General features: G+C 68.3%; 42 protein-coding genes (2 of these 42 only partly in view). 23 read left to right on the top strand and 19 right to left on the bottom strand.

What is annotated here, in order from left to right:
* Window positions 1-2319, bottom strand: the 5' portion of a protein-coding gene (locus tag ABLE43_RS10865; RefSeq protein ID WP_348978522.1) for a TonB-dependent receptor. It extends 915 nt beyond the left edge of the window; only the first 2319 of its 3234 coding nucleotides appear in the window; it begins with the start codon at window positions 2317-2319; its stop codon lies beyond the left edge, outside the window.
* A 168-nt stretch (window positions 2320-2487) separates the two neighbouring features.
* On the opposite strand from ABLE43_RS10865, the gene ABLE43_RS10860 reads away from it, so the two are divergent.
* The 6 genes from ABLE43_RS10860 (at window position 2488) to bglB (ending at window position 11671) form a co-directional block, all read left to right on the top strand.
* Complete coding sequence (locus ABLE43_RS10860; RefSeq protein WP_425475259.1) at window positions 2488-4368, top strand: rhamnogalacturonan lyase; 1881 nt, start codon at window positions 2488-2490, stop codon at window positions 4366-4368.
* A 14-nt stretch (window positions 4369-4382) separates the two neighbouring features.
* Window positions 4383-5564 carry a rhamnogalacturonan acetylesterase gene (locus ABLE43_RS10855; RefSeq protein ID WP_425475262.1) on the top strand — a complete coding sequence of 394 codons (1182 nt, stop codon included), beginning with the start codon at window positions 4383-4385 and terminating at the stop codon, window positions 5562-5564.
* Window positions 5561-7054, top strand: a complete 1494-nt coding sequence (locus ABLE43_RS10850; RefSeq protein WP_348978520.1) for a rhamnogalacturonidase — start codon at window positions 5561-5563, stop codon at window positions 7052-7054. Before ABLE43_RS10855 ends, ABLE43_RS10850 begins: the two co-directional genes overlap by 4 nt.
* 64 nt (window positions 7055-7118) lie before the next feature.
* Entirely contained in the window at window positions 7119-7433 is a 315-nt protein-coding gene (locus ABLE43_RS10845) for an L-rhamnose mutarotase (RefSeq protein WP_348978519.1), read from the top strand.
* Window positions 7434-7438: 5 nt separating this feature from the next.
* Window positions 7439-10420, top strand: coding sequence for a glycoside hydrolase family 35 protein (locus tag ABLE43_RS10840; protein WP_348978518.1), 2982 nt, complete (start codon window positions 7439-7441; stop codon window positions 10418-10420).
* A 138-nt stretch (window positions 10421-10558) separates the two neighbouring features.
* Window positions 10559-11671: a beta-galactosidase BglB gene (gene bglB / locus ABLE43_RS10835; RefSeq protein WP_348978517.1), complete on the top strand. Its 1113-nt coding sequence runs from the start codon at window positions 10559-10561 to the stop codon at window positions 11669-11671.
* 228 nt (window positions 11672-11899) lie between these two features.
* On the opposite strand, the gene ABLE43_RS10830 is transcribed toward bglB, so the two are convergent.
* Window positions 11900-13252 carry an oligogalacturonate lyase family protein gene (locus ABLE43_RS10830; protein WP_348978516.1) on the bottom strand — a complete coding sequence of 451 codons (1353 nt, stop codon included), beginning with the start codon at window positions 13250-13252 and terminating at the stop codon, window positions 11900-11902.
* A gap of 112 nt (window positions 13253-13364) precedes the next feature.
* On the opposite strand from ABLE43_RS10830, the gene ABLE43_RS10825 reads away from it, so the two are divergent.
* On the top strand, window positions 13365-14876 hold the full coding sequence (locus tag ABLE43_RS10825) for an MFS transporter (protein ID WP_348978515.1): 1512 nt from the start codon (window positions 13365-13367) through the stop codon (window positions 14874-14876).
* Window positions 14840-15826: a glycoside hydrolase family protein gene (locus ABLE43_RS10820; RefSeq protein ID WP_348978514.1), complete on the top strand. Its 987-nt coding sequence runs from the start codon at window positions 14840-14842 to the stop codon at window positions 15824-15826. Before ABLE43_RS10825 ends, ABLE43_RS10820 begins: the two co-directional genes overlap by 37 nt.
* Window positions 15827-15953: 127 nt before the next feature.
* On the opposite strand, the gene rhaT is transcribed toward ABLE43_RS10820, so the two are convergent.
* From rhaT to rhmD, 5 genes are all read right to left on the bottom strand, one after another.
* Window positions 15954-17012 (bottom strand): L-rhamnose/proton symporter RhaT, encoded by a 1059-nt coding sequence (gene rhaT, locus ABLE43_RS10815; protein ID WP_348978513.1) that lies wholly within the window; start codon window positions 17010-17012, stop codon window positions 15954-15956.
* A complete protein-coding gene (locus ABLE43_RS10810) occupies window positions 17009-17908 on the bottom strand; it encodes an amidohydrolase family protein (protein WP_348978512.1) in 900 nt (299 codons plus the stop codon). Before ABLE43_RS10810 ends, rhaT begins: the two co-directional genes overlap by 4 nt.
* A gap of 138 nt (window positions 17909-18046) precedes the next feature.
* Complete coding sequence (locus tag ABLE43_RS10805; RefSeq protein ID WP_348978511.1) at window positions 18047-18799, bottom strand: SDR family NAD(P)-dependent oxidoreductase; 753 nt, start codon at window positions 18797-18799, stop codon at window positions 18047-18049.
* On the bottom strand, window positions 18796-19650 hold the full coding sequence (locus ABLE43_RS10800) for a 2,4-didehydro-3-deoxy-L-rhamnonate hydrolase (RefSeq protein WP_348978510.1): 855 nt from the start codon (window positions 19648-19650) through the stop codon (window positions 18796-18798). The genes ABLE43_RS10805 and ABLE43_RS10800 overlap by 4 nt, the downstream gene beginning before the upstream one ends.
* Before the next feature lie 11 nt (window positions 19651-19661).
* The gene (gene rhmD / locus ABLE43_RS10795) at window positions 19662-20852 is read right to left on the bottom strand and encodes an L-rhamnonate dehydratase (RefSeq protein WP_348978509.1); all 1191 of its coding nucleotides are present in this window, start codon (window positions 20850-20852) and stop codon (window positions 19662-19664) included.
* A gap of 194 nt (window positions 20853-21046) precedes the next feature.
* Between rhmD and ABLE43_RS10790 the strand changes: the two genes are divergently transcribed.
* The 12 genes from ABLE43_RS10790 to glgX all read left to right on the top strand — a co-directional run bounded on the left by ABLE43_RS10790 (window position 21047) and on the right by glgX (window position 36776).
* Window positions 21047-21901: an IclR family transcriptional regulator gene (locus ABLE43_RS10790; protein ID WP_348978508.1), complete on the top strand. Its 855-nt coding sequence runs from the start codon at window positions 21047-21049 to the stop codon at window positions 21899-21901.
* 13 nt (window positions 21902-21914) lie between these two features.
* Window positions 21915-22679, top strand: a complete 765-nt coding sequence (gene lra1, locus ABLE43_RS10785) for an L-rhamnose 1-dehydrogenase Lra1 (RefSeq protein WP_348978507.1) — start codon at window positions 21915-21917, stop codon at window positions 22677-22679.
* A 95-nt stretch (window positions 22680-22774) separates the two neighbouring features.
* The gene (locus ABLE43_RS10780) at window positions 22775-23521 is read left to right on the top strand and encodes a rhamnogalacturonan acetylesterase (protein ID WP_348978506.1); all 747 of its coding nucleotides are present in this window, start codon (window positions 22775-22777) and stop codon (window positions 23519-23521) included.
* A gap of 104 nt (window positions 23522-23625) precedes the next feature.
* Complete coding sequence (locus ABLE43_RS10775; protein ID WP_348978505.1) at window positions 23626-24576, top strand: alpha/beta hydrolase; 951 nt, start codon at window positions 23626-23628, stop codon at window positions 24574-24576.
* Complete coding sequence (locus ABLE43_RS10770; protein WP_348978504.1) at window positions 24573-25328, top strand: (Fe-S)-binding protein; 756 nt, start codon at window positions 24573-24575, stop codon at window positions 25326-25328. Before ABLE43_RS10775 ends, ABLE43_RS10770 begins: the two co-directional genes overlap by 4 nt.
* Window positions 25325-26719, top strand: a complete 1395-nt coding sequence (locus ABLE43_RS10765) for a lactate utilization protein B (RefSeq protein WP_348978503.1) — start codon at window positions 25325-25327, stop codon at window positions 26717-26719. The genes ABLE43_RS10770 and ABLE43_RS10765 overlap by 4 nt, the downstream gene beginning before the upstream one ends.
* Window positions 26716-27327 carry a LutC/YkgG family protein gene (locus ABLE43_RS10760; RefSeq protein ID WP_348978502.1) on the top strand — a complete coding sequence of 204 codons (612 nt, stop codon included), beginning with the start codon at window positions 26716-26718 and terminating at the stop codon, window positions 27325-27327. Before ABLE43_RS10765 ends, ABLE43_RS10760 begins: the two co-directional genes overlap by 4 nt.
* 274 nt (window positions 27328-27601) lie before the next feature.
* Window positions 27602-30031: a glycogen/starch/alpha-glucan phosphorylase gene (locus tag ABLE43_RS10755; RefSeq protein WP_348978501.1), complete on the top strand. Its 2430-nt coding sequence runs from the start codon at window positions 27602-27604 to the stop codon at window positions 30029-30031.
* A complete protein-coding gene (glgB, locus tag ABLE43_RS10750; protein ID WP_348978500.1) occupies window positions 30028-32190 on the top strand; it encodes a 1,4-alpha-glucan branching protein GlgB in 2163 nt (720 codons plus the stop codon). The genes ABLE43_RS10755 and glgB overlap by 4 nt, the downstream gene beginning before the upstream one ends.
* A gap of 2 nt (window positions 32191-32192) precedes the next feature.
* Complete coding sequence (gene glgC, locus ABLE43_RS10745; protein WP_348978499.1) at window positions 32193-33446, top strand: glucose-1-phosphate adenylyltransferase; 1254 nt, start codon at window positions 32193-32195, stop codon at window positions 33444-33446.
* A gap of 151 nt (window positions 33447-33597) precedes the next feature.
* Window positions 33598-35010 carry a glycogen synthase GlgA gene (gene glgA, locus ABLE43_RS10740; protein ID WP_348978498.1) on the top strand — a complete coding sequence of 471 codons (1413 nt, stop codon included), beginning with the start codon at window positions 33598-33600 and terminating at the stop codon, window positions 35008-35010.
* On the top strand, window positions 35007-36776 hold the full coding sequence (gene glgX, locus ABLE43_RS10735; RefSeq protein WP_348978497.1) for a glycogen debranching protein GlgX: 1770 nt from the start codon (window positions 35007-35009) through the stop codon (window positions 36774-36776). The genes glgA and glgX overlap by 4 nt, the downstream gene beginning before the upstream one ends.
* A gap of 228 nt (window positions 36777-37004) precedes the next feature.
* Here the strand turns inward: glgX and ABLE43_RS10730 are convergent, their stop codons facing one another.
* The 6 genes from ABLE43_RS10730 to ABLE43_RS10705 all read right to left on the bottom strand — a co-directional run bounded on the left by ABLE43_RS10730 (window position 37005) and on the right by ABLE43_RS10705 (window position 48441).
* Window positions 37005-38492, bottom strand: coding sequence for an MFS transporter (locus tag ABLE43_RS10730; RefSeq protein WP_348978496.1), 1488 nt, complete (start codon window positions 38490-38492; stop codon window positions 37005-37007).
* Window positions 38493-38642: 150 nt separating this feature from the next.
* Window positions 38643-40697, bottom strand: coding sequence for a glycoside hydrolase family 97 protein (locus ABLE43_RS10725; RefSeq protein ID WP_425475258.1), 2055 nt, complete (start codon window positions 40695-40697; stop codon window positions 38643-38645).
* A 16-nt stretch (window positions 40698-40713) separates the two neighbouring features.
* Window positions 40714-42324 carry an alpha-glucosidase family protein gene (locus ABLE43_RS10720; protein WP_348978495.1) on the bottom strand — a complete coding sequence of 537 codons (1611 nt, stop codon included), beginning with the start codon at window positions 42322-42324 and terminating at the stop codon, window positions 40714-40716.
* Entirely contained in the window at window positions 42324-44108 is a 1785-nt protein-coding gene (locus tag ABLE43_RS10715; protein ID WP_348978494.1) for an alpha-amylase family glycosyl hydrolase, read from the bottom strand. Before ABLE43_RS10715 ends, ABLE43_RS10720 begins: the two co-directional genes overlap by 1 nt.
* Window positions 44105-45619 (bottom strand): tryptophan halogenase family protein, encoded by a 1515-nt coding sequence (locus ABLE43_RS10710; protein WP_348978493.1) that lies wholly within the window; start codon window positions 45617-45619, stop codon window positions 44105-44107. Before ABLE43_RS10710 ends, ABLE43_RS10715 begins: the two co-directional genes overlap by 4 nt.
* Before the next feature lie 50 nt (window positions 45620-45669).
* Window positions 45670-48441 (bottom strand): TonB-dependent receptor, encoded by a 2772-nt coding sequence (locus ABLE43_RS10705; protein ID WP_348978492.1) that lies wholly within the window; start codon window positions 48439-48441, stop codon window positions 45670-45672.
* Window positions 48442-48626: 185 nt separating this feature from the next.
* Between ABLE43_RS10705 and ABLE43_RS10700 the strand changes: the two genes are divergently transcribed.
* The 3 genes from ABLE43_RS10700 to ABLE43_RS10690 all read left to right on the top strand — a co-directional run bounded on the left by ABLE43_RS10700 (window position 48627) and on the right by ABLE43_RS10690 (window position 50792).
* On the top strand, window positions 48627-49649 hold the full coding sequence (locus tag ABLE43_RS10700; RefSeq protein ID WP_348978491.1) for a LacI family DNA-binding transcriptional regulator: 1023 nt from the start codon (window positions 48627-48629) through the stop codon (window positions 49647-49649).
* 31 nt (window positions 49650-49680) lie between these two features.
* A complete protein-coding gene (locus ABLE43_RS10695; RefSeq protein WP_348978490.1) occupies window positions 49681-50061 on the top strand; it encodes a MerC domain-containing protein in 381 nt (126 codons plus the stop codon).
* Window positions 50062-50183: 122 nt separating this feature from the next.
* Complete coding sequence (locus ABLE43_RS10690) at window positions 50184-50792, top strand: peptidoglycan DD-metalloendopeptidase family protein (RefSeq protein ID WP_348978489.1); 609 nt, start codon at window positions 50184-50186, stop codon at window positions 50790-50792.
* Between the two features lie 285 nt (window positions 50793-51077).
* On the opposite strand, the gene ABLE43_RS10685 is transcribed toward ABLE43_RS10690, so the two are convergent.
* The 6 genes from ABLE43_RS10685 to ABLE43_RS10660 all read right to left on the bottom strand — a co-directional run.
* Entirely contained in the window at window positions 51078-51968 is an 891-nt protein-coding gene (locus ABLE43_RS10685; protein WP_348978488.1) for an SMP-30/gluconolactonase/LRE family protein, read from the bottom strand.
* Between the two features lies 1 nt (window position 51969).
* Window positions 51970-52752 carry a D-xylose 1-dehydrogenase gene (gene xylB, locus ABLE43_RS10680; protein WP_348978487.1) on the bottom strand — a complete coding sequence of 261 codons (783 nt, stop codon included), beginning with the start codon at window positions 52750-52752 and terminating at the stop codon, window positions 51970-51972.
* A 24-nt stretch (window positions 52753-52776) separates the two neighbouring features.
* On the bottom strand, window positions 52777-53916 hold the full coding sequence (locus ABLE43_RS10675) for a fumarylacetoacetate hydrolase family protein (RefSeq protein ID WP_348978486.1): 1140 nt from the start codon (window positions 53914-53916) through the stop codon (window positions 52777-52779).
* A 10-nt stretch (window positions 53917-53926) separates the two neighbouring features.
* Window positions 53927-55705, bottom strand: a complete 1779-nt coding sequence (locus tag ABLE43_RS10670; RefSeq protein WP_348978485.1) for an IlvD/Edd family dehydratase — start codon at window positions 55703-55705, stop codon at window positions 53927-53929.
* Between the two features lie 86 nt (window positions 55706-55791).
* Entirely contained in the window at window positions 55792-57201 is a 1410-nt protein-coding gene (locus ABLE43_RS10665; RefSeq protein WP_348978572.1) for a sugar porter family MFS transporter, read from the bottom strand.
* An 81-nt stretch (window positions 57202-57282) separates the two neighbouring features.
* Window positions 57283-57671, bottom strand: the end of a protein-coding gene (locus ABLE43_RS10660) for a LacI family DNA-binding transcriptional regulator (RefSeq protein ID WP_425475257.1). The gene runs 652 nt beyond the window's last position; only the last 389 of its 1041 coding nucleotides appear in the window; its start codon lies beyond the right edge, outside the window; the stop codon is at window positions 57283-57285.

Raw genomic sequence — 57671 nt, 5'->3', positions numbered from 1 at the left:
GCCGTTCACGCCGGTACCGGGACGGATGCGATTCTCGCGGCGGGTGTTGCTGCTGGTCGAATCGTCGCGGGTATAGGTGTAGCGGACGCCGCCGTTGCCGGTCAGGTTCATGCCGAAGATCTCGGTGCCGAAGTTCAGCTTCAGATAGCCCGCGACGATCTTCTCGTTGATGATGTAGCCCGGAATCTGCGGCAGGCCGTCGGCGAAGCGCACCCGGTTCTGGTTGAAGCCCGACAGGTCATAATAGCGCGACAGGTTGGCGAAATCGAACAGCGGCTGCGCGATCCGCGTCGGCGCGCCCTCGACGCCGCTGATCCCCTGGAACAGCGGGGCACCGCCGGTCACGCCGCCGTTGGTGGCGAGGAACTGCTGATACTGGGCGGGCGTGAAATAATAGGTGTTCGGCGCCGGGCCGGTCGCGGGCGGCGAACCGATCACCGTCGAGAACGACACGTTGTTGTTGTACTGGAACACCGCCGGGCGTGCGACGATGCCCGCCGCCGGAACCGCGACCACCGCGGGCGAGAGCAGCCGCGCGCCGCCCGCGCCGTAGAACACCAGGTCCTGGTTGCGATACTGGCCGCCGAACTTCAGGCTCTTCAGGAAGCCCCAGTCGAGGTCATAGTCGACGTCGACCTTCAGCTGATCCTCGGCCGAGTCGTTCTGGCTCGGGCGATACTGCACGCTCGGGCCGGACTGGACGAGCAGCTGCCCGTTCGCCCCGCGCCGGGTGTTGTCGCCATAGGCGGCGATGTTCGACGGATCGAACGCGCTGGGGAAGGTGATGATCGGCAGGCCGTCGGCATTGCGGCGATCGATCTTGATCCCCGACACGCCGGTCGTGATCGCGACGAGGTTCGTCTCGTTCACGCGGTTGCCTTCCGACCGCGAGGCGAGGAACACCATTTTCATCCGGTCGAGGTCCCATTTGAACCCGGTCTGGAAGTAGCGCGTGTTCTCGTCGTAGCTGAAGTCGCGGCGCTGCACGCCGACGATGTTGCTGGCACCCACCGCATTGGCGATCGCGCCGCTGGTGCTGAGCGTGCCTGGGTTGAGCGCGGTCGTCCAGCTGGTCAGGACGTGATCTTCGGTGGTGACGAACGACTGGGTCGGACGGGGGCGCGACGTGCCGCCTGCCGCGTTGGTCGCCAGCGCCGCATCGAGATTGTAGCGGGTGATGTCCGGCGTGCTGCTGACGAGGCCGTTGCTGCCGAGACCGCCGCCCATGTTCACCGCATAGTTGGTGTCGCGCAGATTCTGGTTGCGATAATTCAGCTGCACCTGGCCCCAGACCGAGAAATTGTCGGCGAACTGGACCTGCGCCTGAAGATCGATCGAGGTACGCGCGTCGGTACGCTCGTTGTTGCGATAGCGGACCGAGCCCGGCGACCAGTCGAAGAACTGGTCTTCGCAGGCGAGGCGGTTGGCGGTGGCGTTGGCGGCATTGGTGCCGGTCGTGCCCGCGCAGCTCTCATAGGTGCCGAAATTGGCATAGGTGGGGTTGGCGACGGTCTTTTCGGTCGACCGGTCGAAATCGAGATAGCGCTGCCAGTTGGTGTTGGCGACCGAATCGCCGCGCGTGTCGACGACGCTGTGCGTGACGTTGAACAGCACGCCCAGCCGCCCGTCGAGCAGGTCCGAACGGCCCGCCGTCAGGTTGAAGCGCGGACGCCACTTCTGCGTCAGGTTCAGGCGCTGTGCCTCGCCCTTGATGCTGAACAACGGCCTGGTGAGTTCGAGCGGACGGCGCGTCTCGACGCGCACGGTGCCGCCGATGCCGCCTTCGGTCAGGTCGACGGTATAGCCCTTGTACACGTCGACCGACTTGACCAGCTCGACCGCCAGTTCGCGGAAGTCGCCGCTGCGCTCGCCGCCGGGCGACTGCTGGCTGACGCCGTTCACCTCGACGCGGTTGAGGTCGGGCTCGACGCCGCGGATCGACACCTTGTTGCCTTCGCCAAAGTCGCGCTGGAGCTGTACGCCGGTCACGCGGGCCAGCGCCTCGCCGACGTTCTTGTCGGGGAAGCTGGCGATATCCTCCGCGACGATCGAGTCGACCACGGTGTCGGCGTTCTTCTTGCGGGCGTTGGCCGATTGCAGCGACGCGCGGGTACCGGTGACGAGGATGTCGCCGTCGCTCTGGTCGGCGAGCGGATCGGTCGGCGACTGGCGGGTATCGTCGGTGGTGGTGGGAACCGCATCCTGCGCACCGGCGGCCTGCCGGCCCCATGCCGGGGCGCTGCCCAGTGCGACGATCAGCGCAAGGCCGGATACGGCATGCATGGCACCCGAACGGCGAAACGAAACGAACGGCGTCATTCTATCCCCTCTCAATTCCTACCTGGTGCGTGGGTATTCCCCGTCACCGTCAATCACCAGAAAGCTATTCCTCGGAGTTAGCGACAAATGAGTGGATTGCAAAGGGAAAACTTCGCAATATGATATGTGTGTCCACATGATGGGAAACATCAGGTCGGGAGGGGTTTCATGCGTATCACCTTTGTATCGATGCTGCTGACGTGCGCGGTCGCGCCGCTGGCGACCGCCGCGGCGCAATCCGGCACGGTGCGCCAGGTCGAACGGCTCGATCGCGCGCTCGTCGCGGTGCCTGCCACCGGCGGCGGCAACCATGTCGCGTGGCGGCTGCTCGGGACCGACACGAGTCGCACTGCCTTCCGCCTCTCGCGCGACGGGCGGGTGATCGCGGCGCGGCTGACCGGCGCGTCGAGTTTCCACGACAAGGGCGGCACCGCGGCGTCGCGCTATACATTGCAGGCGATCGGCGGGCGTGAACCGGCGGCGAGCGCGACCGTGTGGGCGAGGGGCTATCTGCCGATCCCGCTCGACAAGCCCGCCGACCGGACGACACCCACCGGCGAGACCTATGGCTACACCGCCAACGACGCGAGCGTCGGCGACCTCGACGGCGACGGCCGCTACGAGATCGTGCTGAAGTGGGACCCGACCATTTCCAAAGACAATGCCTTCGGCGGCTACAGCGGCGAGACGCTGCTCGACGCCTATACGCTGGAGGGCAAGCGGCTGTGGCGGATCGACCTCGGGCGCAACATCCGCTCGGGCGCGCACTACAGCCAGTTCATGGTCTATGACTTCGACGGCGACGGCAAGGCGGAGCTCATGGTCAAGACCGGCGACGGCGCCACCGACGGCACGGGCAAGGTGCTGGGCGATCCGAACGCCGACTGGCGTGCGAAGGACGGCGAGCTGCCGCAGGCCGACCGCACCGGCGCCACCACCCTGCCCGACGGGCGCAAGGTCGCGCGCATCCAGGGGCGCATCCTCTCCGGCCCGGAATATATCACCGTGTTCGAGGGCGCGACCGGCCGTGCGCTGGCCAGCGCCCCCTATGCCCCGCCGCGCGGGTCCGACACGCCCGAAGGGCTGGCCGCGCTGTGGGGCGACGGCTACGGCAACCGTTCCGACCGGTTTCTCGCCGGGGTCGCCTATCTCGACGGCAAGCGCCCGAGCGGCATCTTCGGACGCGGCTACTACGCCCGCTCGACGGTGGCGGCATGGGACTGGCGTGACGGCAGGCTGACGCAGCGCTGGCTGTTCGACAGCTCGGCGCCGGGCAATGCGAAGTTCGCCGGACAGGGCAATCACAATCTGTCGGTCGCGGACGTGGACGGGGACGGACGCGACGAGATCGTCTATGGATCGATGGCGATCGACGACGACGGCAAGGGGCTGTGGAGCGCCGGCCTCGGCCACGGCGACACGATGCATCTGGGCGACATCGACCCGACGCGACCGGGCCTCGAGAAGTTCGGCGTGCACGAGGATATCCGCGGCAACGGCGGGATCGGATCGGCGATGCTCGATGCGCGTACCGGCCAGATCCTGTGGACCACGCCCGCGACCAAGGACACCGGTCGCGGCCTGTCCGCCGACATCGACCCGCGCTATCCGGGTGAGGAGAACTGGAATTCCAGCACGCCCTATCTCTACACCGCGCAGGGGAAGGTGATTCCGGGCAACAAGCCGCGCGTCGCCAACTTCGCCATCTATTGGGACGGCGATGCGCTACGCGAACTGCTCGACCGGAACCGCATCACGAAATGGGACTGGAAGACGGGTACCGAGACGGTGTTGCTGACCGCCGAGGGTGCGACGTCGAACAACGGCACCAAGTCCACGCCCGCGCTGTCCGCCGACATCCTCGGCGACTGGCGCGAGGAGGTGATCCTGCGCAGCGAGGACAATAGCGAGCTGCGCATCTATGCCACCCCCTTCCCCACCACCATCCGGCGGGAGACGCTGATGCACGATCCGGTCTATCGCCTGGGCGTGGCGTGGCAGAACACCGCCTATAACCAGCCGCCGCACGCGCTGGTCGTGCCGAAGTGATCGCCGCGCTCGCCATGCTGCTGGCCGGACCGGCGCTGCCCGTCACCTATCGGCTGGACGACGCCCGGCCGCAGTCGGGCGAGACGCGGGTCGAGCGCGACCGGCCCTATCGGGGCGATTACGGGTATGAGCCGGGCGAGGGGCGACGCTTCTCGGTCGCGCTGCCCGAGGGCAACTGGCGGGTGACGCTGGTGCTGGGCGAGCGGCGGGCGGCCACGACGACCGTGAAGGCGGAGGCGCGGCGGCTGATGCTCGACCGCGTCGCCACGCCCGCGCGGGCGAGCGTGACCCGCAGCTTCGTGGTCAACACCCGCACCGCGATGCTCAGCCCCCCGCCCGAGAATGCGCCCGGCGGCACGATGGTCCGGCTGAAACCGCGCGAGGCGGGCAGTCCGACCTGGGACGACCGGCTGACGCTGGAGCTGCTGGGCGACGGCGCGGTCGCGACGGTCCGGATCGAACCGGCCAGCGTGCCGACGCTCTATCTGGTCGGCGATTCGACCGTGACCGACCAGCCGTCCGAACCGGCGGCAAGCTGGGGGCAGATGCTGCCTGCCTTCCTCGACGGGCAGGTCGCGGTCGCCAACCATGCCGAATCGGGCGAGACGCTGAAATCGTTCCTGACCGAGTTGCGGCTCGACAAGGTGCTGGCAGCCATCCGGCCCGGCGACTGGCTGTTCATCCAGTTCGGGCACAACGACCAGAAGGCGCAATGGCCGCAGACCTATGCCGATGCCGCCACTACCTACCCCGCCTACCTCAGGGCCTATATCGCCGAGGCGCGGCGCCGGGGCGCGCAGCCGGTGCTGGTGACGAGCCCGGAGCGGCGCAACTTCGACGCGGGCGGGCGGATCAAGCCGACGCTGGGCGACTATCCCGCCGCCGTCCGCGCGGTGGCCAGGGAAACCGGCGTGCCGGTGATCGACCTCAACGCGGCGAGCATCGCGACCTATGAGGCGCTCGGCCCGGAGGTCGCCGCGCAGGCGTTCAACGACGGCGGCAAGGACCGGACGCATCACAACAACTATGGCGCATGGCTGCTGGCGCGAAGCGTGGCGGAAGGCATCCGCAGCCTGCCCGGCCTGGGCGGCCATGTGACGGCGGCGCGGTTCGACGCGGCGCACCCGCCGCTGCCCAAGGACGTGGCGATCGTGCCCAGCAGCGCGCGCAGCGACGTGCGCCCGGCGGGCAATTGATCGGGCGGCGCGCCGTGCTGGGGGCGATGCTGGCGCTGCCCTTCCCCGCTCATGCCGCGCGGGTCTTCGACGTGCGGGCCTATGGGGCGAAGGGCGACGGACGCGCGATCGACACCGCGGCGGTCCAGCGGGCGATCGATGCGGCGGCGAAGGGCGGCGGGACGGTGGTGGTGCCGCGCGGGGTCTATCGCTGCTTCACGCTGTTCCTGAGGAGCGACGTGACGCTGGTGGTGGAGCGGGGTGCGACGATCCTCGCCGCCGATCCGGCGCGGGACGGCGGGCGCTATGCCCTGCCCGAGGATCGCGGCGAGCAGCTGTATCAGGACTTCGGGCACAGCCACTGGCACAACAGCCTGATCGTCGGGGACGGCGTCGCGCGGGTGGCGATCACCGGCGCGGGCATGATCGACGGCGAAGGGCTGACGCGCGACGGCCCCGGCGCGCGCTGGCGCAGACAGGCGGGCGAGCGGCCGCTGTCGATGCAGGGGATGACGGCGCAGCAGATCGAGGAACTGGAACCCGCCGTGCAGCGCATGGCGGGCCTCGGTAACAAGGCGATCGCGCTGGTCGATGCCGGCGACGTGGCGATCGAGGGGATCACCATCGCGCGCGGCGGGCATTTCGCGATCCTTGCCACCGGGGTGCGCCGCATGACGCTCAGCGACCTGACGATCGACACCAATCGCGACGGCATCGACCTCGACTGCGTGTCCGATGTGCTGGTCGAGCGATGCCGGGTGAACACGCCGAACGACGACGCGATCGTGCTGAAGAGCAGCCATGCGCTGGGCCGCAACGTGGCGTGCCGGGACGTGACGGTACGGGACTGCGAAGTCTCCGGTTTCGATCCCGGCACGCTGATCGACGGGACGCGCGGCACCACGCAGCAGGTGGCGCCCGACCGGGACCGCGTGACCGGCAGGATCAAGCTCGGCACCGAGAGCAACGGCGGCTTCCACCGCATCCGGATCGAGCGGTGCCGCTTCACCCGCTCGCGCGGGGTCGCGCTGGAGACGGTGGACGGCGGGGTCATGGAGGACGTGACCGTCCGCGACATCGTGATGGCCGACGTGACCACCGCGCCGCTGTTCCTGCGCATCGGCGACCGGCGGCGCGGGCCGGAGGGCACCGGGATCGGGGCGATCCGGGGAGTGACGATCGAGGGGCTGCGCGCCGAGGGGATCGACCACCGCTTCGCCGCGACGCTGGCCGGTTTGCCCGCGCGGCGGATCGAGGACGTGACCCTGCGCGACCTGACCCTCGCCTATCGCGGCGGGGGGCAGGTGGTCGGCGATCCGCCCGAGCTGGCCGATGCCTATCCCGAACCCAGCATGTTCGGGCCGACCCCGGCATGGGGGCTGTGGTGCCGCCATGTCGCGGGGCTCAGGGTCGAGGGGCTGGCGATGCGCACGCCGGGCGATGCGCGCGATCCGGTGCGGATGGACGATTGTCCGGGGGCAAAGTTTACAAACTTTACACTAGGTATTTGACCCTCCGCCGAATACGTTCTAATATATGAGACATAGTCCACATAATGGACATATGGGAGGAACTATGGCGCGCTTCGCGTTTCGGATGCAACTGAAGCCGGGGATGGAAACCGAGTATCGCGCGCGCCACGATGCGATCTGGCCGGAACTGTCCGACCTGCTGCGCGATGCCGGGATTTCCGACTATTGGATCTTCCTCGACGAGGCGACCGGCGCGCTGTTCGCAACGCTGGAACTGGCCGACGATAACAAGCGTGATACGCTGCCCGGCAATCCGGTCATGCAGCGCTGGTGGGAATCCATGGCGCCGCTGATGGAGACGCAGGCGGACAACCGCCCGCTCGAATGGCCGTTGACCCCCATGTTCTACATGGCATGACCGGCATGCTGCGCCCCCTCCTCCTCGCCGCGACCGCACTGGCCGCCGTTCCCGCCACCGCACAGACCGCGAAGCCGACTGCGAACCTGGGCGCCCCGGTCAAGACCTTCGGCCGCGTGTCGTACGACGCGCGCTCGCTGATGATCGACGGCAAGCGGCTGACGATCTGGTCCGCCGAAGTGCACGCCTTCCGCCTGCCCTCGCCCGATCTGTGGCGCGACGTGTTGCAGAAGATGAAGGCCAGCGGCTTCAACACCGTCGCCTTCTATTTCGACTGGGGGTTCCACAGCCCCAAGCGCGGCGTGTACGACTTCACGGGCATCCGCGACATCGACCGGCTGCTCGACATGGCGGCGGAAGAAGGGCTGTACGTCATCACCCGCGCCGGGCCGTATGTGAATGCGGAGCTGACGCGCGGCGGCTTTCCCGGATGGTTGCAGAACCAGCGGGCGCGGGCGCGCACCGACGATCCCGATTATCTCGCCGCCGCCGACGAATGGTTGTCGCAGATCAACCCGATCATCGCCCGCCACCAGATCAATGGCGGCAAGGGTACCGTGATCCTGCACCAGATCGAGAACGAACTGGCGCTGACCACCCCGGCGCAGGGGCGGTACATGGACCACCTCTATGCCAAGGCGCGCGCCGACGGCATCACCGTGCCGCTGTTCCACAACGATCAGGGGCGCAACGGGTACTGGGTGCCGCGCGGATCGAACGTGGCGAAGACGGTGGAAGGGTCGCCCGACCTGTACGCCTTCGACGGCTATCCCGGCGGCACCTGCACCGTGGGCGGCAAGGTGACGCGCGGGTCCGCCGCGCCCGACTGGGGCTTCTATGGCCCCGGCGGGGCGAAGGGCGGCGCCTCGGCCAGCCCCAACACCCCCGGCTTCGCGGCGGAGTTCGGCGGCGGCTGGTTCGATTACTGGGGATCGAACGGCGGCTATGAATGCAATGCGCAGCAGCGCGGCAAGCGGTTCCAGCGCGTGTTCTATGGCACCAATCTGGCCAACGGCATCGCGATCCAGAGCTTCTACATGGGCTTCGGCGGCACCAGCTGGGGCTGGCTGCCCGCCCCGGTCGTGTTCACCAGCTATGATTACGGCGCGGCGTTCAGCGAGACGCGCGAGGTGCGGGAAAAGGCCGAGGAGCTGAAGGCGCTGGCCGGATTGATCCGCTCGGTCCCCGATCTGGCGGGGATGGTGCCCGCCGGGCCGGCGACGATCTCGTCGCCCAACATCCAGGTCTATCATAACAAGTCGCCGGAGACGGACGCGCGCTTCCTGCTCGTCACGCACAATCCGTCGAACAGGCAGAGCAACGACCGCTTCACCGTCACCGCCGACCTGCCCGACGGGCGCTATACGCTGCCCGAAATGGCGCTGAACGGCTTCGATGCGAAATGGCTGGTCGCGGGGGTCAATCTCGGCGGGCAGCGGCTGGTGTACGCGACGTCCGAATTGCAGAGCCATGTGCGGATCGACGGCGGCGACGTGCTGCTGCTCTATGGCCGGACGGGCGAGAACGGGACGAGCGTGCTGCGCTACACGAGCGCACCGACCGTGAAGGTGATCGAGGGCGACGTGCGGTCGGCGTTCGATCCGGCGACCGGCGACCTGCGGCTCGATTACGTCCATGGCGCGATGGTGCGGGTGCAGGTGTCGGGCGGCGGGCGTCCGCCGCTGACGCTGCTGGTCGGCGACGAGGCGGTGGCGGCGAGCTTCTGGCAGAACGGCGACGTGCTGGTGCGCGGGCCTGCGCTGCTGCGGAGCGCGAAGGTCGGCGGCGGTGCGATCTCGCTGACCGGCGATACCAGGGCCGCGACGCCGCTGGAGGTGTGGACGCCCAAGACCGTGCGATCGGTGACGTGGAACGGGCGGCGGGTGGCGACCGCCAGCGGCACCGCGGGCAGCATCGTCGCGCGTGCCGCCCTGCCCGGCCCCGCTCCGGTCACGCTGCCGGTGCTGGCCGAGTGGCGGACCGCTCCGGGCACGCCCGAGGCGGAGCCGGGCTTCGACGACAGCGGCTGGCAGGCCATCGACAACCGTGCCTATGCCAGCATCACCGCGCGGCCCGACGGGCAGCCGAACATGCTGATGGACGCATACGGCTTTCACGACGGCGACGTGTGGTATCGCGGGCGCTTCACCGGCACGCCGGATGCGCAGCGGCTGCGCATCTATTACGGCGCAGGCGGATCGGGGCTGGCGCAGGTGTTCCTCGACGGGAAGCTGATCGGGCAGGACGAGCTGCCCGGCGGGCTGCCGCGTCCGATCACGACGGGAACGGCGACGATCGCGCTGCCCGATGCCGCGCGGACGCCGGGCGAGCATGTCCTGTCGGTCATGGTGCGCAACAACGGCCATAACTGGGATCTGGACGCCGACGATTTCCACAAGGAAGCGCGCGGGCTGGTGTCCGCATCGATCGAGAAACAGGCGGGGCAATCGTTCGCGATTCCGGTCGCGTGGAAGATCCAGGGACGGCAGGGCGGCGAGGACATCGTCGATCCCGTCCGGGGCGTGCCCAACAACGGCGGGCAATATGGCGAGCGGATGGGCTGGCACCTGCCCGGCTTCGACGACGCGCGCTGGGCTAAGGTTTCGCTTCCCGCCGCGACCGCTCCGGCGGGGACGAGCTGGTATCGGACGCAGTTCGACCTGAACGTGCCCAAGGGGCAGGATGCGACGATCGGCGTGGCGTTCGGCGACGCATCGGTGCCGCGTTCGCCGGTCGACTACCGCGTGCTGATCTTCGTCAACGGCTGGCACATGGGGCAGTTCATCGCGCATGTCGGACCCCAGCGGACCTTCGTGGTGCCCGAGGGCATCCTCAACCACCATGGACGCAACACCATCTCGCTGGCGGTGACGAGCGACGGGCAGCCGGGCAATGCGCTGGAGGCGGTGAAGCTGGTCACGCTGCGCAACGTGCGCGGCGGATTGCCGGTGCGCATGGTCGATGCGCCTGCGGTGCTGGCGCCGTGATTTCCCATCGCTTCCCGTACCCCCGCGCAGGCGGGGGTCCAGAGCAGCAAGCGTGACGCCTGCCGCCCTGGGCTCCCGCCTGCGCGGGAGCACATGCAAGATTTTTACCGAACCAACCTTCTTCCAACCGGAGCAATCATGGCCGCGCTGACCCACGACATCCCGCGCAAGGACGTTACCGATTCCATTGCCCTGCTGATGGACAATCTCGTCAACATCAAGGACGAGACCGGCGAGTTCCTCCTCCATCTGGAGGACGGGCGGATCATCGACACCAAGGGCTGGGCCGGGTGGGAATGGACGCACGGCGTCGGCCTGTTCGGCATGTGGCGCTATTACGAGCAGACCGGCGACCAGGCGGCGCTGAAGATCATCAAGCAGTGGTTCGAGGACCGCTTTGCGGAGGGCACGCCGACCAAGAACATCAACACCGTCGCGCCGTTCATCACCCTCGCCTATCTGTACGAGCACGAGCCGGACCCGCGCTACATCCCGTACCTCGATACCTGGGCGGAGTGGCTGATGGCCCCCGACGGCCTGCCCAAGACCGAGGAAGGCGGGTTCCAGCACATCGTCTACAACGACGAGAACCCCGGCGAGATGTGGGACGACACGCTGATGATGAGCGTGCTGCCGCTGGCCAAGATCGGCCTGCTGCTGAACCGCCCGCACTATGTCGAGGAGGCGAAGCGCCAGTTCCTCGTCCATATCAAGTATCTGTTCGACAAGAAGACCGGGCTGTGGTTCCACGGCTGGGACTTCAACGGGCGGCATAATTTCGCCGAGGCGCTGTGGGCGCGGGGCAACTGCTGGGTCACGATCGCAATCCCCGAGATCATCGAGATCCTCGACCTGCCGCAGGGCGATGCGCTGCGCATGTTCCTGATCGATACGCTGGCCGCGCAGGTGAAGACGCTGGCCGAGACGCAGGACGAGAGCGGGCTGTGGCACACGCTGATCGTCGATCCGACCAGCTATCTGGAAGCGTCGGCGGCGGCGGGCTTCGCCTATGGCATCCTCAAGGCGGTGCGGAAGGGGTATCTGCCGCGCCATTACGAGGCGGTCGGGATCAAGGCGGTGAAGGGCGTGCTGGCCAACATCGACGACAAGGGCGAGTTGAAGCAGGTGTCGTTCGGCACCGCGATGGGCGACACGCAGCAGTTCTACAAGGACATCGCGCTGACCTCGATGCCCTATGGCCAGAGCCTCGCGATCTGCGCGCTGGCGGAGTTCCTGCGGACGTATATCTGACCGGTCGGGGGGCGTTCGCCGCGCCCCCCTTCCCTCCGTCATCCCGGCGCAGGCCGGAATCCGCCGCGCCGCCTGATCCGAACCCTTCGGCGCGTGCGGAACCATGGATCCCGGCCTGCGTCGGGATGACGCTTGTTTGGGGTGCGTACGCCCCTCCCACCCCCGTCATTCCCGCGGAGGCGGGAATCCATCGCCGCCGACGTTGCGGATCGATCGACACGCCAGAGGTTATGGATTCCCGCCTGCGCGGGAATGTCGATCGGAGGCCTTGGCCACCTCCACCGCATAGATATGCGTGGCGCCCTCGAAATTGCCGCGGAACACCACCCATTTCGCGTCGGGCGTGAAGGTCATGTTCGGCTCGAGCCGATAGTCGTGTTTGCGCATGTCGACCAGCTTCTCGACCTCCAGCGTGCCCGGCACGATCAGGCGGTCGGCGTCGGCGGCGTGGATGTCGGCCACGTCGGGAATGGCCTTGGGCGTGAAGAGGTAGAGATATTTCCCGTCCGGGGCATGGGCGACCATTTCCGGGTCGCCGCCGTCGCCCGAGAAACGCTTGCCGCCGGGCATCTGGTTGTAATGCACCGACCACTGGTTTCGGTCGACCTTGTACCAGTGGCGCTTGCCCGAGGTGAGGTCGTAGCCCGCCAGCCAGAACACCTCGCCGCGCGGCGTCTGCAGGTCGTACCAGATGCTTTTGCCGTCGGCGGAGAAGAATTCGTGGCCCGCGATCTCCATGTTCATGGTGCGGGTGTGGATCAGCCGCTTGCCCGATCCGTCGGCGCGGATCGTCCAGATGCGGTCGACCTTGTGCCACGGCCCTTCGTGGCAATACATGATCTGCTGCGGATCGGTCGGCGAGAACTGGATGTGGTTCAGCCAGTCGGTCGAGGCGGTGACGACGCGGCGCTGCCCGGTCTTCAGGTCGATGGTGAAGATCTCCATCGGGATGCCCGCCTCCAGCCGTTCGTTCAGGCGGCGTTCCTTGGCCTCGGCGAAGGTATAGGGCGTGCCGTCGGCGCGGTTTGCCCGATAGTCCGCCTCGCCCGGCCCGACGACGCGGCCCGGCGTGTGGCGATTGTCCTGACGGGTGCCGTCTGGGCGCAGCGCCCCCTCGCCCAGCGCGACCTGGCCCAAGAGCAGCGTCTCGTCGGCGTTGATCGAGCCGATCGAGCCGCCGGGCACGTCGGCGACCTTGCGCGTGCGGCCCGTGCCGATATCGACCGCGTGGATGGTGGACGGCCCGCTGGCGTCGTTGCGCAGCTGCGTCGCGTAATAGGCGGTGCGGGTCCGGCGGCCGGTGAACAGCAGGGTGATGCCCGGCCCCGACACCAGCGGCTTCATCTCCCATGTCTTCAGGTCGATCGTCGCGATGCCGCCGGGGACGCTCACCACCATCCGGTCGCCCTCGGGCGTATAGCTGTTCTGGTGGAAATACAGGCTGGTGCTGTCGGGCACGCGGCTGATGCGGATCACGCGGTGGCCGGTGGTCGCATCGATCCATTCGGCGGCGGGCTTCGCCGCCACGGGCGCGGCGGCGGTGGCCAGCAGGGCAAGGGCAAACAGGCTGTGCAACCGCATCCGGACTCTCCATTCGCGCTTTGATTGTTCCACATACTATGATAGCGCTTCACATAATGACCATATCGCGCCGACCCGTGCAAGGGCGCAGCGCGTCGAGGAGAGCGTCCGCGTGATTTCCGCCCCCCCGGCCAAACGGCCCGTCCGGCTGATCAACTATCTCGCCTATGGATCGAACGACGTGCTTGGCGCGGGTTCGATGGCGGTGATCTCGGGCTGGGTGCTGATCTTCTATACCCAGTTCTGCGGGCTGACCGCCGGACAGGCGGCGCTCATCTTCGCGGTGGCGCGCATCCTCGATGCGATCGCCTCGCCGGTCATCGGCTATGTCTCCGACCATTTCGGCACGACCGCGCTCGGCCGCCGGTTCGGGCGGCGGCGGTTCTTCATCCTCGCGGCCATCCCGCTCCTTCCCAGCTTCGCGCTGATGTGGCTGCCGGGGATGAGCTTCTGGTATTACCTCGTCAGCTATGTCGGGTTCGAGCTGGTGTACGCGATGGTCATCATCCCGTACGAGACGCTCGCGGCGGAAATGTCGACCGACTACAAGACCAAGGCGAAGTTCGCAGGCTTCCGCATCCTGTTCGGGCAGACGGCGGCGATCCTCGCCGGGTTCCTGCCGTTGTGGCTCATCAACTGGCTGGGCCGCGACAGCGTCAGCACCTTCTTCTACATGGGGATGATCTTCGCGGTGCTGTTCATGGGCACGGCGGCGTTCCTCTACCGCTTCAGCTGGGAACGGCCGCTGCCGACCGACGCGCTGCCGGGCGCGCGCACCGAAGGCGGCATCGGGTCGGCGTTCAAGGCGCTGTACCGCAACCTGTTCTCGACGATGCGCATCCGGGCGTTCCGGCTGCACCTCGGCATGTATCTCGGCGGCTATATCAGCCAGGACATCTTCAACGCGGCCTTCACCTTCTTCGTGATCTTCGCGCTCGCCGGGACCACGGCGATGGCGTCGGGGCTGCTCGGCACGATGTATATCGTGCAGTTCGTCGCGGTGGTGATCGCGATCAACCTTGCGCTGCGTGCCTCGCCGGCCTTCGCATACCGGCTGGCGGCGGTGACGTTCGGGCTGGGCGTCATCGTGCTGCTGGTGCTGTGGCAGGGGGGCACGACCGCTGCCAGCCCATTGATCTATCTGGCGATCGCGCTCGCCGGGCTGGGGCGCGGGGCGCTCAACTATATCCCGTGGGCGACGTACAACTATATGGCCGACGTTGACGAGATCGTGACCGGCCAGCGACGCGAAGGCAGCTTCGCGGGCGTCATGACCTTCGTGCGCAAGGCGACGCAGGCGGCGGCGGTGGCGGGCGTGGGCCTCATCATCCAGGCGGGCGGGTTCGTGTCGGGCGCGAAGACGCAGACCCCGGAGGCGATCCACACCATCGCGCTGCTGCTGGGCGTGGGGACGCTGGGCGTGCTGGCGTTCGGCATCCTCGTGTCGCTGCGCTTCAAGCTGACGCCTGTGACCCACGGCATCCTGATGGAGGAGATCGAGCGGCTGCGCAGCGGTGACACCTCGCCGCCCGACCCGATGCACAAGGACGTCGTGGAAGACCTGTCGGGCTGGCCGCACGACCGGCTGTGGGGCAACAACCCGGTGGCGGGGCAGGCGCGGTGATCGCCGCCGCCGCGCTGCTGCTGGCACAGGCCGCCGCGCCCGTCCCGCTGTGGCGCGATCCGGTGCACGACGGGGCGGCGGACGCATCCACGGTGCGCGACGCGAAGACCGGCGAATGGGTGATGTTCTACACCAACCGCCGCGCCGACCTTCCGCTGGCCGACGAGAAGGACGTGTCGTGGGTGCACGGCACCGCGATCGGCGTCGCCCGCTCGAAGGACGGGGTGCGGTGGCGTTATGGCGGGACGGCGGCAATTCCCGCCGCCTGTACCGGCGCGACGCTGTGGGCGCCGGAGGTGCAGCGGATCGGCGGCACATGGCATATGTGGCTGACGGTCGTGCCGGGCGTGTTCCGCGACTGGAACGCCCCGCGCTTCATCGTGCATCTGACCAGCCCCGACCTGAAGCGCTGGGACTGCGGCGAGCGGCTCGACCTCGGTTCCGACCGGGTGATCGACGCGAGCGTCGCGGTGCTCGGAGCCGACCGCTACCGCCTGTGGTTCAACGACGAGCGTGCGGGCAAGGCGATCAAGTACGCCGACAGCAGCGACCTGAAGCATTGGACCGTCCGGGGCACCGTGACCGACACGCCGGGCGAGGGACCGAAGGTGGTGCGCTGGCGGGGCAAATGGTGGCTGGTCAGCGATGCGTGGCGCGGGTTGCTGGTGCAATCCTCGAGCGACGCGACGCACTGGACGCGGCAGCCGGGGTATCTGCTGGCAGATGCGGGCAAGCGCCCGACCGACCGGGCGAAGGGGCAGCATCCCGACATCGTCGTGGTGGGCGACCGGGCGTATCTGATCTATTTCGTCCACCAGTCGGGCGAACGGCAAGCCGCGCGCGACCCGCGCTGGCATCGGCGCAGCGTATTGCAGATCGCGGAATTGCGCGAGGACAAGGGTGTGTTGTCGGTGGATCGGGAACGGGCGGTCATGGGGCCGCTGCGGTAGGGTTCGCTCTACCGACGTTCGTCATTTCCGCGAAGGCGAGAATCCATTGGCACTGACGTTGTGCACTATCTTTGCCGTCGGCGTGTATGGATTCCCGCCTGCGCGGGAATGACGGTACAGGTACCGTTCACCCCCCGATCATGTTGCCATAGCCGATCACGATCGTCGCCAGCACCAGCAGCCCTACCCCGCCCCACACCAGCGCGCGCGTGCGGGGCGCGGCATCCTTCCACTCCTTCAGCGCGAAGCCCCAGAGCGTGCCGAAGATGATGATCGACGCCATGTGCAGCGTCCAGCTGGAGAAGCCGTAGCGGCCCATCTGGCTCTCGCCCATGGTGTAGAAGAAGAACTGGAAATACCATGCGGTCCCGGCGAGCGCGCACAGCGCGAAATTGGCGCCCATCGGCGCGCCCTGCGCCGCGCCGCGCCCCAGCCACTGGCCCGCGCTGCGGTTGCGCGCGATCAGGATCGCGCACCACAGCGCATTGGTCAGCAGCCCGCCGAACATCACGAGGCACAGCACCGGCAGCCCGGTCCACAAGGGTCCGGTGCCCGCCTGCGCCGACAGCGCCTTGATCGGCTCGCCCGCGGCAAGGCCGAAGGCGAAGCAGGCGGACATTACCCCTGCGAAGATCGCGACGACGATGCCTTTGCGGAAATCGAACTCGGCGACGGCGGCGGCCTTCTGTTCGGGGGAGAGCGCCTGGTCCTTGCTTGCCCCGGCGATCGCGACGACGACGATGCCCGCGAGCGTCAGGCCGAGGCCGAGCAAGATGATGTTGCCCGAGGGCGTATCGAGCAGCTTGGCAGCGAATTCGCCGGTGAACAGCGGCGGGATGAGCGTGCCGAACACGGTGCACAGCCCCAGCACCACCGCCATGCCGAGCGAAAGGCCCAGATAGCGCATGACGAGGCCGTAGCCCAAGCCCCCGAACCCCCACAGCACCCCGAAGAACACCGGCCACAGCAGCGTCGGCATGGGCGTGGCGGCGAACACGCCGATGAGGTCATTGGTCTGGATGCTCGCGAAGAACCACGGCGCCAGTACCCATGAGAAGATGCCGCCGGTCAGCCAATAGATCTCCCACGACCAGCGCTTCACGCCGCGATAGGGGACGTAGAAGCTGGCCGAGGCGAAGCCGCCGAGCCAGTGATAGAACACGCCGGTCAGCGGGTTGGGGGTCATAGGGTCAGGCCCAGTCGATAGAGGCGGTTGGCGTTGCCCGCGAACAGCGCGCGGCGTTCGGCGTCGGTGAAGTCGGCGGTGATCGCTTCATAGGCGCCGAGCGTCGCGGCGAAGCTGCCGAAGAGCCTGTCGGTCGGAAAGTCGCTGGCGACCATCGCCCGGTCGGTGCCGAACCGGTCGATCGCGGTGAGGACGAGGCCGCGCGCCTGCGCCACGCTCCACGGACGATGGGTGAAGCCGATCCCCGACAGCTTGATCGCCACATGCGGCAGCCGGGCGAGCGCGGCGAGGCCGTCCCGCCATTCGGCTTCCTCGCCCGGCACGCACATGCCCATGTGGTTGACCATCACCGGGGTTTCCGGATGGCGCTCGATCAGCTTGGCAAGGTGCGCGAACTGGCCGGGATAGGCCTGGAGGTCGAAACTCAGGCCATGTGCGGCGAGGCGGGCATAGCCCCTCGCCCATGCCTCGTCGCGCGTCACGTCGCGGGGAGTATAGGTGCGCCGCGGGTCGGGGTGCCAGTTGACGATGTGGCGGATACCGCGAACATTGGGGTGCGCGGCGTGGGCGGCCAGCAGCGTGTCCACGTCCGGATCGGAAAGGTCGGCGAAGGCGACGATCGCGTTGGGCATGCCCTGCGCATCGGCCATCGACTGGAGCCAGCGCGTCTCGTCGAGCGCGGCGGCGGCTTCCGCCCCGGCATCGACATGGACGATGCCGCGCACGTCCCACGCGCCCGCATCCGCCCGATAGTCGTCGAGGAGATAGGTGCGCGCGATCGGCTCGACCGATCCGTTGGGGCCGTCGTCGGCGAAGGGCGGCGTCAGCCACGGGTAGCGGATGCGGGAGAGATCCCACAGGTGGACATGGGCGTCGATGAAGGGGAGGTTGGGCATGGCGTCCGCTTTCCGGCTGTTTCATTCCCCTCCCCTACCCCCGTTCGCTTCGAGCCTGTCGAGAAGGGGCCGTGATGGCCACGGCGTTCTCGACGGGCTCGAAGCTGCTCGAACCGAACGGGGCCGGGATACGGGCGATCAGAAGGTCGTGCGACCGCCCGAAGTGTCGAAGGTCGAGGCGGTGGTGAAGCTGCACTCCTCGCTGGCCATGAAGCAGACCATCGCCGCGCTTTCGTCCACCTCGCCCAGCCGACCCATCGGGATCTTGGAGCGCATGTAATCGACCTGGCTCTGCGGCAGCTGCGCGAGGATCGGGCTTTCAAAGGTCGCCGGGGTCAGCGCGTTGGCGATGACGCCCTTTCCGGCCAGTTCCTTGCCGAGGCTCTTGGTCAGGCCGATCACCGCCGCCTTGGTCGCCGAATAGGCGCCGGCGTTCGGATTGCCCTCCTTGCCCGCGACCGAGGCGACGTTGACGATCCGGCCATAGCCCGACGCCAGCATGAACGGCACCACCGCGCGATTGCAGTAGAACAGGCCGTTCAGGTTCACGTCGACGACCTTCAGCCAGCTGTCGATCGGGAATTCATGCACCGGCGCGGTCGCCCCGGTGATCCCGGCGGAGCACACCAGCACGTCGATCCGTCCGCCGAGCGCCGCGTGGCTGTCGGCGGCGGCCTGCGCCACGGCGGCGGCATCGGAAATGTCGAGCGCCACGACATGCGTCGCGCCGACCTCCGCCTGCGCCTCGTCCAGCGCGGCGGCGTTCAGGTCCCATAGCGCGACCTGCCCGCCCTCCGCGACGATGCGCTTGGCGGCGGCGCGGCCGAGGCCGGACGCGCCGCCGGTGACGACCGCGGTGCGACCCGCGAAACGCCCTGCATAGCTGGTCATCCGAGCACCGCGTCGCCGAGGTTGCGCCATTCGACGACCTGCTGGTTCTGTTCACCCAGACCCTGGATGCCGAGCTTCATCGTGTCGCCCGCCTTCAGGTAGATGGCGTTCGGCCGCTTGCCCTCGCCCACGCCCGGCGGCGTGCCGGTGATCATCAGGTCGCCGGGGTACAGGGTGATATATTCGCTGACGTAGGAAATCAGTTCGGCGACGTCGAAGATCATCGTCTTCGTGTTGCCGGTCTGCATCCGCTCGCCGTTCACGTCGAGGAACATGTCGAGGTTCTGGTGGTCGCCCACCTCGTCCGGCGTGACCAGCCACGGGCCGACCGGGCAGAAGGTGTCGTGGCCCTTGCCCTTCGACCACTGGGTGCCGCGCTGCTTCTGGTTGAAGCGTTCCGACACGTCGTTGGCGATCGCGAAGCCCGCGACATGCGACAGCGCGTCCTCCCTGGACACATAGCGCGCGGTCTTGCCGATCACGACCGCCAGCTCGACTTCCCAGTCGGTGTGGGTCGAACCGCGCGGGATCATCACCTCGTCGTTCGGGCCGGTCAGCGACGACAGTGCCTTCATGAACATCATCGGTTCGCCGGGCACCGGCAGGTTCGATTCGGCGGCGTGATCCGCATAGTTCAGGCCAATCGCGACGATCTTGCCGATGCCCTTGACCGGCACGCCGTAGCGGGGCGAACCCTCGACGACGGGCAGGCTGTCGATATCGACCGACAGATCGCGGATGGTGTCGACGGTGATGTCGGACACCACGCCCGACAGGTCGCGGATATTGCCGTCGTGATCGACGACGCCGGGCTTCTCGTTGCCCTGGGTACCGTAGCGGCAGAACTTCATGGCGTTTTCTCTCAGTGCTCGAAGGGGCGGTGCATGGTCAGGTCGCGGTTCAGCTCCACGCCGAAGCCGGGCGCGTCGAGCGCGGAGGTGCGCATCCGGCCGTTCTCGGGGATCGGTTCGCCGATCAGCTGCGGGTGGAACATCGGCTGCACGTGATCGGCCTCCGGCGCCATCATCAGATATTCGGCGAAGGGCGAGTTATGCCGCGTGACGACGAAATGATAGCTGTAGACCGACGATCCGTGCGGCACGACCAGCTTGCCGCGCGCATCGGCCATCGCCGAAATCTTGAGCAGTTCGGTCACGCCGCCGCACCAGCCCACATCGGGCTGGATGATGTCGCAGCAGTCCATCTCCATCAGCATGCGGAAGCCCCAGCGGGTCGCCTCATGCTCGCCGGTCGTGACCAGCATGCCGCGCGGCACGTTGCGCTTGAGTTCGGCATAGCCCCAGTAATCGTCGGGGCTGATCGCCTCCTCGATCCACTTCAGGCCATGTTCGTGCGCGGCATGCGCCAGGCGGGTGGCATAGTCCACGTCGAGCGCCATCCAGCAGTCCCACATCAGCCAGAAGTCCGGGCCGACGCGCTCGCGCATCGTCGCCAGCTCGGCGATGTTCTTCTTGAGCCCCTCGACGCCCTCGGCCGGGCCGTGGTGCAGCGGCATCTTGCCGCCGATGAAGCCCATTTCCTTGGCGAGGTCGGGCCGCGCGCCGGTGGCGTAGAATTGCAGCTCGTCGCGCACCGCGCCGCCGAGCATCTGGTACACCGGCTCGTCGCGCAGCTTGCCGAGCAGATCCCACAGCGCGAGGTCGACGCCGGAAATGGCGTTCACCACCAGCCCCTTGCGCCCGTAATATTGGGTCGAGAAGTACATCTGGTCCCAGATCTTCTCGTATTCGGTGGGCGAGCGCCCTTCGAGGAAGCGGGCGAGGTGCTTTTCGACGATGAAGCAGGCGGGTTCGCCGCCGGTCGTGACCGCGAAGCCGATCGTGCCGTCCTCCGCCTCGATCTCGACGATCAGCGTGCCGAGCACGTTGATGCCGAAGCTCTGCCGCGACTGGCGATATTCGGGATAGCGGCTCATCGGGGTCGCGATGTGATCGTCGATCCAGTGATAGCCCTGCTGGTCGTGATAGTCCGCACCGCCGCCGCGCACGGTGAACGCGCGGACGTGTTTGATCCTGGGAAGCGCCGCCTTCATTGCCACACCTTGTCCTTGGGCGAACGGGCACCGCCCGCTGCCGATCGCTGGAAAATCGCGCGCCGGACCATACCAGCATGTGGTACGCTGTCCGGCGTATGATCGTATGTTGGAACCCCTTTTTGCGGCGAGTGCCGCGAAACATCCGCTCCGACCGGTTTACTTTCTCACTTTATGGGATAGGATGCTACTAGATGAGACAGAACCCGTCAAACGAAGAATCGCCCGGCGACGCCGCCGCCCCCGCCGAAACCGAGGGCAAGACGGCGAACAAGGCGCAGGGCAGCCAGACGCTGGTGCGCGGGCTCGACCTGCTCGACCAGGTGATCGATGGGCCGGTGAAGCTCGCCGAACTGTCGCAGCGCATGGGGCTGACGCGATCGACCACGCATCGCCTCGCCAATGCGCTGATCGACCGGGGTTTCCTCACCTTCCTGCCGCGCGAAGGCTATCTGCTCGGGCCGAAGCTGTTGCAGCTCGGCTTCCTCGCGCAGGGGCAGGCCGATATCGTGCAGATCGCGCGCCCGCGGATCGAGGAACTGGCGGCGCTCAGCGAGGATACGGTGCATTTCGGGCGGCTGGACGACGGTCTGGCACTGTATCTCGACAAGATACCGGGGCGCAGGCGCGTCGATATCTCCAGCCGGATCGGCGATCGCCAGCCGCTGTCCTCGACCGGCCTCGGCAAGGCGCTGCTGCTCGACGACGACGAGGCGCACTGGACCCAGGTGTTCGAGAAGGAACATCCCCCCGGCACCCGCCGCCCCGATTTCACCGTCTGGATGGAGCGGATGCGCGGCTATGTCGCCAGCGGCCATGCCTATGACCTTGAGGAAAACGAGGATCTGATCCGCTGCGTCGCCGCGCCCGTGCGCGATGCGTCGGGCCGGATCGTCGGCGCGATCAGCGTGTCGAGCGCCGCGCAATATATGGACGATGCCCGCATGACGACGCTGAGCGGCGACGTGCGCGGCACCGCCGAGCGGATCAGCCGCGACCTCGGCTGGTCCCCCGAAACCCAGGCGTTGCAGAAGCGGCGCCGGAAATAGTCTGGAGAGCGTGATGAAGCTGTTGGAAGGCAAGACGGTGCTGGTGACGGGCGCCTCGACGGGGATCGGGCGCGCGGCGGCGATCGGCGCGGCGGAGCATGGCGCGAACGTCGTCATCAACTATCACAGCCGCGATGCGGATGCGGACGCCTGCATCGCCGCGATCGAGGCGACCGGGCAGCGCGGCCTTGCGATCAAGGGCGACGTGGCCGAGGCCGCGACCGCGCGGGACTTCGTGGCGAAGGCCGTCGCCGAATTCGGCGGGGTCGATGTGATGGTGTCGAACGCGGGCATCTGCCCGTTCCACAGCTTCCTCGACATGCCCGCCGAGACGCTGGAGCGCACGCTGCGCGTCAACCTGCACGGCGCCTATTACATGTGCCAGGCCGCGGCGAAGGCGATGGTCGAACAGGGGCGCGGCGGGGCGATCGTCGCCGTCTCCTCGATCTCGGCGCTGGTGGGCGGCGAGTATCAGACGCATTACACCCCGACCAAGGCGGGGGTCCATTCGCTGATGCAGTCGACCGCGATCGCGCTCGGGCGGTACGGCATCCGCTGCAATTCGGTGCTGCCGGGCACGATCCTGACCGAGATCAACAAGGACGACCTCGCCGACGAGGCCAAGCGGACCTACATGGAACAGCGCGTGCCGCTCGGGCGACTGGGACAGCCCGAGGACATGGTCGGGCCGATCGTGTTCCTCGCCTCCGACATGGCGGCCTATGTCACCGGCGCGGCGCTGCTGGTCGACGGCGGCATGTTCGTGAACCTTCAGTGATGGGCGAAAAGGGCCGTTCTCCCGCGCAGGCGGGAGCCCAGGGCAACGCACGCCGCCGCCTGCGACTCTGGATCCCCGCCTGCGCGGGGATACTGATGGGCGCGCAGCTTCCCGCCGAAACGATCTTCATCGCGGGCGATTCGACCGCGCAGACCTACAGGCAAGATCGCTATCCCCAGACCGGCTGGGGGCAGATGCTGCCCTGCGGGTTGAGCGGCGACGTGAAGGTCGAGAACCGGGCGATGGGCGGACGTTCGACCAAGAGCTTCATCGCCGAGGGGCGGTGGGACAGGATCATGGCCGATCTGAAGCCGGGCGACGTGGTGCTGATCCAGTTCGGCCACAACGACGCCAGCCAGAACAAGCCGGAGCGCTATGCTCCCGCCGCGACGCTGTACCGCGACAATCTGCTGCGGATGATCTGGGAAACGAAGGGGCGCGGCGCGACGCCGATCCTGATTACTCCGGTGACGCGGCGCTCGTTCGGGCCGGACGGCAAGGCCAAGGCGGATTTCGCGACGTATTCGGCGGTCGTGCGCGATCTGGCGGCGACCACGGGCACGCAGCTGATCGACCTCGAGGCGTCGTCGCGGGCATGGGTCGATGCCAAGGGGGTCGAGCCGTCGAAGGCGCTGTTCCTGCATTATCCCGCCGAACGCTGGCCGGGGTTCAAGGACGGCATCGCGGACGACACGCACTTCAGCGAGCTGGGCGCGCGTGGCGTCGCCGAGCTGATCGCCGCCGATCTGGCGCGCACCGGGTTGCCGGTGGCGACCAAGGTCGCGAAGGACCGGCCCGACCTGACGCGGACGACTCCGCTGGGGAGCGTGGCATGTCGGTGAGCGATGCTACGCAGCCGTATCCCCGCGCAGGCGGGGATCCGGAGTCCGGCAAACCGCACGGCAGCGACCCTGACGCTGAATCCCCGCCTGCGCGGGGATACGGTTTGGGACTGGCCCGCCGCACCCTGCTCGGCGGCACCGTAGCCCTGGGCATCGCCGCCGCGCTGCCTGCCCATGCGCAGACCCCTGCCCCGCTGGTCTATCGCCCGATCTGGCCGGGCAAGGCACCGGGCGGCGAGCGGGTCACGGCGGTCGAGCAGGAGATCATGCGGTCGCCGACCGGGCCGAAGGACGACACCGCCTTCCTCCACGTCACCACGCCGACGATGACCCATGTCGCCCCCGCCAGGCCCAACGGCGGCGCGATCCTGCTGATTCCCGGCGGCGGATATCTGCGCGTCGCGATCGGCAACGGCGCGCGGGCGCTGCTGCAGTTCTTCGCGGATCGGGGCTATCATGCCTATCTGCTGAAATACCGCCTGCCCGGCGATCCATGGGCGGCGGGGCCGGACGCGCCGTTGCAGGACGCGCAGCGCGCGCTCAGGCTGATCAAGGCCGAGGCGAAGGCGAACGGCGTCGCGCTCGACCGGATCGGGGTGATGGGCTTTTCGGCGGGCGGGCACTTGGCGGCGATGCTGGCCTATCGCACCGACGCGACGTACCGGTCGGTCGATGCCGCCGATGCGCAGCCGCTGGGCGTGCGGGCCGCCGCGCTGCTGTATCCGGTGGCGCTGATGGGCGCGCCCGGCGCGCACAAGGGATCGCAGGACCAGTTGCTGGGCAAGGAGTTCACCCCCGATCAGGCGCTGCGCGCGCGGACCGATGCGCGGATCGTGGCCACCAGCCCGCCGACGTTCATCGCCCATGCGATCGACGACAAGGTGGTCAGCGTCGACAACGGCCTCGCCGTGCTCGCCGCGCTGCGCCGCGCGAAGGTGCCCGCCGAGGCCTATTTCCCCGAGATCGGCGGCCACGGCTTCGGCGTGACGATCGACGGGCAGGCCGCGCCGTGGACCGGCCTGTTCTTCGCCTGGGCGAAGCGGCACGGGCTATGAGCAGGCCACGGGTCGCGCTGTTCGTCACCTGCCTCGTCGATGCGATGCGGCCTGCGGTGGGGTTCGCCAGCCTGAAGGTGCTGGAGGAGGCCGGGTTCGACGTCGTCGTGCCCGCTGGGCAGACGTGCTGCGGCCAGCCCGCGTTCAACTCCGGCGACCGCGCGGGGGCGGAGGCGATCGCCAAGGCGACGATCGCCTGCCTCGAACCCCATGATGCGATCGTCGTGCCGAGCGGGTCGTGCGGCGGCACGATCAAGGTGCACTACCCCGAGATGTTCGCCGACGATCCGGTATGGCTCGTGCGGGCGGAGGCGGTGGCGGCGAAGACGCACGAGATATTGTCGTTCCTCGACGCGCAGGGCTGGCGGCCCGAAGGGGTCAGTCTGCCGACGAGCGCCGCCTGTCACGACAGTTGTTCTGGCCTGCGCGAACTGGGGATCAAGCGGCAGCCGCGCGCGCTGCTGGGCGCGGTGGCGGGGCTGGAACAGGTGCCGCTGAAGGGCGCGGAGACGTGCTGCGGGTTCGGCGGCACCTTCTGCGTCAAATATCCCGCCATCTCGAACGCGGTGGTCGAGGAGAAGGCGCAGGCGATCGAGGACAGCGGCGCGGCGCTGCTGCTGGCGGGCGATCTGGGCTGCCTGATGAACATGGCGGGCAAGCTGCACCGGCGCGGCAGCGGCGTGCGCGCGTTCCACACGGTCGAGGTGCTGGCGGGCATGGGCGACGGTCCCGCGATCGGGGAGCAGGCATGAGCTTCGGGCAGCGGGTCGATCTGGCGCTCGCCGATCCGGTCCTGAAGGTCGCGGTCGAGCGGACGGCGGGCACGGCAGAGGCCAGGCGCGCGGCGGCGGTGGCGGCGTTTCCGGCGTTCGAGGATGCGCGGGCGCGGGCCGCGGCGATCAAGGACCATGTGATCGCGAACCTCGGCCATTATCTCGAAACCTTCGAGGCGAATGCGGTCGCGGCGGGGGCGCAGGTCCATTGGGCGAGCACCGCCGACGAGGCCGCGCGGATCGTGGTCGAGCTGTGCCGCAAGGCGGGGGCGAAGTCGGTCGCCCGCTCCAAGTCGATGCTGGGCGAGGAGATCGGCCTGCCCCATGCGCTGGCCGAGGCCGGGATCGAGCGGGTCGAGACCGACCTCGCCGAGCACATCATCCAGCTGGCGGGCGAGCGGCCGTCGCACATCGTGTGGCCCGCGATGCACAAGACGCGCGAGCAGGTGTCGGCGCTGTTCAAGGCCAAACATGCCGATCCGCATGTCGAGGAGACGATCGCGGCGATGGCGGAGAGCGCCCGGCGGCACCTGCGCATCGGGATGCTGGGCGCCGATGTCGGGATTTCGGGGGCGAACTTCCTGATCGCCGACAGCGGCAGCATCTGCACCGTCACCAACGAGGGCAATGCCGAACTGTCGATCGTGCCGCCGCGGGTGCATATCGTGACGGCGGGGATCGAGAAGCTGGTGCCGTCGATGCCGCATGCGGTGCATATGCTCCGGATGCTGGCACGATCGGCGACCGGCGCGGCGCTGACCCAGTACACCACCTTCTATACCGGGCCGAAGCGGACGGGCGATCGAGACGGGCCGGAGGAGATGCACATCGTGCTGGTCGACAACGGCCGCAGTGCGATGCGCGAGGATGCGGAACTGAAGCGGATGCTGCGCTGCATCCGGTGCGGGGCATGCATGAACCACTGCGTCGTGTTCCGGCAGGTCGGCGGCCATGCCTATGGCGGGACCTATCCGGGGCCGATGGGTGCGGTGCTGACCCCGGCATTGGACGGGCTGTCGGCCAATCGCGACCTTGCCCATGCCTGCACGATGAACGGGCGGTGCCAGGAGGTGTGCCCGGTCAACATCCCCCTCCCCACCCTGCTGCGCGGCTGGCGCGAGAAGAGCTGGCGCGAAGGGCTGGAACCGGTGACGATGCGGCAGGGTTTGGGCGTGTGGCGGCGCGCGGTGCTGCGCCCCCGGCTCTACCGGCTGGCGAGCGGTGCTGCGGTGCGCGCGATGCGGTTGCTGGCGAAGCGCGGCTGGATCGCCCGGCTGCCGCTGGCGGGCGCATGGACTGCGCACCGCGACATGCCCGCGCCGGAGGGCGGCACCTTCATGGCGCAATATGCGAAGGGACGCCGCCGGTGAGCGCGCGGGATACCATCCTCGGGCGCCTGCGCCGTCCGGTGCCCGCCGATCTGGAACGACAGGCCGCAGCGCTGGTCGCGGGGAACGAGCGCCCGCCCGAACCGGCGGGCACGCTGGTCGAACGCTTCGCGACCCGGCTCGCGCTGCCGAGCGTCGCGGCGACGCTCGATCGGGTGGCGACGTTGGCGGAGGTGCCGGGTGCGGTCGCGCGCTATCTGGCTTCGCAGGGTGCGGCGGCGGCGCTGTACCTGCCGCCCGATCCGGCGCTGACCGCACTGGACTGGACCGGGTTCGCGCTGACGGACCGCGCCGTGCCGGATCAGGTCGCGGCACTGGCGATGGCGAAGGCGGGCGTGGCCGAAAGCGGCTCGCTGGTGTTCGAGACCGGCCCGGCCGCGCCGATGCTGCCCAATTTCCTGACGCTGCACCATGTGGTGGTGCTCGCGGCGGATAGGCTGGTCGACCGGCTGGAGGACATTCCCGCCGATCTGGCGGGCAGCCGGGCGCATTACTGGGTGACGGGCGTGTCGGGTACGACCGATATCGAGGGGCAATATGTCCGCGGGGCACACGGGCCGCGGTTCCTGCATGTGGTGCTGGTGGGGTAGCTTCCGGCGACGTTCGGCGCGGGCGAGGCAACGCCACCGGTTGCCCCAGGCTTCGTCACTCCCGTGCCGGCGGGAGTCCATGGATGGGGCGACGTCTGCGCGCGATCGATAACACCCGACGCAATGGATTCCGGCCTGCGCGGGAATGACGAACGCAGCGGCATCGCGCATTTTTGTTCTGCCGCCGGAACGTCACGCTTCGCGCATACGTATTGCGCGTGACATGCCCGCCGCGTTCGATACTGTCGCCGACGAACCCAATCCAGGAGCCTGCGTGACCCAGCCCGCCCTTGCCGCCGTCGCCTCGTCCCCGCCGCCGCTCGCCGATGCCATTCTCGATACGCTGGTCCACCGGATCGGCAAGGATGCGCAGGCCGCGCTCCCCCACGACTGGCTGGCGGCGACGATCCTGACCGTGCGCAACGACGTGATCGAACGCTGGATGACGTCGAGCAAGCAGGCGCATGCCGACGGGGCCAAGCGGGTCTATTACCTGAGCCTCGAGTTCCTGATCGGGCGGCTGCTGCGCGATGCGATGGCGAACCTGTCGCGCAGCGAGGAGGTGCGCGCGGCGCTGGCGTCGCTCGGCGTCGACCTGAGCGCGATCGAGGAGGAGGAACCCGACGCCGCGCTCGGCAACGGCGGGCTCGGGCGGCTGGCGGCATGCTTCATGGAGAGCCTCGCCACGCTCGACCTGCCCGCCTATGGCTATGGCATCCGCTATGTGAACGGCATGTTCCGCCAGCGCATCGACAACGGCTGGCAGGTGGAGCTGCCCGAGAACTGGCTGCGCCACGGCAATCCGTGGGAGTTCGAGCGGCGCGAGAGCGCCTATTCGATCGGCTTCGGCGGCGAGGTGGTCGGCGACGAGACCGGCGCGATCCACTGGCACCCCGCCGAGACGGTGGATGCGATGGCGGTCGATACGCCGGTGATCGGCTGGCGCGGGGCGCGGGTCAACACGCTCAGGCTGTGGACCGCGCGGGCGCGCGATCCGATCCGGCTCGACCGGTTCAACGCGGGCGATCACGAAGGCGCGCTGGCCGGTCAGGTGCGGGCCGAGACGCTGGTGCGCGTGCTCTACCCGGCCGACAGCACGCCTGCCGGACAGGAACTGCGGCTGCGGCAGGAATATTTCTTCTCCTCGGCCTCGATCCAGGACATCGTGCGGCGGCACGTCCAGTATTTCGGCGATATCCGGACGCTGGCGGACAAGGCGGCGATCCAGCTGAACGATACCCATCCGGCGGTGTCGGTGGCGGAACTGATGCGGCTGCTGCTGGACGAGCACGGGCTCGACTTCGACAGCGCATGGGGCATCACCCGCGCGACCTTCGGCTACACCAACCACACGCTGCTGCCCGAGGCGCTGGAAAGCTGGCCCCTGCCCCTGTTCGAGCGGCTGCTGCCGCGGCACATGCAGATCGTCTATGCGATCAATGCGAAGGTGCTGCGCGAGGCGCGCGCGCAGGGGCATAGCGACGGCGCGGTCAGCGCGATCAGCCTGATCGACGAGGGCGGCGAGCGGCGGGTGCGGATGGCCAACCTGGCGTTCGTCGGCAGCCACAGCGTCAACGGCGTCGCGGCGCTGCACACCGATCTGATGAAGCAGACGGTGTTCGCCGATCTCCACCGGCTCTACCCCACGCGGATCAACAACAAGACCAACGGCATCACGCCGAGGCGCTGGCTGTTCGAGAGCAATCCGGCGCTGACCGACCTGATCCGCGAGGCGATCGGCGACGGTTTCCTCGACGATGCGGGCAGGCTGGCCGACCTGCGCCCGTTCGCCGACGACGCCGCGTTCCGCGAGAAGTTCGAGGGCGTGAAGCGCGCGAACAAGGCGGCGCTGGCGCAGCACCTGCGCGAGACGATGGGCGTCCGGCTCGATCCGCAGGCGATGTTCGACGTGCAGGTCAAGCGCATCCACGAATACAAGCGCCAGCTGCTCAACATCCTCGAGACGGTGGCGCTGTACGACCAGATCCGCAGCCATCCGGAGCGCGACTGGACCCCGCGCGTGAAGCTGTTCGCGGGCAAGGCGGCGCCGAGCTATCACAACGCCAAATATATCATCAAGCTGGCGGGCGACGTGGCGCGGCGGGTGAATGCCGATCCGGCGGTCGGCGGGCTGCTGCGCGTGGCGTTCGTGCCCAACTACAACGTGTCGCTGGCCGAGCGGATCATGCCCGCCGCCGACCTGTCCGAACAGATCAGCACCGCGGGGATGGAGGCATCGGGCACCGGCAACATGAAGCTGGCGCTGAACGGCGCGCTGACCATCGGCACGCTGGACGGCGCGAACGTCGAGATCCGCGACCATGTGGGGGCGGACGACATCGTGATCTTCGGCCTGACCGCCGACGAGGTCGCGGCCAAGCGCGCGGCGGGATACGACCCGCGCGAGGCGATCGCGGCGTCGCCCGAACTGGCGCAGGCGCTGGCCGCGATCAAGGGCGGCGTGTTCAGCCATGACGACCCGGATCGCTACAAGGGCCTGATCGAGGGGATCGAGACCAGCGACTGGTTCCTGTGCGCCGCCGATTTCGACAGCTATGCCCAGGCGCAGCGCGACGTCGATCGCCGCTGGCAGGACCGCAGCGGCTGGAACGCCAGCGCGATCCGCAATGTGGCGGGCGTGGGCTGGTTCTCGTCCGACCGGACGATCGCGGAATATGCCCGCGACATCTGGGGCGTGATGTGAAGCCACCGGCGGACGCGATCTTCGCGCTGCTGGAGGGGCGGCAGGCCGATCCGTTCGCGCTGCTGGGGCCGCATGCCGGGCCGGAGGGGACGTTCGTGCGCGCATGGCTGCCCGGCGCGCAGAAGGTGCTGGCGCACGACCTGTCGGGCGCGCTGCTCGGCGAATTGAAGCCGGTGGGCGACGGCATCGTCGAGGGGGTCGTCGCCGGCCCGCCCCAGCCGCTATGGTATTATGCGCGCGGCGGCCGGGGCGAATGGTGGGTGAAGGACCCGTACAGCTTCGGCCCCGTGCTGGGCCCGATGGACGATTTCCTGCTGGCGGAGGGTACGCACCTGCGCCTGCACGACAAGCTGGGCGCGCATCCGATCCGGCACGAGGGCGCGGACGGCATGCACTTCGCGGTGTGGGCGCCCAATGCGCAGGTCGTGAGCGTGGTGGGCGACTGGAACGGATGGGACGCCAAGCGCCATCCGATGCGCCGCCGCGCCGATGTGGGCGTCTGGGAAATCTTCCTGCCCGATGTGGGGCCGGGTCAGGCGTACAAGTTCGCGATCCGCGGGGCCGACGGCACGCTGCTGCCGCTCAAGGCCGATCCGTTCGCCTTTGCAAGCGAGCTGCGCCCCGCCACCGCGTCGCGAACCGCCGCGCCGATCGATCATGACTGGCGCGACGGGGCGCACCGCGCGCACTGGGCTTCGGTCGATCCGCGGCGGGTGCCGGTGTCGATCTACGAGGTGCATCCGGGAAGCTGGCAGCGCGACGACGACGGGTGGTTCCTGGCCTGGGACGCGCTGGCCGACCGGCTGATCCCCTATGTCGTCGACATGGGCTTCACCCATATCGAGTTCCTGCCGGTCAGCGAGCATCCCTATGATCCCTCATGGGGCTATCAGACGACCGGGCTGTATGCGCCCTCGGCCCGCTTCGGCGATCCGGCGGGGTTCGCGCGGTTCGTCGACGGGGCGCACAAGGCGGGGATCGGCGTGCTGATCGACTGGGTGCCCGCGCACTTCCCGACCGATGCGCACGGCCTCGCCCGCTTCGACGGGACTGCGCTGTACGAGCATGAAGACCCGCGCCTCGGGTTCCATCCCGACTGGAACACCGCCATCTATAACTTCGGGCGGCGCGAGGTGGCGCAGTTCCTGGTCAACAACGCGCTGTTCTGGGCCGAGCGCTATCATGTCGACGGCTTGCGCGTCGATGCGGTCGCGTCGATGCTCTACCGCGACTATTCGCGTGGCGAGGGGGAATGGATTCCCAACGACGCGGGCGGACGCGAGAATTGGGAGGCGGTCGCGTTCCTCCGCGCGACCAACACGGCGGTGTACGGCCAGCATCCCGGCGTCTTCACCGTCGCCGAGGAATCGACCGCATGGCCCGGTGTCACGAAGCCGGTGCACGAAGGGGGCCTCGGCTTCGGGTTCAAGTGGAACATGGGCTTCATGCACGACACGCTGTCGTACATGGCGCGCGAGCCGGTGCACCGGCGGCATCATCATGACGAGATCACCTTCGGCCTGACCTATGCCTTCAGCGAGAATTACGTCCTGCCGCTGAGCCATGACGAGGTGGTGCACGGCAAGGGTTCGCTGCTGACCAAGATGGCGGGCGATGCGTGGCAGAAATTCGCCAACCTGCGCGCCTATTACGCGCTCATGTGGGGCTATCCCGGCAAGAAGCTGCTGTTCATGGGACAGGAGTTCGCGCAGGCGCGCGAATGGTCCGAGGAACGCGCGCTCGACTGGGAGTTGCTCGAGATGCCCGCGCACGGGGGCGTGCGGTTGCTGGTGCGCGATCTCAACCGTCTCTACCGCGATACGCCCGCGCTCCACGCCCGCGACTGCGAGGGCGAAGGCTTCCGCTGGGCGGTGGTGGACGATGCCGCCAATTCGGTGTTCGCATGGGAACGCCATGCGCCCGGCGAGCCGCCGGTGCTGGTCGTCGCCAATCTGACGCCGGTGGTGCGCGAGGGATATCGGGTGCCGGTGTCGCAGGACGGGCGCTGGGCCGAGGTGCTGAACAGCGACGCCACCGTCTATGGCGGCAGCGGGGTCGGCAATCTGGGCGGCGTGACGGCACGCGACGGCGCGGTCGTGCTGACGCTGCCGCCGCTGGCGACGATGTGGTTTCGATACGAAAAGAACAAAGGGGAGTGAGCATGGAGAGGCGGGGTCAACCGCTGGCGCGCGACGCCATGGCCTATGTCCTGGCGGGCGGGCGCGGCAGCCGGTTGTTCGAGATGACCGACACGCGGGCGAAACCGGCGGTCTATTTCGGCGGCAAGAGCCGGATCATCGATTTCGCGCTGTCGAACGCGATCAATTCGGGCATCCGCCGCATCGGCGTGGCGACGCAGTACAAGGCGCACAGCCTGATCCGCCATTTGCAACGCGGCTGGAACTTCCTGCGCCCCGAACGCAACGAGAGCTTCGACATCCTTCCCGCCAGCCAGCGGATCAGCGAGTTCCGCTGGTATGAGGGCACCGCCGATGCCGTGTTCCAGAACATCGACATCATCCAGAGCTATCGCCCGGAATATATGGTGATTCTGGCGGGCGATCACATCTACAAGATGGATTACGAGCTGATGCTCCAGCAGCATGTCGATACGGGGGCCGACGTGACGGTCGCCTGTATGGAGGTGCCGCGGATGGAGGCGGTCGGCTTCGGCGTGATGCATGTCGATGCCACCGACCGGATCGTCGATTTCGTCGAGAAGCCCGCCGATCCGCCCGCGATCCCCGGGCAGCCCGACGTGGCGCTCGCCAGCCTAGGCATCTATGTGTTCCGCACGCAATTGCTGTTCGAGCAGTTGCGCCGCGATGCCGAAACGCCCGACAGTTCGCGCGATTTCGGCAAGGACCTGATCCCGTGGCTGGTGCGGCACGGCCATGCGCAGGCGCATCGCTTCTCCGCCTCCTGCGTCCGTTCCGCCGACGAGCCGGGAGCCTATTGGCGCGACGTGGGCACGATCGATGCCTATTGGGAAGCGAATATCGACCTGACCGATGTCGTGCCGCAGCTGGACCTGTACGACCGGAGCTGGCCGCTGTGGACCTATTCGGAGATCACGCCGCCCGCCAAGTTCGTGCACGACATCGACGGGCGGCGCGGCTGTGCGGTATCCAGCCTGGTCGCGGGCGATTGCATCGTGTCGGGATCGAACGTGCATCGCAGCCTGCTCAGCACCGGGGTGCGCGCGCACAGCTATTCGCATGTCGACCAGTCGGTCATCCTGCCGATGACCCATATCGGGCGGGGCGCGCGGCTGACGAACTGCGTGGTCGATGCCGGGGTGACGATCCCCGACGGGCTGATCGTGGGCGAGGACCCGGTGATGGACGGCCACCGGTTCCGCCGGACCGAGCGCGGCATCTGCCTGATCACCCAGCCGATGATCGACGCGCTGTGAGCGGTGATCGAAGCTCCTCCCCGGCACGGGGAGGGGGACCATGCGCAGCATGGTGGAGGGGGCTGTCCCCCGGCAAGGCGGTTGCGTTTGGGGACACCCCCCTCCACCACCGCTTCGCGGCGGTCCCCCTCCCCGTGCCGGGGAGGAGCTGATGCGTGTCCTCTCGGTCGCGTCGGAAGCCTATCCGCTGGTCAAGACCGGCGGGCTGGCCGATGTCGTGGGCGCGCTGCCCGCAGCACTCGCCCCGCACGGGATCGAGACGGTGACGCTGCTGCCGGGCTATTCCGCGGTGCTGAAGGCGGCGTCGCGCAAGGTGGTGCGGACGTGGGACGACCTGCTGGGGGCGAAGGCGCGGCTGTTGTCGGGCACGATCGGCGGGCATCCGCTGCTGGTGCTCGACGCACCCGATCTGTTCGTTCGCGACGGCGGACCCTATGCCGATGCGACGGGCCGGGACTGGGACGACAACTGGCGGCGCTTCGCCGCATTGTCGCGCGCGGCGGCGGATGTGGCGGAAGGCCATGACCTGCTCCACGCGCACGACTGGCAGGCGGCGCTCGCCCCCGCCTATCTGCGCTATGGCGGCAGTACGGTGCCGAGCGTGGTGACGATCCACAACATCGCGTTCCAGGGCCGGTTCGACGCCGCCGTGTTCCCCGCGCTGGGCCTGCCCGACGCAGCCTGGGCGCTCGACGGGGTGGAATATTATGGCGGCGTCGGGCTGTTGAAGGCGGGGCTCGCCTCCGCGAGCGCGGTGACGACGGTGTCGCCGAGCTATGCCGGGGAAATCCGCCTGCCCGCCTTCGGCATGGGGCTGGAGGGGCTGATCGCGGCGCGCGGGAGCGCCGTGCACGGCATCGTCAACGGCATCGACCCGGCGGTGTGGTCGCCCGAGGGGGATGCGGCCCTCCCCGCCCCCTATGGCGCGCGCACGCTGGCGCGGCGGCGGACCAACAAGCGCGCGGTCGAGGCGGCGTTCGGGCTGGAGGCGGGCAGCGGGCCGATCTTCGTCGTGGTCAGCCGGCTGACGTGGCAGAAGGGGATGGACGTGCTCGCCGCCGCGCTCGACGCGCTGGTGGCGATGGGCGGGCGGCTGGCGCTGCTGGGATCGGGCGATGCGGCGCTCGAAGCCGCGTTCCTTGCCGGGGCGGCGCGCCATCCCGGGCGGATCGGGGTGCGCATCGGCTATGACGAGGGCGTCTCGCACCTGTTGCAGGGCGGCGGCGATGCGATCCTGATCCCGTCGCGGTTCGAGCCGTGCGGGCTGACGCAGCTCTACGGCCTCGCCTATGGCTGCGTGCCGGTGGTGGCGCGGACCGGCGGCCTTGCCGACACGGTGATCCACGCCAACGAGGCGGCGCTGGCGGCGGGGGTCGCGACGGGGGTGCAGTTCGACGACATGACCGGGGACGCGCTGACCCAGGCGATCGCGCGGACGATCGCGCTGTACCGCGACCCTGCCGTCTGGGCGCAGATGCAGCGGCAGGGGATGCGCGCCGATTTCAGCTGGGCGCGCAGCGGGGCGCGCTATGCCGCACTCTATCGCAGCCTGATCGCGGCGTGACCCCCGGCGCGACGGCACATCACGGCGGCACCCGCTTCGCGGTGCGCGCACGCGAGGCTGCTGCGGTGTGGCTGTGCCTGTTCGACGGCGATGTGGAGCGCCGCGTGGCGATGGTGCGCGCGGGCGACTGGTTCGTCGCCGAGGTCGCGGGGGTCGGCCCCGGACAGCGCTACGGCTATCGTGCCGAGGGGGAATGGGCACCGGAGCGCGGGCGCTGGTTCGATCCGGCAAAGCTGCTGGTCGATCCCTATGCGGTCGAACTCGACCGGCGGTTCGTGTGGGATGCGGCGCTGGCGGCGTTCGGCGTGGAGACGGCGCACCTCGTTCCCCGCGCGATCGTGCCCGCCCCTTGCGTGCCGGTGGCCGACGCACCGCTGCCGATCGATCCGGCGGGGCTGATCTATGAGGTGAACGTCCGCGGCTTCACCATGCTGCACCCCGAGGTGCCCGAGGCGCAGCGCGGCACGATCGCCGCGCTCGGCCATCCGGCGGTGATCGCGCATCTGACGAAGATCGGGGTGACCGCGATCGAGCTGATGCCGATCGTGGCGTGGATCGACGAGCGGCACCTTGCCCGCCACGGACTGCGCAATGCATGGGGCTATAACCCGGTCGTGCCGATGGCGATCGATCCGGGGCTGGCACCCGGCGGCATCGCCGAACTGCGCGAGACGGTGGCGGCGCTGCACGCGGCGGGGATCGCGGTGATCCTCGACCTGGTGTTCAACCACAGCGGCGAGAGCGATGCGGACGGGCCGATCCTGTCGTTCCGTGGCCTCGACGATCGCAGCTATGCCCATGCGCCGGACGGGCGGCTCATCAACGACACCGGCACCGGCAATACGCTGGATGCCGGGGATGCGGGGGTGCGCGACCTGATCGTCGCGTCGCTGCGCCATTTCGCGGGGCTCGGCGTGGACGGCTTCCGCTTCGACCTTGCCCCCGTCATCGCGCGGTCGCCGGGGTTCACGCACGATGCGCCGATCTTTGCGGCGATCGCCGCCGATCCGCTGCTGCGCGACCGCACGATGATCGCCGAGCCGTGGGATATCGGGCCGGGCGGCTATCAGCTCGGCAATTTCCCGCCCGACTGGCTGGAGTGGAACGACCGCTATCGCGACGACGTGCGCCGCTTCTGGCGGGGGGACGGCAGCGCAGGCGCGCTGGCGACGCGGCTGATGGGGTCGAGCGACGTGTTCGGGGCGCGGACGCGGGGCGTGCATTTCCTTGCGGCGCATGACGGGTTCACGCTGGCCGACCTCGTGTCGCATGTCGATCGGCACAACCATGCCAACGGCGAGGACAATCGCGACGGGCATGGCGAAAACCTGTCGTGGAACCACGGGGTCGAGGGACCGAGCGACGATCCGGCGGTGCTGGCGGCACGGTCGGCGGACCTGCGCGCGCTGCTCGCCACGCTGTTCGCGACGCGGGGGCATATCCAGCTGACGGCGGGCGACGAGTTCGCCCGGTCGCAGCGGGGCAACAACAACGCCTATGCGCAGGACAATGCGATCTCGTGGATCGACTGGGCGGGCCGCGATGTCGCGCTGGAAGCGTTCGTCGCGGGCCTGGCGGCGTGGCGGCGGGCGCGTCCTTCGGTGTTCGGGCGCGACATACCGGCGGCGGCGGAATGGCGGACGCTCGACGGGCGGGCGATGACGGCTGCGGACTGGGAAGCAGCGGACTGTTCAGGGTTCGAGTTGCGGCTGGACGGGGCGGTGGTGCGGATCGACCGCGCGGCGCGGGTGGTGACGCTGGAATAGGGTTTCACGCGAAGGCGCGAAGACGCGGAGAAGAAAGTAGTTTTCGCGCAGAGACGCAGAGGCGCGGAGAGGTTCTTCGACGCGGCAGCGTCCGTCTCGCCACGATGCGGCAGAGAGCAGCGCCATTCGGCGCGGGACGTTCGTGTGCCACAACCCCTCTGCGCCTCCGCACCTCCGCGCGAACCAATCTCATTTCTCCGCGTCTTCGCGCCTTCGCGTGAACCAAAGCTACTCCCGCACCCGCAGCATCGCGAGCGCCGCCACCGCCATGACCCCGCCCGCGATCAGCATGACGTAGGCGGGCTGCCCCGGAAACCACGTCTTGATGACCCCGCCCATGATCGTCGCGACGATCAGCTGGGGCAGCACGATGAAGAAGTTGAAGATGCCCATATACACCCCCAGCTTCCCCTGCGGCAGCGCATTGGCGAGCAGGACATAGGGCATGGTCAGCACCGATGCCCAGGCGATGCCGATGCCGATCATCGGCACGATCATCCCCAGCCGGTCGTGCGTCAGGAAGATGCCGACGAACGCCGCCGCCCCGATCGCGAGGCACAGCATATGCGTCCGCGCCGCGCCGATCGCCCTTGCCAGCACCGGCAGCGCGAACGCCGCCAGCGCCGCGACGCCGGAATAGATGGCGAACAGCACGCCGACCCAGCTGCCCGCCTGGTTATAGCCGTCGGCGGCCGGATCGATCGTGCCCCACACCTGCTGCGCGACGACCGGCGTGGTATAGACCCACAACAGGATCAGCGCGCCCCACGTAAAGAACTGCACCCACGCCAGCCGCCGCATCCGGTCGGGCATCGTGGTCAGGTCGCCGATGATGTGGCTGAGCACATTGTCGCCCCGCCCGGCGCGGATCAGCGCCGCCGAGACGAGCTGCGCCACGCCGTAGAGCGTGATGCCCCCCGCGACGAAATAGGCCTCGCGTCCGCTGTCCAACGCGCCGCTGCGCTCCGCCCAGCCGATCAGCAGCGCGACCAGCAACCCGCCGACGATCCAGCGCCCCCCGCGGCGGGGCAGCGCAGGCGGTTCGTTCGCGGTGGTTTCGGCGGTGGCCTCGCCGAACGCGGCAAGCTCGTCGGGGCTGTATTCGCGGACGCTCACCACGGTCCACAGCACCGCGAGCAGCAGCATCGCGCCGCCGAAATAGAAGCCGTAGCGCACCGCATCGGGCACCTGCCCCGGCGCGGCGCTGTTGCTGACGCCGAAGCCGTGTTCGAGCACGAACGGCGCGATGCTCGCCACCACCGCGCCCGCGCCGATGAACCATGTCTGGAACGCATAGCCCGACGGGCGCTGTTTCGGGCTGAGCATGTCGCCGACGAAGGCGCGGAACGGCTCCATCGACACGTTGAGCGATGCGTCGAGGATCCACAGCGTCACCGCTGCGGCGAGGATCGACGGCGAATTGGGCATGAAGAACAGTGCGGCGGTGCACAGGATCGCGCCCACCAGGAAATAGGGTCGCCTGCGCCCGAGCGGTCCCCAGGTTCGGTCGGAATAATGGCCGATCAGCGGCTGGACCAAGAGGCCGGTCAGGGGCGCGGCGATCCACATCAGCCCCAGCTGATCGATCGGCGTGCCGAGCGACTGGAAGATGCGGCTGGCATTGGCATTCTGCAGCGCGAAGCCGATCTGAATGCCGAAGAAGCCGAACGAGATGTTCCAGAGCTGGGCGAAGCCGAGCGTCGGGCGGGTGTGCATATTCTCAAGCTCCTCCCCGCTCCGCGAGGAGGGGGACCATGCGTCAGCATGGTGGAGGGGGGGGCGCCGCCTCCACCACGGTTGCGTTCGGGGAAGCCCCCCTCCACCACCGCTTCGCGGCGGTTCCCCTCCCCGTGCCGGGGAGGATCGTTACTTCCGCTTCCGCCCCGGCGCGACGAAGCGGATCGCCTCGCCGCCGCCTGGCGCCAGCGCGATCGTCAGCGTGTCGCCCTTCTTCACCTGCCGCGTTTCGATCGTGATCGAATGGCGCGCATCGGTGCGGTAATCGGCCCCCGGCCCGTCGCGGTAGATTTCGGCGGTATAGGTCTTGCCCGCGTCGAGGAAGTCGAGCCTGACCGTCGAGCTGCGCGCTTCCTCGTCGCCGACCGCGCCGAGATACCAGTCGTCGCTGCCCGCCGCCTTGCGTGCGAAAGTGGCGTAGTCGCCGACCTCGCCGTTCAGCACGCGGGTGTCGGACCAGTCGGTCGGTACGTCGCGGATGAACTTGAACGCCGCCGGATAGCGCGCGTAATTCTCGGGCGTGTCGGCGGCCATGACGACGGGCGAATAGAGCACGACGTACAGCGCCAGCTGCTTGGCGATGGTGGACTGGATCGCGCTGCCGTTGCTGCCGGTCAGGCTCAGCACGCCGGGTGTGAAGTCCATCGGCCCGCCCAGAAACTGGGTGAAGACCATGTTGGCCTCATGCTCGGGCGGGTTCTTGCCGCCTTCCCATGCGTTATATTCCATGCCGCGCCCGCCCTCGCGGCTCAGCCAGTTGGGCCAGGTGCGGCGAAGACCCGTGTCCTTGACCGGTTCGTGGCTGTCGATCGACACCTTGTAGCGGGCAGCGGCGTCGAGCACGCGCTGGTGGTGGTTCACCATCCACTGGCCCTCATGCCACTCGCGATGCTTGGAGCCGTCGGCATCGACCCGCTCGATCTGCCCGGCGTCGGTGACATAGCCGGTCTTGACCACCCGCTCGCCGTGATCGGCGGCCCATTTGAACGCGCTGTCCAACTGGCGGTCATAGTTGCTGACCGAGCCGCCGGTTTCGTGATGGCCGATCAGGCGGACGCCCTTCGACTTGGCATAGGCGGCTAGGCCTGCCGCGTCGAAATCCTCGGTCGGCTGGCTGAAGTTCATGTCGTTGCCGTTGCCGAACCAGTCGCCGTCCCAGCCGATATTCCACCCCTCGACCAGCACGCCGGGAATGCCGTTGGCGGCGGCAAAGTCGATGTAGCGGCGGACGTTGGCGGTGGTCGCGCCGTGCTTGGGGCCGCGCGCCCATGTCCAGTCGCCCTTGATCATGTTCCACCAGACGCCGACGAACTTGCCGGGCTGAATCCACGAGGAGGTGTCGCCCAGCTTGTTGGGTTCGTTGAGGTTCAGCCCGATCCGGCTGGCGGCGTACAGTCCCGCTGCGTCGTCGGCGATGGCGATGGTCCGCCACGGCGTCGAGAAGCCCGCCGCGCGGCTGACCGCCGGTCCCTGTGATCCGGGCGTCAGCACCGCGCGGAAGGTCGTGCCCTCGGCGCGGGCGAGGTTCATCGCCGAATAGTCGGTCAGCGCGGCCTCGTGGATCGCGACGTGGCGGCCGCCGGCCAGCTTCACCGTCATCACCGTCTGCGCGGTGCCGACCGCGTCGAGCGGGGTCTTGTTGTAGAGATATTCCTCGCGGTTCCACTCGAACGCGGGCTTCCACCATGCGGTGCCGGGCTCGGCGAAGGCGAATTGCGTCAGCTCCCCGGCGATGTTGGCGGTGGTCAGGTTCGCCTGTTTCGGCAGGGTGTAGCGAAAGCCGACGCCATCGTCGAACAGGCGGAAGGTGACGCCCATCTCGCGCTTCAGGTTCTTGGATTCGCGGAAGGTGACGGTCAGTTCGGTATGGTTGTCGCGGATCGTCTTCCATTCGCCGAACGGCTGGGTCCAGGTGGAATCCGACCGGTCGCGCTTCGTGCCGGCAAGGACGAGGTTGCGCTCGATCTTCGGTGCGTCGGTGAAGGTGAAGCCGAGGCGGCTGTCGTTCAGCACCGGCTTGCCGTCCTTGGCGACGGCATAGCTCGGGCGGCCCTCGTTATCGAGGCTGACCGTCACGGTCAGCGAGCCGTCGGGCGAGGCGGCCCGCGCGACCACTTCCGCGAAGGCGGGAGAGGCCAGCGCGGTCATGCCGAGCGCGGCGATTGCCAGTTTCATCATCCTCATCGGCCTGTTCTCTTTCTTACCGGGGGAGCAGCGCGATGTGCGCCGCGTAAGGACCGAGCCGGTCGGATTCGACCTGACCCAGCGTGTGGAGCGGTTCGCCGTCGGGCAGCGGTACCCGCTGCGGCTCGGGCGAGAGGTTGAAGGTGCAGGCGATGCGCTCACCGTCCAGTTCGCGCTCGAACGCAAGGATCGCGTCCGATGCCTCGGTGATCGTCATCGCTCCCGACCGCAGCGCCGGATGAGCGTTGCGCAGGGCGATCACCTGCCGCGTGTAGTGCAGCAGCGAACCGGCGTCGGCCTCCTGCCGGTCGACCGCCAGCGGGCGATGCGCCTCGCCGACCGGCAGCCACGGCTTGCCGGTACCGAAGCCCAGGTTCTCGGCATCGGCGGTCCATGGCATCGGCGTGCGCGCGCCGTCGCGCGACAGGGTCAGCGGCCAGTTGGCGATCGCTTCCGGGTCCTGAAGATCCTCGAAGGCGATATCGACCTGCGGCAGGCCGAGTTCCTCGCCATTGTAGAGGAAGATGTTGCCGCGCAGGCAGGCGAGCAGCAGCATCTTGATCCGCCCGAAGGCCAGCGGGTCGGCCCCGTCCGGCATCCAGCGCGATACGGCGCGCGGCGCGTCATGGTTCTCGAACGCCCAGCTCGGCCACGGATCGCCCTCGCCCCAATTGTCGAGCGCGTCGCGCAGGACGCGGGGGGTGAAGCCCGGCGCGTAGAGGAAGTCGAAGCCGTAGGCGGTGTTCAGCCGGTTGCCGCCGCCGCAGAACAGCTTCATCTCCCGCTCGGCATCGTCGCCGCCGATCTCGGCGACGGTGAAGCGGTCGCCGCCATAGTCGTTCAGCACCGCCCGCACCCGTTCGAGGAACGCGGGGATGTCCGGGTGACTCTGGTTGTAGAGCTTGCGCTGGAAATCGAACGGACGGGTGCGGGTCCTGCCGTTGCTCGGCATCGGCGGATTGTCGCGCAACGCCGGGTCGTGCATCGCGAAGTTGATCGCATCGAGCCGGAAGCCGTCGACGCCGCGGTCGAGCCAGAAGCGGGCGGTGTCGAGCAGCTCTTCCTGCAATTCTCCATTATGCCCATGGAGTTGCGGCTGTTCCTTCAGGAAATTGTGCAGATAATATTGCCCGCGCCGCGCGTCCCACGTCCACGCCGGGCCGCCGAACACCGACTGCCAGTTGCTGGGCGGCGAACCGTCGGGCTTGGCATCGGCCCAGACATACCAGTCGGCCTTGGGGTTGGTGCGGCTCGAGCGGCTCTCGACGAACCACGGATGCTCGTCGCTGGTGTGCGACCACACCTGATCGATGATGACGCGCAGGCTGAGCGCATGGGCGCGCGCGATCAGCGCGTCGAAATCGGCGAGCGTGCCGAAGATCGGATCGACATCGCGATAATTCGCAACGTCATAGCCGAAATCCTTCATCGGCGATGTGAAGAACGGCGACAGCCAGATCGCATCGACGCCGAGCGAGGCGACATGGCCCAGATGCGCGGTGATCCCGTTCAGGTCGCCGATGCCGTCGCCGTTGCTGTCGGCGAAGCTGCGGGGATAGATCTGGTAGATGCTGGCACCGTGCCACCATGGGCGGTCGGCGGGCATCGTCCGGGCGGCATCGGTCATCAACGGGTCTCCGCGGCGCATACCGCATAGCCAAGGGCGGGAAGGGTCACGCGCACGCTGCCGGGCGCGCTTGCCAACGGGGTACAATCCCCGGCGAGCGAGCGGAAGCGGGTGGAGGCGGTTTCCACCTGCACGTTGCGGGTGATCGGCGCGGTCGCGGTGTTGAACAGCAGCAGGACCTCCGCGCCGCTGGCGGGATCGAACCGCGAGACGGCGAGCAGCCCCGGCTTGTCCTCGCGCGCACGCAGTTGCTGGCGGCCGCGGGTCAGCGCAGGCGTCGCGGTGCGCAGCTTCGCCAGCGTGGCGATCTGGCGGTAGAGCGGATGGGTTTCGGTGAAGTTCGCGGTGGCGGTGGTGGCCTTGGTGCCGACCAGCCTGTTGTCGTTGTACGACGCGACCCGCGACGCGAACATATCCTCGCGCGCGTCCTGATCGTTGCCGTCGCCCGCGAACCCCTGTTCATCGCCCGAATAGATCGTCGGCACGCCGCGCAGGGTCAACAGCATCGCATTGCCGAGCATGACGCGCGACAACACCTCGGCATCGCTCGCCTGCGGGAACGCCTGCCGGACGTAATAGGCGAAGCGACCGTTGTCGTGGTTGCCGGTGAAGGTCGGCAGCTGCCGCGCGGTGGCGAACCCGTCGGCATAGAGCACGTCGCCGTCGAACAGCGTCTCGAACGCATCGGTGCCTTTCGTTCCAGCCACCGTCTGCAACACTGCCTCGCGGAACGAGAAGTCGAGCACGGCGGGAAACTTGCCGGTCTTGGTCCAGGCGGCGAGGCCACCCGAGTCGAGCGAGGACAGCGCGACCTCGCCGAAGATGTGGAAATTGGGGATGCCCTTCGCCCGCGCCCGCTCGCGCATCGCCGGTACGAAGGCCGCCCAGAATTCGGGGTTGACGTGCTTGGCGGTATCGATGCGGTATCCGTCGATGCCGAAGCGGTCGATCCAGCCGCCGAAGATGTCGATCATCCCCGCCACGACGCGCGGATTCTCGGTCATCAGATCGTCCAGCCCGACGAAATCGCCCATCTGCGAGCTTTCGTTGGTGAACGTCGTGTCGCCGCGATTGTGATAGTAGATCGGATCGTTGAGCCACGCGGGCACCTTCACCGCCTTTTCCGCGTCTGGCACGAACGGGGTGTAGGCGAAGCGCGGGTCGGTCAGCTTCGCGAAATTGTCCGCGGTCTGCACGCCGTCGCCCCGGAACCCCGCGTTCCTGCCACCGGCGGCATAGGGATAGTCGGCGCGGCTGCGATAGGCGCAGGTCGGTTGGCCGACGCATTCGCGATACTGGATCACGTCGGCGGTGTGGTTGGCGATGATGTCCATATAGACCTTCATGCCCAGCGCATGCGCGGCATCGACCAGCGCCTTGAACTCGGCATCGGTGCCGAGATGCGGATCGACGCGGGTGAAGTCCGTCACCCAATAGCCGTGATAGCCCGCCGATTCATGGCCGGGGCCGCCCTGCACGGGCTTGTTGCGGAAGATCGGCGCGACCCAGATCGCGGTCGCGCCGAGGCGCTGGATGTACGGCAGCCGGTCGTTCAGCCCCTTCAGGTCGCCCCCGTGATAGAAGCCCTTGGCGGTGGGGTCATAGCCCGTGACCATCCGGTCGCCGGTCATGCCGCCGCGATCGTTGCGGGACTCGCCGTTCTCGAACCGGTCGGGCAGGACGAAATAGATCACCTCGTCCTCGGGCAGGCGCGAACGCACGTCCTGCGCGGCGGCGGGCAGCGCCGCGGTGGCGAGCAGGGCGAGGAGGATGGTGCGGATCACGCGGCGACCTTCGGTTCGGGCGCCGGACAATGGGCGCGGAGGAAATCGTCGTGGGGCCGCATCCGCTCGACGGTCGCGCGGACATGCGCGGCGGAGGCCGACAGGAACTCGCCGAGGCGGGCGGGCGGCAGCGAGGCGACCAGCGGGTGCCAGCCGTCGGGCAGCACCCCCTGCCCCACCAGCAGTTGCAACCACGCGACCTCGGCGAACAGCTCATGCTCGTCGCGCAGGATGCGGCCCGAACTGCGGAACAGCGCGATGCGGTTCGCAAGGCTGTCGGGCAGCGGCGTGGCGCGGCGTTCGCGCCAGAACGGCTCGTCGCGGTCGTTCAGCGCATAGTGCGCGATCAGGAAGTCGCGGATGCCGATCCACTCGCGCTCCGACTGCGCGTTGAACGCGGCGATATCGGGCGCGCGCGGCGTCGCCACCGGCCAGAATTGCAGCAGCCGGGCGATCCCCGACTGGACGAGGTGGATCGAGGTGGACTCGAGCGGTTCGAGAAACCCCGCCGCCAGCCCCAGCGCGACGCAGTTGCCGACCCATGGCCGCAGCCGCCGCCCGGTCGTGAAGCGCAGCGGACGCGGATCGGCCAGCGGTGCCGCGTCGAGATTGCCGAGCAGCACTGCCGCCGCATCGTCGTCGGACAGATGCGCGCTGGAATAGACCAGCCCGTTGCCGGTGCGGTGCCGGAGCGGGATGCGCCACTGCCACCCCGCCGAACGGGCGGTGGCACGGGTATAGGGGGTGATCGGCGACACCGCCCCGCACGGAACGGCCAGCGCGCGGTCGCACGGCAGCAGCGCCGACCAGTCGTCCCATCCGCTCATCCGCCCGATCAGCAGCGCGGCGAAGCCCGAACAGTCGATGAAGAAATCCGCCGCGATCCGCCGTCCGTCGTCCAGCGTCAGCGCGGCGATCGTGCCCGCCTCCGCGGCGTGCTCGACCTGCGCGACGCGGCCCTCGATGCGGGTCACGCCCCCCGCCTCTGCCCGCGCGCGCAGATAGGCGGCATAGGCGGCGGCGTCGAAGTGATAGGCCCAGGCGATGCCGCTCGGCGCCTGCGGGCTACCGGGATCGCGACCGAAGCGGTTCGCATCCGCCGCCATGGCGCAGGCGCTGTGCCGCCACAGCGATGCGGAATCGCGCGCGCCGCCCGCCGCCAGCCAGTAATGCTGGAACGGCACGAGGCCGAGGCTGCGCCCGATGCTGCCGAAGGCGTGGAGATAGCGGCTGCCGGGGCCGTTCCACCCCTCGAACGCGATGCCGAGCTTGAAGCTGCCGCCGGTCTTCGCGACGAAATCATTCTCGTCGAGCCCAAGGTGCTGGTTGAACAGGCGCAGTTGCGGGATGGTCGCCTCGCCCACGCCGACCGTGCCGATCGCGTCGCTTTCGACCAGGGTGATCGCGGTGCCGGGCGGCAGGAAGCGGGCGAGCGCCGCCGCCGCCATCCATCCCGCCGATCCGCCGCCGACGATCGCGACCGATCGCACCGGCTGCTGCATGGGGTCCATCACCGCCCTCCCTTGGGGTGCCCCCGTGCCGGAACACGGGGGCAAAGCCATCAGAACCGGAACGATGCCCCGGCGAGGAAGCGCCGGCCATAGGTCTGATAGTCGATCACGGCGAGGTCGTAGCGCGGATCGACGGTCGCGAAACGCTCGTTAGTCAGGTTCTGGCCCTGCACGAACAGCGACAGGCCTTCGAGGCTGGTCCCCTTCTGGAACTCGTAGCCGATCTGCGCATCGATGATCGTCTCGTCCAGCGCGCGGCGGCGCTGGCGGTTGCCGCCGAAGCCCGACAGCTCGCCGACGAAGGTCGAGCGGTAGCGGGCCGAGCCGCGGGCGCTGAAGCCCCATTTCTCGAAATAGGCGGTGCCGTTGATGACCCATTTGGAATAGCCGGGGATATCCTCCGCCGGGCTGGTCGGGGTCGGCTTGATCTGCGTCCTGGTCCACGAACCGCCGCCGGTCACGCCGAAGCCGTCCAGCGCCCCGACGATCGTGCCGAGCGGCAGGGTGGTCGCCAGTTCGACGCCGTAGATGCTGCCGCCCGCGCCGTTGATCGGCACGTCCGACCGGCCGAGCGTCGGCGTGCCCGCAGGCGTGCCGGTCGGCGTGGGGAAGCCGCCGAAGTCGAACGGGATCGTCTGGTTATAGACGAAGGATTTCAGATCCTTGTAGAAACCCTGCGCCGCGATGTAGCCAGCGCGGCCGAAATATTTCTCGATCGTCAGGTCGAACGAGTTGGACCGGATCGGGCGCAGATACGGGTTGCCGCCGCCGCCGGTGATGATCCGTTCCGCCGGGTTGTAGCCATAGCCCTGCGACACGCGCATGTCGTCCAGCCGCGGGCGCTGCACCTGCCGCGCGGCACCCGCACGGAACACCCAGTCGCCCGGCGTCCGCAGCGACAGGTTGAGGCTGGGCAGCACGTCCCAGTAATCCGCGCCGCGGATCGTCGGCACCAGCGTGCCGTTGGCCGCGACGAGACCCGACGACTTCTGTTCGGTGGCGATCGCCTGCACGCCGAAGTTGCCGGTCAGCTGCGATGCGCCGATCTCCTGATCGATGTCCGCCTGGACGTACATCGTCATCAGATCCTCGGCGATGCGGAACGCCTTGGCGGGCACGTCGAGGCTGGTGTTGCGGCTGAGCGCATAGACGCCGCCCGCCAGCAAGTCGCGCGGGTCGTAGCTGAGCATCGGCCCGAGCCCCAGATAGTTCAGGCTGGTCGGCGCCTGACGATACTGGTCGGGCAGGCGCAGCTGGCGGAGACCACCGGCGAGGACCAGCAGCGATTCGTCCGGGGTCAGCGACTTGTCGCGATCGGTGTAGTTGAGGCCCGCCTTCACCCCGCCGAGGAACCCGTCCAGCTCCTTCTCGACCTCGAGGCGGTATTGCGCGATGCGGTCCTTGACGATGCGGTCGTTGAAATAGCCCGCCTGCAGGTTGCTGCCGCCCCAGCCGAGCGGATCGGTCAGCAGGATCAGGTTCGGATCGCTGTAGTTCAGCGTGGGCGAGAAGCGGGTGCCGGTCCCGCCGCTGGTGAAGGCGATATTGTCCTTTGCGCCCACGTTCTGGCCGTAACCGGTCCCGGCATAGCTTTCGAGGATCGTCTCGCTGCGGTCGGTCCTGGAATAGCTGGCGTCGAACGTCGCGTTCCAGCCGTCGTCGCCGCGCCATGCGGTGTTGTAGCCGAACGAATAGAGCTTCGCCTTGCGCTCGAACGCATCGTTGCGAACCACGCCCTCGACATTGCGGAAGGTGCCCGCGGTGACAAAGCCGTCGCTGTTGGCGGTCGAACCGGTCAGCCGGACGCTGTTGGGGTTCGCCAGGTTGTTGAAATCCTGCCCATAGCCCAGCGGCAGTTCGATCCCGCGCTTGATCTGGTCGTCGTTGAAGTCGGAATAGAAGCCGTCCGCGGTGATCGTCAGGTTCGGGGTCGGCTTGTACTGGAGCGTACCCGACAAGCCGAGGCGCTTGAGCCGGGTGGAGGTGACATAGGACTTGGACCCGCCGATCACGCCCTGGTTGCCGTTGACCCCGGCGTAGCCCCAGGCATTGAACTCCTGGATCTGGTACGGCTCGTCGAGATAGTTGGCCGAGAGCGCCACGCCGATCGTGTCGTCGGCGAACTGGTCGATATAGGTGCCGTTGACGCGATAGCCCTTGTCGCGCGACCCGGCGTTCAGGCGGCCGAGATCGGCATAGGTGCCGCGCCCGCCGATCGAGATCGCGCGGCGGCCGTATTCGAGCGGACGGACGGTGCGCAGGTCGACGGTGCCCGACAGCCCCTGCCCGACGAGGTTCGCCTGACCGGTCTTGTACACCAGCACCTGGCTCATGATCTCGGCCGGGTACTGGTCATATTCGACCGCGCGGTTGTCGCCGGTCGAGGTCTGTTCGCGACCGTTGAGCAGCGTGGTCGAGAAATCGGGCGCGAAGCCGCGGATCGAGATCGCGTTCGAGCGGCCCGAGACGCGCTGCGAGGTCAGGCCCGGCAGGCGGGCGATCGATTCCGCGATCGATGCGTCGGGCAGCTTGCCGATATCCTCCGCCGAGATCGATTCGACGACCTGGTCGCGGTTCTTCTTCTCGGCGACGGCATTCTCGAGGCTGGCGCGGAAGCCGGTGACGACGATTTCCTCGCCCTGATCGGCCGTGGCGGTCGGATCGGTGCCGTCGGCCTGCGCGACTTCGGGCGCAGGCGTGGTCGTCGTGGTCTGCGCGAACGCGACCTGCCCGCCGAACGCCATGCCCGCCGCGATCAGCGCGCCCATGCTGACACTGCGCGCAACCCGGGCGCGCGTCGATCCCTGCGACGAATACCGCATCTCTCAGTCCCCTCCATCTATGCCTGATTCCCCGGCTCTTTCGTCCGGTTCGTCCGTACCCGTCCTTTGAAACCGGACGCGACGAAAGGAAAGCGGATGGCATACGTATTCAGAACGATGCTTCCGCCCATCCCGCCGGGGCGCTAAGGACGGAGGATCACGACCGGAGAGGCTAGGCAAATCCCATGGCGGCGGGCGACAAGCCGACCTCGTTCGACATCGCCGCGCTGGCCGGGGTATCGCAACCCACGGTCAGCCGGGCGCTGCGCGGCGACCGCACGGTCAGCGCCGCCACCCGCCTCCGGATCGAGGCGATCGCGCGCCAGCTGAACTACAAGGTCGACAAGAACGCCTCCGCGCTGCGCCGGGGCAGCACCTCGACGCTGGCGCTGCTGTTCTTCGAGGATCCCGCGCCGGACGGATCGCGGATCAACCCGTTCTTCCTGTCGATGCTGGGGTCGATCCTGCATACCTGCGGCGCGCGGGGATACGACCTGCTCACCTCGTTCCAGCAGCTGTCCGCCGACTGGCACGTCGATTACGAGGACAGCCGCAAGGCGGACGGGCTGATCCTGCTGGGCTACGGCGACTTCGACGATTATTCGCGGCGGCTGGACCAGCTGGTGGCGCAGGGGACGCATTTCGTCCGCTGGGGGTCGATCGATCCGGCGCATCCGGGCAGCGTGGTCGGCTGCGACAATCTGGCGGGCGGGCGCGACGCCGGGCGGCACCTGCTGGCGCGCGGGCGGCGGGGGATCGCCTTTCTGGGCGACGCATCGAGCCATTATCCCGAATCGCGCGACCGCTACCGCGGATTGGTCGCGGCGCTCGGCGAGGCGGGGCTGGGCGTCGATCCGGGGTTGCAGGTCGACGCGCTGTCGAGCGAGGCGTCGGGCTATGACGCCGCGGCGCGGCTGATGGGGCGCGGCATCGCGTTCGACGCGATCTTCGCCGCGTCCGACATGATCGCGCTGGGTGCCTTGCGTGCGCTTGCCGAGGCCGGGCGGCGCGTGCCCGACGACGTGGCGGTGGTCGGCTTCGACGACATCCCCGCCGCCAGCCTCGCCCAGCCGCCGCTCACCACCATCCGTCAGGATTATGCACGCGCGGGCGAGCTGCTGGTCGACATGCTGATCCGCCGGATCGACCGGCGCGACACCGCACCCGCGCTGCTGCCGCCCGAACTGGTGGTGCGCAAATCGAGCTGAGCGGCTTGCGTTTCATGATACAATGTATCATATGATCACCATGCGACACGCGAAGTTCCTCGACGGCGCGGCGATCGGTGCATCGCTGCTGTGCCTGATCCACTGCATCGGCCTGCCGATCCTGTTCGCGCTGCTGCCCGCGCTGGCGACCATCGGCGGGGCGTCGACGGAATGGCTGCATGTCGTGCTGCTGCTGACCGCCGTTCCCCTGAGCGGCACCGCGCTGATCGGCGGCTATCGCGCGCATGGCCGGGTGGTGCCGCTGGTGCTGGGCGTGGTCGGGCTGGCGGCGCTGGCGGCCGGCGTGACGCTGGCCAGCGCACCCGCGGCGGAAACGGCGCTGACCGTCGCGGGCAGCCTTGCGCTGGCGGGGGCGCATGTCGGCAACTGGCGGCGGTTGCGCCCGGCCTGAACCCCGTGCGGTGAGTGCGATCCGCCTTGCGCGCGTGCCGCAACATCGCACGGCATTGCGCTTCGTCGGACGTTGCCGATAGTTTCGGCGTATCTGCCCCTCTCAGGATTGGAGAATCGTTGGTGATCGTTGCCCTGTCGCTCGCGTTGCAGGCCGCATCCGCGCCCTTGCTGCCCGGTCTGTTCGAGCCCGCGACCGAGGGAACGGCGATCGAGGAGATCGTCGTCGCGCCGGTGTTCCACGAACCGTTCAGTTGTTCGCAGCACGCATCGGGCCAGGAAGCGACGACCGGCGACGCGCTCGGCACCGACTGCGCGATCGAGGGCGGCACGGATGCATCGGGCGTCGGGTTCCGGCGCCCGTTCCGGACCAACGGCGCCCGCAACGAGGACTGGTACGGCTGGCAGGCCGACATTCACGCGCCGATCGGCGGGACCGTGCGCTATGTGCGGACCAACCCGCTGACCAACCCGCCGGGCGTCATGGGACGCGATCCCGCCAGCGTCATCGTCATCACCGCGGCAGACGGCACGAACGTCGTCCTCGCGCATACCGACCGACCGCGGGTGAAGGTCGGCGATGTCGTCGTCGCGGGTGACGTCGTCGCGCAGGTCGGCAACAACGGGTTCAGCCACGCCCCGCATATCCACATCGGCGCATACCGGGGGGCCACCCCGCTCCAGATCCGATGGGATCTTCGGGCGATGGGGAAGGTGCCTGCGCTGAGCTAGGACTGATCGACCTTCAGCCGATACGCATGAATTTTCGTCATTCCCGCGCAGGCGGGAATCCATAACCGCCGACGTTTCGATCGAATTCGCGACGCTGGCGCATATGGACTCCCGCCTGCGCGGGAGTGACGACAGTAAAATGGAGCGGCTCTCTTGTGTCAGCGAAGTGAATGTCGATCCGATCTAGGGCCTGATCCACGTGCGCGGAACCGGTACTCTGCTCCGACCGGCGCAGGATCGCGCGCTCGCGCCTGATCCACGTGCACGGAAGCGGTACCGGCCCGTTCAAATCCCCTGCGAAATCTCCACGCCCGGCACCCCCGGCACGTCGACCTCGAAGCGGAACAGGTTCCCCGCCAGCGGTTGCGCCGCCGCCGCTTCGGCGTCGTGGTGCTTGTTGGCGGTGGTGGCGAACACCGTCTTCAGGTCCGGTCCGCCGAAGGCGATCTTGGTGATCGCATCGACCGGCATCCGCACCGTCTCCAGCAGCTCGCCCTTGGGCGAATAGCGGCGGATGCCCCAGCCGCCGTACAGGCCGATCCACACGCAACCCTCGGCATCGACGCAGGGGCCGTCCGGATGGCCTTCGGCATTGGGGATCGTCGTGAACACGCGCCGGTCGGTCAGCGATCCGTCGTCGGCGATCGCGCAGGCGAAGACGTCGCCGCCCAGCGTATCGACGTGATACAGCGTCCGCCCGTCCGGGCTGACCGCCGGGCCGTTGGTGATCGCGATCCTGGGGCTGGACGCGACGCAGCGGCCGTCCGCGCCGAGGCGATAGATCGCGCCGGTCGCGGCGCTTTCGCCGTCGTCCATCGTACCGAACCACAGCCGCCCCGCACCGTCGACCGTGGCGTCGTTCAGCCGGTTGCCGGGGAGCGTCGGTTCGGGATCGACCAGCAGCTCGAACGCGCCGGTGACGGGATCGAAGCGGTGCAGCCCGGTCTGAAGCCCGGCGATGAACCTGCCGTCCGCGCTCGGCAGGACGAAGCCGCATTGTGCGGGCGCGGCCCAGCTGCGCCGTTCGTTCGTGGCCGGATCATAGCGGTGGACACGCGGCGTCTTGATGCAGCCGAACCACAGCGCGGCATCGCGCGCGACCCACACCGGCCCTTCGAGCAGCGGGGCCTGAAGATCCCAGACGCTGACCGGCTCCGAACGCTGTACCTTGCTCATCCTATCGCCACCCTGCATCCACGAAGAAACTGTGCCCGGTTATCAGCCGCGCATCGTCGGAGGCAAGGAACAGGATCATCGCGGCGATGTCGCCCGCGACCAGGCGACCGTTCAGGCATTGTGCCCTGACGATCTCCGCCTCGCCCTCCGGCGTGTACCATTGGAGCTGGCGCGGGGTGCGGACGTTGCCGGGGATGACGCAGACCGAACGGATGCCGTCGCCGCCCAGTTCGCGCGCGAGGCTGCGGGTCAGCCCTTCGATCCCGGCCTTGGCGGTCTGGTAGAGGGTCAGTTCCTCCAGCGCGAGGTGCCAGCTGATCGACCCCATGTTGACGATCACGCCGTGGCCGCGCGCCTTCATGCCCGGCACCACCGCCTGTGCCGCGAAGAACAGGTGGCGCAGGTTCACCGCCATGCGGTTGTCCCAATAGGTCTCGTCCACCTGTTCGATCGTGTGGCGATCGTCGCTGGCGGCGTTGTTGACCAGCACGTCGAATTCCCCGGCCTCGGCGATCGCGGCCTTGAGCGCGGCGATATCGGTCAGGTCGACCCGGTGGAACACCGGCGTCGGGCCGACACCCGCCAGTTCCTCGACCAGCTTTTGCGAATCCGCCTCGGCGATGTCGAAGAAGGTGACGTGCGCGCCCTGTCGCACGAACCCCTCGACCACGCCCGCGCCGATGCCCGACCCGCCGCCGGTGACGAGCACCCGCCTGCCCGCCAGCGAGGGATAGGACGCGCGGGCTTCCGGCGCGATCGGATAGGCGAAGTCTTCAGGCGACATGGGCATTTCCAGCAGAAGGAGGTGTCAGGCGGCGATCAGGCCGCGGCGCGCGAGATTGCGCATGAGGTCGCGGATACCGAACGCCCATGGGTCCGCCGCCCTGGAGGTGGTGACGGTGTTGACCAGTTCGCCGAGCGACGGCGTGGCGATGCGTACCACGTCGCCCGGCTTGTGGGTGAAGCCGCGGCCCGGTTCGTCGCGGTCCTGCACCGGCGCGAACAGCGTGCCGAGGAACAGGACGAAGCCGTCCGGATATTGGTGCTCGGACAGGGCCTGCCGCACCAGATCCTCGGGATCGCGGCTGATCTCACGCATCGTGCTGGTGCCGGTCAGGACATAGCCCTCCGGCCCGTCGATGCGCAGGTCGACCACGGCACCCCGCACCGTGTCCATGGTGAAATGGTCGTCGAACAGGCGGATGAACGGGCCGATCCCGGTCGAGGCGTTGTTGTCCTTCGCCTTGCCCAGCAGCAGCGCCGAGCGCCCCTCGAAATCGCGCAGGTTCACATCGTTGCCGAGCGTCGCGCCGACCGCCTTGCCGGTGCTGGTCGCGACGATCACGATCTCCGGCTCGGGGTTGTTCCACGACGAATCCGAACGGATGCCGACCTCGGCGCCCCAGCCGACCGTGGAGAGCACCGGGGCCTTGGTGAACACCTCGGCATCGGGGCCGATCGCGACTTCCAGATATTGCGACCACATCCCCGCCTCGATCAGCGCGGCCTTCAGTTCCGCCGCCTCGGGGGAGCCGGGCTTCACCGAACGGATGCCGCCGCCGATGCGCGCCTCGAGGTCGCCGCGAATGCCCTGCGCCGCATCGGCGTCGCCGCGCGCGCGCTCCTCGATCACCCGTTCCAGTGCGGAGACGGCGAAGGTGACGCCTGCCGCCTTCACGCATTGCAGGTCGATCGGCGACAGGATCGGCGGATGGCCGCCGCTGCCGTCGGTCAGCGACGGCGTGTCGCACACCACCGGGCCATCGAGCGAAGCGATATCCTCCAGTTCCAGCAGATCGGCGACGGTCGGCGCATGGGCCGACACGTCGATCACTTCCCCGCCGTTCAGCAACACCGGGGTGGGACCGGCGTCGAGCAGCATCCGTCCGACGAGGATCGCCTTGTCGTAATCGACCGGAAGCATCCGGCCGGCATGTTCGAGGGTCATGTCGCTTCCCTTAGTGATTGTGGCGCGGCGTCGTTTCCGACGTGCGGCGATAGTTGAGCGCGAGGTCGAGCACCCCGCCCTCGCCCAGCTGGCCGACGTTCGCGCGGTAGATTTCCTCCCACGGCGTCCGGCTGGGCGGGACCGGCGGGATGCCGTCGGCCTTGCGGCGTTCGATCTCGGCATCCGCCACCAGCATGTCGCAGCGGCCCGCGTTCAGATCGATGCGGATCGTGTCGCCGGTGCGCAGCCATGCGAGGCCGCCGCCGACCGCGCTTTCGGGCGAGGCGTTGAGGATCGACGGGCTGTCCGACGTGCCCGATTGCCGCCCGTCGCCGATCGTCGGCAGGCTCTGGATACCGCGTTGCAGGAGGGCTGCGGGCGGCTGCATGTTGGTGACTTCGGCCGATCCGGGCCAGCCGACCACCCCTGCCCCGCGGATCACGAGGATGCAGTTCTCGTCGATCGCCAGCGCGGGATCGTCGATGCGGTGGTGATAGTCGTCCGACCCGTCGAACACGATCGCCCGCCCCTCGAACACCCCTTCATGGCCGGGGCGCGACAGGTAGCGTGCGCGGAAGTCGGGGCCGATGACGCTGGTCTTCATGATCGCCACGTCGAACAGATTGCCCGACAGGACGAGGAACCCCGCCTGTTCCTTCAGCGGCTGGTCATAGGGGCGGATGACCTCGCGATCGGTGGCGGTGCGGCCCGCGACATTCTCGGCGAGCGTCCGCCCGGTGACGGTGGCGACGGTGCCATCGACCTTGCCCGCCGCGATCAGCTCGGACAGGACGGCAGGCACCCCGCCCGCACGGTGGAAGCGTTCGCCGAGGAAGCGCCCCGCGGGCTGGACGTCGACCAGCAGCGGCAGGTCATAGCCATGCTCCATCCAGTCGGACGGGTGCAGCTCGACCCCGGCATGGCGCGCCATGGCGTGCAGGTGCGGATGCGCGTTCGACGACCCGCCGATCGCGGTAATGAGCGCGATGGCGTTGAGGAACGACCGGCGCGTCAGGACCTGCGAGGGGCGCAGGTCGTCATAGGCCATCTCGACGATGCGGCGGCCCGTCTCGTACGCGATCTGCCCGCGTTCGCGGTACGGCGCGGGGATCGCCGCGCAGCCGGGGAGCGACAGGCCCAGCCCCTCGGCGATGGCGTTCATCGTCGAGGCGGTGCCCATGGTGTTGCAATGCCCTGCGGACGGCGCGGAGGCGGTGGCGGCTTCGAGGAATTCCTCCTCGGTCATCTCGCCCGCCGCCAGCTTGCGCCGCGAGCGCCAGATGACGGTGCCCGACCCGACCAGATCGCCGTCGTGCCAGCCGTCGAGCATCGGCCCGCCCGACAGCACGATCGCGGGGATATCGACGGTCGAGGCCGCCATGATCCCCGACGGCGTCGTCTTGTCGCAACCGGTGGTCAGCACCACCGCATCGATTGGATAGCCGTTGAGGATTTCGACGAGGCCGAGATAGGCGAGGTTGCGGTCGATCGCGGCGGTCGGGCGGCGGCAGTTCTCGAAGATCGGATGCGTCGGGAATTCCATCGGAATCCCGCCCGCCGCCTCGATCCCCGCCTTCACCCGCTTCACCGTCTCCAGATGGATGCGGTTGCACGGCGTCAGGTCCGATCCCGACTGGGCGATGCCGATGATCGGGCGACCGCTGGTCAGCTCCTTCGGAGTGATGCCATAGTTCATGAAGCGTTCGAGATAGAGCGCGGCCATGTCGAGCCGTCCGGGGGCGGCGAACCATTCGCGCGATCGGAACGGGCGGGCGGGGGTGCGGGTCATGCTGCCTACTGCATCGAAAGGATGCCCCGCCGCAGCGGGGCCGAAGTTTACAAACTTTACACTCATGGAGCGATCGTCGGGGGCGCTCAGCCCGGCATGTCCTCCAGCTCCTTGCCCTTCGTCTCATGGATGAACTTCTGGACGAGGAAGAAGCTGATGACCGCGCACAGCCCGTAGAAGCTGTAGGTCACGGTCAGGCCTAGGCTCGACGCCATCACCGGAAAACTCTGCGCAATCAGATAGTTGGCGAACCATTGCGCGAAGCCGCACACCGCCAGCGCCGATCCGCGCATCTGGTTGGGGAACATCTCGCCCAGCATCACCCACATGATCGGGCCCCAGCTGACGTTGAAGAACACGACATAGAGGTTCGCCGCCCACAGCGCGAGCGTGCCGAGCTGCACCGACAGCTGCAGCTTGCCCGCCGCATCCAGCGTGCCGTTGTGGAAGCAGTACACCAGCGCCCACAGCGTCACCGCCATGCCCGCCGACCCGATCAGCAGCAACGGCTTGCGCCCGATCCGGTCGACCAGCGCGATGGTGACGAAGCAGGCGGCGATCGACACCACGCCCGAGACGATGTTGATCTGAAGCGACTGGTCCTCGCTGAACCCGGCGAGCTGCCACAGCGTCGCGCCGTAATAGAAGATCACGTTGATGCCGACGAGCTGCTGGAACACCGCGAGCACGAGGCCCGCCCACACGATCGGGCGGATGCCGCCCTTCACCGGGTCCATGATGTCGCGCAGCGCGGGCTTGTGGTCCTTGCTGAACGACGCCTCGATATCGCGGATCTTGGTCTGGGCGGCGGCGGGGCCGAACAGGCGGGTGAGCACGATGCGCGCCTCGTCCAGACGGCCCTTCTGCACCAGATAGCGCGGGCTCTCCGGGATGAAGAGCAGCGCCACGAGGAACACGGCGGCGGGAATCGCCTGCATCCAGTACATCCAGCGCCATGCCTCATAGCCGCCCCACCAGAGGGCGGTGGAGGTACCGGCGGCGGCGGCCAGATAATAGTTCACGACGAACGCGGCGGTGAGCCCCGTGATGATCATGATCTGCTGGATCGTCGTCATCCGCCCGCGGATGTTGGCGGGGGCGACCTCCGAAATATAGGCGGGCGAGAGCACCGATGCGGCACCGACCGCCATGCCGCCCATGAAGCGCGCAGCGACGAACAGCAGCTGGACATGGCTGAACCCCTGGATCAGCGCACCGATCAGGAACAGCACGGCGGCCAGCATCATCACCTTGCGACGGCCCATCGCGTCCGCCAGCCTGCCCGCGAGGAATGCGCCGACGAAACAGCCGATCAGCAGCGAACCGACGGTGAAGCCCAGCCCCGCCTCGCTCAGACCGAACGCGGTCTTCAACCCCTCCTGCGTCCCGTTCACCGCGCCGCTGTCATAGCCGAACAGCAATCCGCCGATCGTCGCCACCGCGACGATCGCGATGACGAGCGCGATGTTCACGCGCTCCCCCGTCGCCTGTACCATCCCCATCCACTCCTGCATCACCGCCGTTCCAAACGGCGTGTTAGCGGTAACGGTGGCGAATTATTCCGACAAATGCAAGCGTCAGCGTGTGGCCGCGACCCGCTTTGCGGCGGCACGACGGCGCACCGGCGCGGGCACGGCGGCGGCGACCGGCGCGGGGCCGGACGATTCGCGCACGACCAGTTCATGGTCGAGCACGCGCTCCTCGACCGCCTCCCCCTGCCCCAGCCGCTGTTCGCGGATGCGCGCGATCAGCAGCTCGACCGCGGCCTCCGCCATCGCGGCGATCGGCTGGCGCACGGTCGTGATCTCGGGCCAAGTGGTGGTGGCAAGCGAGGTGTCGTCGAAGCCGACGATGCTCACGTCCTGCGGCACGTGCAGCCCGCGGCGGTGCGCGACGCTGATGACCGCCGCCGCCATGTCGTCGTTGCTCGCGAAGATCGCGCTCGGGCGGTCGGGGCGGTCGATCA

It is taken from the genome of Sphingomonas silueang (genome assembly GCF_040049155.1).
GTDB classification, from domain to species: domain Bacteria; phylum Pseudomonadota; class Alphaproteobacteria; order Sphingomonadales; family Sphingomonadaceae; genus Sphingomonas; species Sphingomonas silueang.
Note: the sequence above shows the minus strand (reverse complement) of the source record. Positions and strands in the feature narration are given on the sequence as shown.

Bases quoted from the DNA above. Each gene is read 5' to 3' on its own strand.
- ABLE43_RS10860 (WP_425475259.1), top strand. From the start codon at position 2,488: ATGCGTATCACCTTTGTATCGATGCTGCTGACGTGCGCGGTCGCGCCG.
- ABLE43_RS10855 (WP_425475262.1), top strand. From the start codon at position 4,383: ATGCTGCTGGCCGGACCGGCGCTGCCCGTCACCTATCGGCTGGACGAC.
- ABLE43_RS10845 (WP_348978519.1), top strand. From the start codon at position 7,119: ATGGCGCGCTTCGCGTTTCGGATGCAACTGAAGCCGGGGATGGAAACC.
- ABLE43_RS10840 (WP_348978518.1), top strand. From the start codon at position 7,439: ATGCTGCGCCCCCTCCTCCTCGCCGCGACCGCACTGGCCGCCGTTCCC.
- bglB (WP_348978517.1), top strand. From the start codon at position 10,559: ATGGCCGCGCTGACCCACGACATCCCGCGCAAGGACGTTACCGATTCC.
- ABLE43_RS10830 (WP_348978516.1), bottom strand. From the start codon at position 13,252: ATGCGGTTGCACAGCCTGTTTGCCCTTGCCCTGCTGGCCACCGCCGCC.
- rhaT (WP_348978513.1), bottom strand. From the start codon at position 17,012: ATGACCCCCAACCCGCTGACCGGCGTGTTCTATCACTGGCTCGGCGGC.
- ABLE43_RS10810 (WP_348978512.1), bottom strand. From the start codon at position 17,908: ATGCCCAACCTCCCCTTCATCGACGCCCATGTCCACCTGTGGGATCTC.
- ABLE43_RS10805 (WP_348978511.1), bottom strand. From the start codon at position 18,799: ATGACCAGCTATGCAGGGCGTTTCGCGGGTCGCACCGCGGTCGTCACC.
- ABLE43_RS10800 (WP_348978510.1), bottom strand. From the start codon at position 19,650: ATGAAGTTCTGCCGCTACGGTACCCAGGGCAACGAGAAGCCCGGCGTC.
- rhmD (WP_348978509.1), bottom strand. From the start codon at position 20,852: ATGAAGGCGGCGCTTCCCAGGATCAAACACGTCCGCGCGTTCACCGTG.
- ABLE43_RS10790 (WP_348978508.1), top strand. From the start codon at position 21,047: ATGAGACAGAACCCGTCAAACGAAGAATCGCCCGGCGACGCCGCCGCC.
- lra1 (WP_348978507.1), top strand. From the start codon at position 21,915: ATGAAGCTGTTGGAAGGCAAGACGGTGCTGGTGACGGGCGCCTCGACG.
- ABLE43_RS10780 (WP_348978506.1), top strand. From the start codon at position 22,775: ATGGGCGCGCAGCTTCCCGCCGAAACGATCTTCATCGCGGGCGATTCG.
- ABLE43_RS10770 (WP_348978504.1), top strand. From the start codon at position 24,573: ATGAGCAGGCCACGGGTCGCGCTGTTCGTCACCTGCCTCGTCGATGCG.
- ABLE43_RS10765 (WP_348978503.1), top strand. From the start codon at position 25,325: ATGAGCTTCGGGCAGCGGGTCGATCTGGCGCTCGCCGATCCGGTCCTG.
- glgC (WP_348978499.1), top strand. From the start codon at position 32,193: ATGGAGAGGCGGGGTCAACCGCTGGCGCGCGACGCCATGGCCTATGTC.
- glgA (WP_348978498.1), top strand. From the start codon at position 33,598: ATGCGTGTCCTCTCGGTCGCGTCGGAAGCCTATCCGCTGGTCAAGACC.
- ABLE43_RS10730 (WP_348978496.1), bottom strand. From the start codon at position 38,492: ATGCACACCCGCCCGACGCTCGGCTTCGCCCAGCTCTGGAACATCTCG.
- ABLE43_RS10725 (WP_425475258.1), bottom strand. From the start codon at position 40,697: ATGAGGATGATGAAACTGGCAATCGCCGCGCTCGGCATGACCGCGCTG.
- ABLE43_RS10720 (WP_348978495.1), bottom strand. From the start codon at position 42,324: ATGACCGATGCCGCCCGGACGATGCCCGCCGACCGCCCATGGTGGCAC.
- ABLE43_RS10710 (WP_348978493.1), bottom strand. From the start codon at position 45,619: ATGGACCCCATGCAGCAGCCGGTGCGATCGGTCGCGATCGTCGGCGGC.
- ABLE43_RS10705 (WP_348978492.1), bottom strand. From the start codon at position 48,441: ATGCGGTATTCGTCGCAGGGATCGACGCGCGCCCGGGTTGCGCGCAGT.
- ABLE43_RS10700 (WP_348978491.1), top strand. From the start codon at position 48,627: ATGGCGGCGGGCGACAAGCCGACCTCGTTCGACATCGCCGCGCTGGCC.
- ABLE43_RS10695 (WP_348978490.1), top strand. From the start codon at position 49,681: ATGATCACCATGCGACACGCGAAGTTCCTCGACGGCGCGGCGATCGGT.
- ABLE43_RS10685 (WP_348978488.1), bottom strand. From the start codon at position 51,968: ATGAGCAAGGTACAGCGTTCGGAGCCGGTCAGCGTCTGGGATCTTCAG.
- xylB (WP_348978487.1), bottom strand. From the start codon at position 52,752: ATGTCGCCTGAAGACTTCGCCTATCCGATCGCGCCGGAAGCCCGCGCG.
- ABLE43_RS10675 (WP_348978486.1), bottom strand. From the start codon at position 53,916: ATGACCCTCGAACATGCCGGCCGGATGCTTCCGGTCGATTACGACAAG.
- ABLE43_RS10670 (WP_348978485.1), bottom strand. From the start codon at position 55,705: ATGACCCGCACCCCCGCCCGCCCGTTCCGATCGCGCGAATGGTTCGCC.
- ABLE43_RS10665 (WP_348978572.1), bottom strand. From the start codon at position 57,201: ATGGTACAGGCGACGGGGGAGCGCGTGAACATCGCGCTCGTCATCGCG.